Source organism: Chryseosolibacter histidinae (assembly GCF_018598225.1).
Taxonomy (GTDB): Bacteria; Bacteroidota; Bacteroidia; order Cytophagales; family Cyclobacteriaceae; genus Chryseosolibacter; species Chryseosolibacter histidini.
Genome location: NZ_JAHESF010000020.1, coordinates 1 through 57,671, shown reverse-complemented (window position 1 = coordinate 57,671; position 57,671 = coordinate 1). Strand labels below are relative to the sequence as shown.

The 57,671-nt window shown below is 51.8% G+C and carries 29 protein-coding genes (1 of these 29 running past the window's edge); 3 read left to right on the top strand and 26 right to left on the bottom strand.

Going from position 1 to position 57,671, the window contains the following annotated elements; genetic code table 11:
- Together KK083_RS19155 and KK083_RS19150 are read left to right on the top strand one after the other, a co-directional pair.
- A protein-coding gene (locus KK083_RS19155; RefSeq protein WP_254166316.1) for a DUF885 family protein crosses the window boundary here: on the top strand, positions 1–400 show its end. It extends 1,319 nt beyond the left edge of the window; the window shows 400 of its 1,719 coding nt (coding positions 1,320–1,719); its start codon lies off the left edge, out of view; the stop codon is at positions 398–400.
- Between the two features lie 472 nt (positions 401–872).
- Positions 873–2,336: a Gfo/Idh/MocA family protein gene (locus tag KK083_RS19150; RefSeq protein WP_254166314.1), complete on the top strand. Its 1,464-nt coding sequence runs from the start codon at positions 873–875 to the stop codon at positions 2,334–2,336.
- A 133-nt stretch (positions 2,337–2,469) separates the two neighbouring features.
- Here the strand turns inward: KK083_RS19150 and KK083_RS19145 are convergent, their stop codons facing one another.
- Both KK083_RS19145 and KK083_RS19140 read right to left on the bottom strand, forming a co-directional pair.
- The gene (locus KK083_RS19145) at positions 2,470–10,431 is read right to left on the bottom strand and encodes an Ig-like domain-containing protein (protein ID WP_254166312.1); all 7,962 of its coding nucleotides are present in this window, start codon (positions 10,429–10,431) and stop codon (positions 2,470–2,472) included.
- Positions 10,432–10,836: 405 nt separating this feature from the next.
- The gene (locus KK083_RS19140; protein ID WP_254166304.1) at positions 10,837–13,173 is read right to left on the bottom strand and encodes a PQQ-dependent sugar dehydrogenase; all 2,337 of its coding nucleotides are present in this window, start codon (positions 13,171–13,173) and stop codon (positions 10,837–10,839) included.
- 249 nt (positions 13,174–13,422) lie between these two features.
- Between KK083_RS19140 and KK083_RS19135 the strand changes: the two genes are divergently transcribed.
- Positions 13,423–14,073 (top strand): hypothetical protein, encoded by a 651-nt coding sequence (locus tag KK083_RS19135; protein WP_254166302.1) that lies wholly within the window; start codon positions 13,423–13,425, stop codon positions 14,071–14,073.
- A gap of 242 nt (positions 14,074–14,315) precedes the next feature.
- On the opposite strand, the gene KK083_RS19130 is transcribed toward KK083_RS19135, so the two are convergent.
- The 24 genes from KK083_RS19130 to KK083_RS19015 all read right to left on the bottom strand — a co-directional run.
- Positions 14,316–15,131 carry a hypothetical protein gene (locus KK083_RS19130; protein ID WP_254166300.1) on the bottom strand — a complete coding sequence of 272 codons (816 nt, stop codon included), beginning with the start codon at positions 15,129–15,131 and terminating at the stop codon, positions 14,316–14,318.
- A 188-nt stretch (positions 15,132–15,319) separates the two neighbouring features.
- Entirely contained in the window at positions 15,320–15,871 is a 552-nt protein-coding gene (locus KK083_RS19125; protein ID WP_254166299.1) for a hypothetical protein, read from the bottom strand.
- Between the two features lie 332 nt (positions 15,872–16,203).
- A complete protein-coding gene (locus KK083_RS19120) occupies positions 16,204–16,599 on the bottom strand; it encodes a hypothetical protein (RefSeq protein WP_254166297.1) in 396 nt (131 codons plus the stop codon).
- Positions 16,600–16,601: 2 nt separating this feature from the next.
- Positions 16,602–17,507: an RHS repeat-associated core domain-containing protein gene (locus KK083_RS19115; protein ID WP_254166295.1), complete on the bottom strand. Its 906-nt coding sequence runs from the start codon at positions 17,505–17,507 to the stop codon at positions 16,602–16,604.
- Positions 17,452–17,673, bottom strand: a complete 222-nt coding sequence (locus KK083_RS19110) for a hypothetical protein (protein WP_254166293.1) — start codon at positions 17,671–17,673, stop codon at positions 17,452–17,454. Before KK083_RS19110 ends, KK083_RS19115 begins: the two co-directional genes overlap by 56 nt.
- Positions 17,674–17,943: 270 nt before the next feature.
- Positions 17,944–18,750: a CHASE2 domain-containing protein gene (locus KK083_RS19105; RefSeq protein ID WP_254166291.1), complete on the bottom strand. Its 807-nt coding sequence runs from the start codon at positions 18,748–18,750 to the stop codon at positions 17,944–17,946.
- 280 nt (positions 18,751–19,030) lie between these two features.
- Positions 19,031–19,657: a hypothetical protein gene (locus KK083_RS19100; RefSeq protein WP_254166289.1), complete on the bottom strand. Its 627-nt coding sequence runs from the start codon at positions 19,655–19,657 to the stop codon at positions 19,031–19,033.
- A 5-nt stretch (positions 19,658–19,662) separates the two neighbouring features.
- A complete protein-coding gene (locus KK083_RS19095) occupies positions 19,663–25,161 on the bottom strand; it encodes a DUF6443 domain-containing protein (RefSeq protein ID WP_254166287.1) in 5,499 nt (1,832 codons plus the stop codon).
- A gap of 87 nt (positions 25,162–25,248) precedes the next feature.
- Positions 25,249–29,241 carry a PKD domain-containing protein gene (locus KK083_RS19090; protein ID WP_254166277.1) on the bottom strand — a complete coding sequence of 1,331 codons (3,993 nt, stop codon included), beginning with the start codon at positions 29,239–29,241 and terminating at the stop codon, positions 25,249–25,251.
- Between the two features lie 126 nt (positions 29,242–29,367).
- Entirely contained in the window at positions 29,368–30,486 is a 1,119-nt protein-coding gene (locus tag KK083_RS19085) for a tail fiber protein (protein WP_254166275.1), read from the bottom strand.
- 548 nt (positions 30,487–31,034) lie between these two features.
- Positions 31,035–33,509, bottom strand: coding sequence for a glycoside hydrolase family 95 protein (locus tag KK083_RS19080; protein ID WP_254166273.1), 2,475 nt, complete (start codon positions 33,507–33,509; stop codon positions 31,035–31,037).
- A gap of 42 nt (positions 33,510–33,551) precedes the next feature.
- A complete protein-coding gene (locus tag KK083_RS19075; protein WP_254166271.1) occupies positions 33,552–34,241 on the bottom strand; it encodes an NUDIX hydrolase in 690 nt (229 codons plus the stop codon).
- A gap of 185 nt (positions 34,242–34,426) precedes the next feature.
- A complete protein-coding gene (locus tag KK083_RS19070; protein WP_254166269.1) occupies positions 34,427–36,205 on the bottom strand; it encodes a RagB/SusD family nutrient uptake outer membrane protein in 1,779 nt (592 codons plus the stop codon).
- Positions 36,206–36,232: 27 nt separating this feature from the next.
- Positions 36,233–39,412 carry a SusC/RagA family TonB-linked outer membrane protein gene (locus KK083_RS19065; protein WP_254166267.1) on the bottom strand — a complete coding sequence of 1,060 codons (3,180 nt, stop codon included), beginning with the start codon at positions 39,410–39,412 and terminating at the stop codon, positions 36,233–36,235.
- Positions 39,413–39,421: 9 nt separating this feature from the next.
- On the bottom strand, positions 39,422–40,948 hold the full coding sequence (locus tag KK083_RS19060) for a fasciclin domain-containing protein (RefSeq protein ID WP_254166259.1): 1,527 nt from the start codon (positions 40,946–40,948) through the stop codon (positions 39,422–39,424).
- A 3-nt stretch (positions 40,949–40,951) separates the two neighbouring features.
- The gene (locus KK083_RS19055) at positions 40,952–42,649 is read right to left on the bottom strand and encodes a fasciclin domain-containing protein (RefSeq protein WP_254166257.1); all 1,698 of its coding nucleotides are present in this window, start codon (positions 42,647–42,649) and stop codon (positions 40,952–40,954) included.
- A gap of 11 nt (positions 42,650–42,660) precedes the next feature.
- Complete coding sequence (locus tag KK083_RS19050; RefSeq protein ID WP_254166255.1) at positions 42,661–44,148, bottom strand: RagB/SusD family nutrient uptake outer membrane protein; 1,488 nt, start codon at positions 44,146–44,148, stop codon at positions 42,661–42,663.
- A gap of 20 nt (positions 44,149–44,168) precedes the next feature.
- Positions 44,169–47,447, bottom strand: coding sequence for a SusC/RagA family TonB-linked outer membrane protein (locus KK083_RS19045; protein ID WP_254166252.1), 3,279 nt, complete (start codon positions 47,445–47,447; stop codon positions 44,169–44,171).
- 24 nt (positions 47,448–47,471) lie between these two features.
- On the bottom strand, positions 47,472–49,664 hold the full coding sequence (locus KK083_RS19040; RefSeq protein ID WP_254166245.1) for a fasciclin domain-containing protein: 2,193 nt from the start codon (positions 49,662–49,664) through the stop codon (positions 47,472–47,474).
- Between the two features lie 246 nt (positions 49,665–49,910).
- The gene (locus KK083_RS19035) at positions 49,911–51,800 is read right to left on the bottom strand and encodes a rhamnogalacturonan lyase (protein ID WP_254166243.1); all 1,890 of its coding nucleotides are present in this window, start codon (positions 51,798–51,800) and stop codon (positions 49,911–49,913) included.
- A gap of 15 nt (positions 51,801–51,815) precedes the next feature.
- Complete coding sequence (locus KK083_RS19030; protein WP_254166241.1) at positions 51,816–52,520, bottom strand: rhamnogalacturonan acetylesterase; 705 nt, start codon at positions 52,518–52,520, stop codon at positions 51,816–51,818.
- Positions 52,521–52,799: 279 nt separating this feature from the next.
- Positions 52,800–53,933, bottom strand: a complete 1,134-nt coding sequence (locus KK083_RS19025; protein ID WP_254166239.1) for a Gfo/Idh/MocA family protein — start codon at positions 53,931–53,933, stop codon at positions 52,800–52,802.
- Between the two features lie 4 nt (positions 53,934–53,937).
- The gene (locus tag KK083_RS19020) at positions 53,938–54,795 is read right to left on the bottom strand and encodes a sugar phosphate isomerase/epimerase family protein (RefSeq protein ID WP_254166237.1); all 858 of its coding nucleotides are present in this window, start codon (positions 54,793–54,795) and stop codon (positions 53,938–53,940) included.
- 41 nt (positions 54,796–54,836) lie between these two features.
- Positions 54,837–57,671, bottom strand: a 2,835-nt coding sequence (locus KK083_RS19015) for a PVC-type heme-binding CxxCH protein (protein WP_254166235.1), incomplete at its 5' end; no start/stop codon positions are given.

Below are 57,671 nucleotides of genomic sequence, written 5' to 3'. Positions count from 1 at the left end.
CTCACCTGAAGACAAGGTTGGGATGTTGTTCTGGCGGATGCACCGCTGCGCACGGATCATCTTCTCCCTCAACTATCACCTGGATAAATGGACACCCCAGCAATGCATCGATTTCCTTGTTGACCGCGTGGGGCACGAACGCGCTAACGCTGAAGGTGAAGTACGCCGCTCATTCACTACCAACTATGGGCCATTGTACCAGCTGGCGTATATGACCGGGGCGTTCCAGTTTTATGCTTTGAAAAAGGAATTGGTGGATTCTGGTAAGATGACTTATAAGCAGTATCACGATGCGGTGATGCGTGAGAATAGTATGCCCGTGGAGATGGTCAGGGTGATCCTTACTGATCAAAAGGTGAAGGAGGATTTCAAAACTTCGTGGCGGTTTTATGATAAATAGGTATTGCGGCATAAATTTGTGTGGGGAATTAAGTTTCGGTGCCGCTCCGAGGCCGCGGCGGGGGCCTCGTCATATGGCATTCGGACTCAACCCAATCCGCGCATGCTCCTGCCAGGCCGAAGATTGGCTTATGTCCTCATGCCATATGACTGGAAGAGTATGCTCAACGATTTGGGTTCCGGTCAGGCGTTAGTCTTGGGCAATATTAGTGGTGCTTGCTGATAACTCCGACAATTCCGCACATTCATTCTTCGTTTTTTGCGCCCTTTCTACCGTTATTTCATCCCTCCCATCCCCTTCAATTTTAAAACTTCGCATGGGGCCTTGCGACCAGGAGCTTAAATCAATGAAGTTCTGACACAAGGCCGTGGACCGTGGTCTGCGGACCGTGGACTATTCCGCCATTTATCATAAACAAGTATAATTTATGGCGAGAGGTTCTTAAATTAAGAAACGAAAACCATCAATCTGCATGAAGAAGAAACCTGTAAAAACCAAGAATACGGAAAGCTCGCGGAGAGCTTTTATCAAGAGCGCCGCCACGGCAGCTGCCGGACTTATGATCGTACCACGCCACGTTCTCGGTGGGCCGGGTTACCTGGCACCCAGCGACAAACTGCTCATTGCGGGCGTGGGTGTGGGTGGAAAAGGAAAATCAGACATTGCCAGTTTTTATAAAAGTGGTAAAGCCGAGATCGCCTTCCTCTGCGATGTTGACAAACGTATGATCGGCGCTTCAGTCGAGGCTTTTCCGAAAGCGAAGCTCTACACCGACTACCGTGAGCTGTTCGACAAAGAGTCTAAAAATTTCGACGCCGTCTCTGTCTCTACACCTGACCACCAGCACGCGGTGATCGCCATGGCCGCCATGCAGCTTGGTAAACACGTGTATGTGCAGAAACCTTTAACACACGATATCTGGGAAGCGCGCATGCTCACCGAAGCTGCCAAAAAATACAAGGTTGTAACCCAGATGGGAAACCAGGGCGCTTCCGGTGATGGCGTAAGACAACTCGTGGAGTGGTATGACGCCGGCATCATCGGCGACGTTCACACGGTGAAGATCTGGACCAACAGACCGATCTGGCCTCAGGGAATTGCGCGCCCTCCGAAAGCTGAAGTACCGCCGGAGCTCAACTGGGACCTGTGGCTCGGAACAGCACCACAAAAAGATTACTTCGACGGCCTTGTGCCCGGCAGCTGGCGAGGCTGGTGGGATTATGGAACAGGCGCACTCGGCGACCTGGGATGCCACCTGATGGAAGCTCCTTTCAGGGTGCTCAACCTGAAGTATGCGCTCGATGCACAAGCCAGTGTTACCAGCGTATTCACCGGCTGGGGTAAAAGAGGATTCTTCTCTGAAACACCTCCGCCCTCGAGCCACGCCACACTCACGTTCCCTAAAACCGATAAGACAAAAGGCAACGTGATCATGCACTGGATGGATGGCGGCATCAAACCTGAACGTCCTGAAGAGCTCGGCCCCGATGAACTGTTCGGCGATGGCAACAGCGGCATCCTGTTCGAAGGTACCAAAGGCAAGATGATGGCCAGCGAGTATGCTGCCAACGCGCGCCTGCTGCCGACTTCCAGGACAAACGAAGTGAAGGTTCCGCAGAAGCTGGCCCGCGTGCCGGGCGGCGCAGAAGGTCACTATGCACAGTGGGTAGAGGGTTGTATTGCGGGCTACGGAAAAATGGAGCTCAGCGCACCGTTCGAGAAGTCGGGCCCGCTCACTGAAGCTATTCTCATGGCAAACCTCGCCATCCGTGTTGCCGATATTCCGAAACCCAGGGCCAACGGACGCGGTAATGATTATCCCGGAAGCAACACGAAACTGCTGTGGGATTATCAGAACATGCGCGTTACCAACTACGACGAAGCCAACCAGTTTGTGAAACGCGAATACCGCCAGGGCTGGACGCTCGGGGTTTGAGGTTAAAAGTTTCAGGTTGGTTGCCGGTTGCCAGTTGCCGGTTAGAAATAAAAAAAGGAGTCCCGATATTTCGAGACTCCTTCTTTTTAAACCAACCTGTCTGTGGTCTGTCGACCGTGGACTGTGGACTCTCCTACTCTTTCAATATCTTCTTCACCGCGCTCCTTCCATCCTCATACCGCACCTGCAGGAAGTAAACGCCGGGGCGCATGCCAAGCTTGCCGGTGCTGATGCTGTAGGATCTGAACTTGTCTGAGCCACCATCGTCCGTGAACACTTCCACACCTTGGGCGTTGTGAATGAACACGCCCACGTGCATCGGCGTTTTCTCATGGAGCTCGATGTGCAGCTCGTCGCGTACTGGCACAGGATAGATGTTGAGGAACGAGTCAGGGCTTTCTTCGCTGATCTTCAGCTCGTCACCTTCTTCAGGGCCGCGCGATCTTGCAGAAGCTGTGGCAACCCCGTTGATCACGGTGAAGCTGACGGTAAGCGGTTGCCCTGCTATTCCCAACCCGTAGATCTCAGAGTAAGGTGTTGCCGTAAGCTGATAACTTCCGGGCACAGCAGGCCATGGCAGATCGATGAGCGATCCCACACCACCCAGTTGATAAGGCGCGAGATTATCCGTACGGTAGTTCACACCATTGAGGGTGAACACCACACTTTTCACTTTTCCGCCGGAGGCATTGGCCTTGATGTTGATCTTCTTATAAGCGGTTTTGCTCACATCGATCACGGTGCCATTGGTAAGGTCGGCAAGTTTGCTGCCGTTGAGCTTCACCACATCGAGGTCTGTTACACGCGCCGGGTTCACGATGCGGATCACGGCTGTGAGCGATCTTCCCGCCGTGCCACCACCATTCTTTTGCGTGTACGCTGTCGCCGTGAGCGTGTGCTCTTCTCCACCCAGCAACAGCAGCAAGTAGGTGCTCAGCGTGTTCAGTGAATACGGCGCCGTGTTGTCTGTGTTGGTGTTTTCGTTATCGAGCCGGAACCTGACACTGCCCACGGTTGAAGGATCTGTGTTGGCGCGGAAGGTCAGCTTGCTGAAATCAGGTTGTGTCATATCGATCTCAACGGTATCGGTAAACGTGGTCACCGGAAGGTTCGTACGCGTGTTGAACAGCGTAAAGCTTACCACACCATACGGCGTAACCGTCAGCTGGAATACTTTTGCATCACTCTTGCCCCGTGCATCGGTGGCCGTCACGCTCAGGTTATACGTTCCGGCATCGCCAGGCAAAGGTTTGATGCGGTAAGAAGCATTGCCGTTGGAGGTGCTCAGGGGCGTGATAAAGGCCAGGTCTTCTTCCAGCACCACCGTAACCGGCTCATTGTCGATATCGGTAGCCGTAAAGCTTACGTCTGCCGATGACAACTCTCTCACCGTAAGCGGACTGATCGCTGCCAGCACCGGCGGTGTATTCACCAGCACCTTGAGGGTAACCGGGATCTCTGTCTGCGCATGGGCAGGGTCGTTGCTCGAGAGCTTAAGCGTATCTGTATAGAAACCTGCCTCCAGGTCTGCGGCATTGAAGTTCACGGTAATGGTAGCTGATTGGCCGGGGAGCACGTAGCCGGCTTTCGGGCTGTAGGTGAGCCAGGGTGCCTGGGCGGGTCCGTCGAAGATGGCAACGTTGTCGATGTCCATCACGGGGCCCAATACTTCCATGGCCGAGAAGAAGACCAGCTGCTCGATGTTACCGGCAAACCCCTGGCCTGTGAATACTGCCTCACCGTCGATCAATACGGTAAACACAGAGGTAGCGCGTTTCACATCGATGCGCAGCTCAAAGTAGCCTGAAGGTAACGTGGCAGCGATCGGTGCAAAAACAGCATTGCCGCCTGCATCTTTCACCAGCGCGCTCAAGGTGCCGTTGGCGGCGATCTGGATGCGCGTGTTCACGAACGTGGCTGAAGGCGACTGCGGAACAACCTGCCAGGTCACCCCGGTTTCCACTTCGAGGCGTACCGTTGCTGAAGAAATCGAGTCGGTGCCGATAGCCACCACGGGTGAGAATGCGCGGGTGGCGCCCAGGCCATCCGATACACTCCTGATGTGCTGCGATCCTTCAAAAGGGTTTTCCGCTTCGATATCCCAATTGCTGAACTGCCCTACCCATCCTTTTTGTCCGTTGATATCACCGGGTGCAAAATCCTCAAATCCTGTCACATACAACGGCGTGGCTGCAGTGAGGCTATAACCTGATAAGATCGCTTTGATGTCAGCAAGGTCTACCCGTTCCGTTGACGGTGCTGTGCGTGGCGAAGTCTCTCTCCGCTCCTGTGGTACAGCCGTTACCGCCGCGGGCACCGGTGTATTTCCGAAGGCATATTTCAAAACGCTTGCGCCGGAGTTGGCAATGGTAATGGTCTGCGTGGCTTGTTCATCCACCAGCAGCTCCTGATATAGTGAGGTTGGTGTAACCGACATCACCGCGGGACTTCTGACGGTCAGCTGCGCCACCACCCCTACCAACGGATCTTCGGCAGCATTGCTCGAAACCAGAATGCCCGCAACATAAGAACCGGCACCGATGTCGGCAGCATCGAAATGGGCTTCGATCGTTGCTGTTCCCTGCACGGGGATGGTACCTGAAGCGGGGCTTACGCTAAGCCATGCCCGCGGATCTCCGTAGATCACCACATCATCGACCTGTGCATACCAATCGAAATCACCGGTGTTCGGATCGTAGTAGTGCCAGCGCAGGCGGAACGATGATCCGTTGCCGATGTAACCTGCCAGCGCGGCCGTGACAGACACGCCCGTGCCATGCAACGAGCCGTGATCTTCATTCCAGCGCAGCACGTTGGTCCATGCGCCACCATCCACCTGAATGTCGAGGTCAAGGAAATCCAGGCCGGCAAAGTTCTGGTAGTTGACGTTGTATTGTACCGCTATATTTTTGAATCCGGCGGTGGAAATAGCGGGCGTGATCAGCTCGGTATCGAACTCGACCTCCCCTGCGGCATCACTGCTGGCGGTGGCAGCCTCACCGGTACCTGCATAGTTATCTTCTCCGTACGCGGCCGCAAAATCCCAGACCACACCGGTGCCTGCATGATCAATAACCTGCCATCCTGCCGGCGGGAACAATGCGTCTTCAAAATCTTCCTGCAATACTGCGGTTCCGGTCAGCAACTGAAGGGTCGATGGCTTCGGTTCCACAACGGGTGAATCACGTTCATCCCTTTCTATTTTCGCGCGGGTCTTATCACTGACCACGCGTGTTGATTGTTTCGCTTTCGCCACAGCGAGCAATGGCTCACCACTGGTGGCTGCGCCGATCACCTGGAGGTTGTAACTCAGCGGATTGCCGCCGGTATTGCTGATCGTGAGGATCTTCGTAGTGTCTTCACGGAAGTCTACCGTAGCCTGCAGGAACGTAGGATCGACATCGATCTCCGGGTCGCCGAACACCCGCAACGACGCCGGTACTGTCAACCGGGTACTGGCCACTTTGATGTTGATGTTGGCATCGTACGTGCCGAATTCAAGATCGTTTGAATTGAAGGTCACCGTCAGCTCCACCGATGAACCTGAAGGCAGGTTTCCGCTGAGCGGTGAAACATTGAGGAACGAAACGCCCGACGCTTTTTTACCATCGATGATCTTGAAGTCATCCAGGTCAAGCGTAGGGCCCGCGGCCTCCATGCCCGAAAGGATCACCACTTCTTCGATGTCACCGGCAAATCCCTGACCGGTGTAAACGCGCGTGCCGTCAAAGTATACGTGGAAATAAGATGAATCGCGGTCAACTTCCACCGTCAGCTCAAAGTATCCTGAAGGTGTGGTTGCAAATGAGTCGAATGCGGCACCACCTGATCCGTTAGAGATCAACGCGCTCACGGTACCGTTCGGCGCGAACTGGATGCGCGTGCTCACGAGCCCGGCTGTCGGTGACTGCGGGATGATCTGCCACGTCACACCCGTGCCCTGGATATTGAGCTTCATGGAGGTGGTGGATTTTTCTTCTGATCCGATCGGTACCAGCGGCGATACGGCTGCCGACAAACCGAGGCCATCCGAGAGTCCCCTGAAGTGCTGGCTTCCGCTGTAAGCATTGTCGGCTTCAATTCTCCAGTTGCCAAACTGCCCGAACCAGCCTTGCTGGCCGTTGACATCAGCCAGGCTAAAATTCTCAAAATCAGTAGCATATTGTGTCGCAGATGCAGGAACAGCTAATGCAGACCGCAGGGCATAATTACCTGCATCGGGGCGTCCGGTATCATGTGCTGCTTCGCTGGACAGATCAGCAGAAACGCGTTGTGAAGCGTTGTGCCGGATTTTCTCCGCAGGGTCGGGCGCAGCGGTACGTGCCTCAGCTCCTGCCGGAAGAATGCGCTGGATCATCGTTATACCTGCGCTTGCACCAACACCTTCAACATCCACGGTAAATGTCTGATCATCAGGGCCGTTATTACGCAGTACCAGAACCTGCGTTGAGGTCTGATCCTTTTCAAGTTCTGCTTGAAGTGAATCGGGGCTGACCGTAAATTCCGGACCCAGCACCGTAAGTGTGGCCGGAACCGAAACAGTGCCCTGGCCCGGAACATTGGTTGCAATATCGATGGATGCTTCGTACACGCCGGAGTCGAGACCGGTGGCGTCAAAGGTCACTTCAAGGTCGAGTTGCGCTCCCGCAGCGATCACACCTTGCGCCGGACTCACCTGCACGAAACCAGGACCCGAGAGGTAGCGAATGGCGTTGTGATAGATGAGCGGAAGGTCACCCGAGAACTGAAGCGGTCCGCCGTTGCCAAGGCTTGGCAGCATGTTCAGCGCCACAACGTTCGCGTTAGCAGCCAGGAACAGCTGGCCATTGCTCCACTCCGCGAGGGCTACCGCACCGGGGGCCAGTGCCACGTTCTGCACAAAGCCACTGTAGGTGAGTGTTGACACGCCCTGCATCACGGGATGGGTGGGCGCGAGGATGTCTCCCAACGTTACGTTGATCTGCGCATCGGTTGTCGAAGGAATGAAGGGGCCGTATTGTTCGTCGATGAACCTGCCTTCGAGCTTCCATGCATCGTATGAATAAGTGAACTGGTTGGAGATCACTTTACCGCCGGCGTCGATGTAATCCGCCAGCAGGTCGCCGATCACTTCGGGATCTACCGCACCGGACTGCAGCCACTGTGTATTGTTTGTGGTAAAGACCACATCATAACCAGCAAGGTCGGCCAGCGTGATCGACGGCAGCGCCGCCTTCGGAAAGATGTCTGCATCCACATCGCTGAAAGCGTCGAGGATGGAAGCAATATCGTTCACGTTGTTATCCGGTGTGAGCACCAGCACCTTTGCCTCGGCTGCCATCTGCGCTTCTGACCGCAGCCTCACCTGGGCGGGGTATCCGCTGGTGGCGTTATCTTTCAGCTGTGCACTGCTTTGCTGGATCTCACCCGATGGGATGGTAATGGTTTGCTCCGTCGCCAGGGTAGTGGCGGCGGCGGTGGACACTTCCACCGAGAACTGCAGATCGCTGCCTCCCGTATTTTTGAGAGTCAATGTTTGCGTCTCCGTTCTGCCTGTGTTCAATTGGGCTGATAAGGATAACGGTGTTACTTCGAGGTCCGGAGCCGGTACCCCCTCTCCCGTCAGGTAAACCGTGAGCACAGCATTCAGGCTGTCGTTGGTGCCGATGGATAACGTTCCGGAATCCGCGCCCAGGCCTGAAGGGCTGTAGGTGACGGCGATCACGGCATCATCGAACGGTGCTACGTCAAGGGTGTCTGTGACGCTTGTCGTAAACTCGCCGGCGGAAGACGTAACCGGGGCGATGTGAAGTACTTCCGCCCCCGCATTATGAACCGTCACTTCAAGTGTTTTGGAGCCACTTTCAAACACCGGCCCGAAGTTCAGGGTGTCAGGCGCCACGGATGCAATAGGCTTGCCGTTGCTGATCACGGTCAGAACGACAGGAATGGTGATGGAAGGATCTGACGGATCGTTGCTTGTCACGATCAGGTCCTGAGCGTAGGTACCTGGCAGCAGCTCGCTGGCGTCAATGGTCACTGTAACCTTCAGCGTATCGTATGCTGCCACAGTTCCGGAGACCGGCGAGGGTGTAGCAAAATCCGTGGATGCCAGGCCATCGAATTGAAAGTTGAGCACGCCCGCGCCAGAGTTCACAATGGTAAGTTGCCGGGTGGTGCTCTGGGTACTCTGCAACTGGGCCGTCAGCGTGTCAGGAAATACTGTGATCACCGGAGGGAAATTGGTTGCCTGCGCCACCACGTTGGAGATTGCGGAATAGTTGCCAAAAAAATCTGCTGCCTTGATGGCGAAGTAATATTGGGTGCCTCCGGCCAGTCCTGTAACTGTGTAGCTTTGAACCGACCCGGCTGGTGAAGGTGCGGGCGGGTTTGCGACTGCAGTAGCGGCACCAAAATTGGCGCTGGTGATCGGCGCTGTTGAATAACGAATATCATATACAGAAGCTGAGCCGTTGCCGGGATCGGCGGGGGCTGTCCATGCCAGTGTTACGCTGGTAATGGTAGCGCTGGTGGCCGCAAGATCCGTGATCGCCGCAGGGGCATTGCCATCGTCTGACTGCAGCGCCTTGAAAGCGTTGAGTCGTCCGGAGCCCAGCAGTCCTGTGAATGGAGGATCAGCGGCATCCACGTCATCGACCAGCTGTGTGAGCCTGCCGCGAAGCATCTCAGGTGTAAAACCATTGCCACCGAATTTTGAAACGACGAGCGCAGCCACCCCTGAAACGTGAGGACACGCCATGGACGTTCCCTGGAAGAAAGCATACTGACCACCTGCGATGGTGCTGAGCACGCCATGAGGATCGTCAGCCACAAAGGTCTCTCCTCCCGGCGCCGATATATCCACCCAGGCACCATAGTTGGAGTACCACGCTTTTTTGTCCTGGTTGGTGCGACCACCCACAGCAAGTGTCTTGTCATAAAAACCGGGATACCAGTTTCCGTCATCGTCTTCATTGCCCGCGGCGAAGATCACGATGCCTCCGCGCATAGGCCCTACCTGGTTTCCATTTTCATCCTTGCCTGCTTCCGCGATGAAGTAGTCGATGCCATCCAGCACTGCCTGCTCAAAGACGTCGGGAAAGGTATAGCCCCAGCTGTTCTGGGAGATCACCGCGCCGTTGTCAGCTCCGTACACGTAACTTTCCGCAAACCCTCCGTTGGCTGTTCCACCGAAAGCTGCCAGCGTCATGATGCGGGCGCCGTCGCCGATACCGGAACCTCCCGCCACGCCTGCCACACCAACAGCGTTGTTGGTCACGGCCGCGATCGTTCCACTGGTGTGTGTGCCATGGTCATCGGGCGCGATCTCACCGGTGTTGTCACCGAAGCCATAACCGTTATAGTCATCCACAAAACCGTTGTTGTCATCATCGATATCGTTGCCGGGGATCTCATCGCTGTTCACCCACATGTTGGCCGCGAGATCGGGGTGATTCACCTGCGCGCCGCCATCGGTCACGGCCACCACCACGTTAGGGGTACCGGTCTCGATGGTCCATGCCTGGAAGAGGCTGATGTCGGAGTCCGGTGTTCCGCCTGCCTGGCCTGTATTGTTATAATGCCACTGGCTTGCCAGCAGCGGGTCGTTTGCTAAACCGATCAAGGGAGCCTTCGATGCTTTTTCGCTTACGCGGATGGGACCGAAACCTTTCTTGTCAGAGCCGATGATCTTCTTGCTGTAAGAAGGCTCAGCCTTTTCGATGTGGTCGATGGCCCCATAGGAAGCCAACGCTTCGGCCACTGGTGTCGATTTGTCCATGCGGATCTCGTACCACCGGTGAAGGCCATACCTGCGGTGCTTCGCTTCAAATTTTCCCGCGGGGCGGAACACACGTTGAAAGGAGCTGACCTTATACCGGATGTTGGCAAGGTCAAGCGACTGGACGCCAGTAAGCAAAACATTGTCTGCGTTGCGCGACATGCGCGTAGTCTCCAGGCGCTGGGCAAGTTCTTCAGAAACCTTGATGCGCAAGGTACCGGGCTCGAATTCAGTCCGTTGCTGGGCAAGGGCGAGATTAGCGGTGAGCACCACTAACCCTACAGCTACCGCATATATCAATGCCAGGCGCTGTACGTTCACGTAGATGTACTTCATTCAGTATAGGTTAATTATGGAAATTCCGTTACCTATGCAGAAGACAAAGTGCTTATGCTCAAAGTGTTTCTCCTCTCCTATTAACCTTTCCCTCTAAATAACTAAAGCTGCAATTTGCCGGACAGATGGTGGCGATTCGATCGGATGGTGCGGTTTGCCGGGTGGATTGGGCAAACGATCAACAACAATATCAATTACAAGATTTTACCACATAGCGGCAATACGTGGTGTAACTTAAAGCTGAAAATTTCGACGAACGGATCGCTTATAGTCGACGGCAACTATGGGGTCCGTTGTATCAAAACGTAGAATTTAAAGCATGTGTGCGCCTACCACTGGCCGCGAATCCTTATTGTACGTTACAACTTGTAAGTGCGCCGATAGCCGTTAAGTGGTAGTTACATTTCAGCGCACCAGCCATCGCCTGGTGAACTGCTTTTGGGCGATGACGGCGTTGATCGCATAAACGCCGGAAGGCAACCTGCGGCCGAGGTCAACAGAAATGCGTTTGCAATTATCTTCACACGTGATGATTTTCGAGAATATAACCTGGCCCGTAACGTTCACGATGTAAACTATTGCTTTACCAGCCTGGCCTGGGGCACCTTCATAAGAAATTGTAAGCGTAGCGGTTCCCTCCTTTGCAGGATTTGGAAACAGGGAGACCACACCGTTATTTTTTATTTCCTGAGGATCCGGTGCCAGACCTGTTACAACGGTATCACCACCGGTCACCTCCTCCTCATACACTGCGGTGTATGAGGTATCCTCCAACGGTGTGGAGATCACCTGGCTTTCGGCGCCGCCATGAAGCCACGCACTGAAGATATAGGTTTTTCCATCAACGACCTGCGGCGTAACGACACCAATGGTACGCTCAAGCCGCTCGACGCCCACCACGGCAAGCGGTGTATTTACCGGCAGACCATCCAAACTCACTTGCAAGCCTTCGGGTTGTGATACCAGTGTGAAGGTAGACTTCCTGGGATGAATGTCACGATACGCTGTATCTGACGCTCCCTGTGAGTCAGTCACAACGAGGTATAACCTGTACCACACATTGTCTGAGGTCTCTCCCCTGACAGGTACAGTGAACGAACCTGATCTTGTACCAGATGCTACAGGTGGACCATCATGACGGTGGGTGTCGTGGTGAAAATCGGCAAACCAGGTAAAACGTGATGCAGGCAGAATACCGTCTTCCGCATCAGTGGCATCACCTGAGAACATGATCTCATCTCCGGCGCGGTACAACGTTCCGGCTGCTGGTGTGATGATCTGCGCTACGGGCAACCGGTTTGACGTTACTGTGAGTCGCGCGGTGTTGCTTACCACACTCCCGGATGTATTGGAAACACGAACCCGATAATTACCGGTGTCGCTGGCGGTTGCCTGTACAATGGTGAACGTAGCCATCGAAGCCCCGGAAATATCAGCACCGTTCTTCTGCCACTGGTAAGTCAGCGGAGCCTTACCCGAAGCTGTAACAGAGAACGAAGCCGGCTGCCCCAGTGATACAGAAACAGGTTCGGGATGTTTGAGAATGGCCGGGGCATCACCGGACGAATAGATCACCTTATATAAGGAGCCCGTACTGCGCACCAGGTAATACAGGTTCCCATCGATACCTGTGCTGAGATACAACGCATCTTCACCAATGTCCGTGGCGAAATTCTCTACAGTGACGGAAGCGCCTGAGAACACCAGCATCCGGATCCACTGACTGCAGTAATCCTGGAAGAAATAACGGCCTGTATAAACCGATGGATAATCTGACTGCACCGGGTTGAAAAACGTGCCGCCGGTGATGGCGCACCCGAACGCATCATTTCTGCCGTGGGCATAAGCATACACCGCATTGGTGAAGGCAGGGTTCGTGCTGTTGCCTTCTGCCAGGGGCCATCCGTAGTTTTTGCCAGGCAATGTAGCGTCGTTGATCTCTTCCCATTTTTCAAGTCCTACGTCGTTCACGAAGATCGTTCCTGTGCCCGGCTGAATATCGAAGGTAAAAGGATTGCGAAGCCCGTACGACCACACGCGCCTGCGCTGCTCCGAACCGGATGGATAAGGGTTGTCTGCAGGAGCTGTTCCGTCCGGGTTGATCCTGATCACCTTACCATGATAAGTATCGAGGTTCTGTGCGTTGGCGCCGGTGGCATTGTCGCCGATAGAAACATAAAGCTTACCCTCCTTGAAGCGCATGGCACCACCATTGTGAATGGAGGCCGTGCGCGGATCGAGCTCCAGGATAATTTTTTCGGATGAAGTCGCTGCTACGTTACCATTGCAAGTGAAGCGGCTGATGCGGTTGTGCGAACCATTGGGCAGCGTATAGTACAGATAAATATACTGATTGGTGATAAAATCGGGATCGACTGTGATGCCCACCAGTCCGCCCTCTCCCCGCGAGTTCACCTGAAGTTTGATCATGGGATCGGGCAGCAATGTTCCGTCTTTGATCACACGAACCGTCCCACCCTGCTCCGTAACCAATATACGTCCATCAGGTGTAAAGGTCATCGCCGCCGGTTTGGCCATGCCGGTAACTACCTGCACAGGTGTGAATCCCGGTGGAAAGGTTTGGGAAATCGTAGTGAATGGAAACAGCAGCATGAGGATGCTGAAAACGCAGTGAGGGATAAAAGGTCCGGGCGGTTTCATAGTGGTAAGGGGCGCAATACGGGTGTGCGCACCAAACTCATACCTGCGAAGGCTCCCCGTATTTTTTGAAAAATTCTCCACTCTCTGTGCACTTTTTCTGCACGCCTGGCGGAGTCTAAATGCGAGCGGCTATCCGCCGGAGATCTGGGCAACTGGCAACCATTATATCTGCCGTTCGTGGATGATTTCTTCCATGCTCAAAGAATTTTTGTCTAATGGTCGTCGAAAATGGATAGCAGAAGCGTACACCCAGACGTTAATTTGTCACAGGCGAACGGGCGTGGTTTTTAGCCAGGGCCTCGATACCGACAAGAAAAAAATAGCAAGGTTATGATCATTAAAAACAATCCCCTTACCAAAGGCGCCAGCGGCATGCTAGGAGACGTGATCGTATTCCGTCAGCTCCGTGGCAAAACTATTGTAGCCAACAAGCCGCGCCGGCCGTGCTCAGAAAGTGCCCATCAGCGTGAGAACCGCCTTCGCTTCAGGGCAGCTTCAACATTCGCGAAACGGGTGCTGCAAGATCCTGATAAGAAGGCATACTACGTTGCCAAAGCGCGCAAGCTGAAGCTACCGAACGCATACACGGCAGCGATCACCGACTACATGCGCAAACCTGCGATCACGGCGGTCAAATGCAAAGACGTTTCCCATGGACGCATGACCATCACGGCTGGCAAAGCAGGTTTCTCACTGGCATCGGTAACAGTAACCCTTATGAATGCAGAAGGACGGGCCGTGGGTACAGGCGCTGCTGTGTTGAAAGACCGGCAGAAGAATGAGTGGACGGTGAGGCTTGGGGATGGAGTCTCTTCTGAGGGCGGAACCTCTCCTAGTGGTTTAAGGGTATTGAAAGGATCCGGAGATCGTGAGTGTGTTTGCAGGATGATGGTGACGGTGAGGGATTGGGTGGGGAATTGGGTGAACACGCCTATTGAGGTGGGTGCGGGAACCTCACCCATTGTCGCGTGTGCGGCTTAACTTACCCGTGCCCTCTCTTTAAGATAGTGAGAAGGATATAATGAAGATTGCAGGAAGAGAGGGGATGTGGATTGTGCGTTGTTGTCTCCGATATTTAATAACTGAGGAATTATGGTCAAATAAAGGTCCAAGTTTCCCGCATGCCCTTTCACGACCGGGGGACTTGGCCAGTTAAGGAGTTCTAGAAACGAATCCAATCTCTAATGAACTAGAGTCAACTCTATGCCTCATCGGATACACCATTATTTGTCTTTAAGATATCCATGTCTATCTTCAAATGTCCATAAAGGTAGGAACGCATATTCAGCAACGTTCACTTTCAATTCACGAACGGGTTTCCCATAATCTGTGTGCATCAGTTGAGTTAGCAATTCCACAACCTTAAGCCGATCTGACAATAGCTGTTCGTTCGGGGTATTGTATATTCGTTCAGATACAACATCACACCCGTTATAAATGAGCGTTCCACAGGAAGTGGTCTTTGCTTCCCTAATGCGTAAAACTCTTTGAGCATTAAGGTTTCGATCTAATAAGACAATGCTGCTAAGGTCGTGAAAAGATGTATACTCCTTGCTGCCATACCGCTGAAGCGTAAGGAAGATGGGAATGCCTTTATGAATCAATATTATACTGTAAAGATCATGTGCGGTTGAAACTATCGGGCTTTTCAACTCCCTAACCGAAAGTATCGTGAATCCATTGATGCCATTCGTCGTTGCCGCAACCCGAAACTCATACCCAAACTGCTGGCGATAAATTTTTACAATTCTAACCACATGTCCGGCCTCATCGTAAAACACTTCTGTAGGTGAATCACAAACTGGCGGAGGAGCCTCTGCTGGCAGCATAGTTCCAAAGTCAAAGGCACTATAAGTTCGGGACGCCACTTCTTTGACCTCTTCGTGCTTTAATTGCGCCAAAAAATCCAACAGCTGCCGGACCGTCAATTCTTCGAATTGAGGCATTGAATTGGCTGTAACTTCATTTACCTGCGAATTATTCCGATCACAACAAATTCCTGTTACTAGCAGAAGACAAAAGAATAGGTTCTTAAACATTTCACTTTCAGTATAAAATTACCTGGCGCCAGTTTTACATCAAGTTGTCTGAGCTATCTCACGTGCTGATTATTATGTGAATTAGCTGAGCAAGCGGGAGCAAGCAAAAAAGTCCAAGTCTCCCACATGCCATCGCACGACCCAGAAATTGGCCATGTAGTAGATAGGAATTTATCTCGGTCCTACTATCAATAGTAGACAAATTTATATTTGCTTTTAAAGCCACGCTCGGTACTTGAATCTAACAGGCCGTCAGTATAGTAGTGCCTTAGAATAGCAGTGCCGTTTGGCTCCAATAAAGAAATTTCACTTATATCACCATTTTGTTCGTAAGTATAAATCCACTTCCCACGAGGGGCGTGATCATTCCTATCAAATGATTCAATGGACACTAGCCTGTTTTCGTCGTTATAAAAATACTTCGAGTAAGTGCTACCAAGACTATCCTCTCCTTTCGTAATTTTTCCCTCAGCATCAACTTCGTATACTAATACCGCAAAAGGTTTTCCTATGTTTATGTGGTTAACCCCCTCAACTGGTGCAAGTCTTCCCGCGGTTGGCGGAGTGCGTTGGCGAGACTTGTATCCTTCACAAGAGCAGTCTTCTGACTGCAGAGTGTCATTGTTTAGCAGGCCTCTCTTTCTTGCCCAATCACTATAAAACCTAATTATCATTGAATCCGGTTTATAAGTGATCTTCAGAGGAGGATCTAATCCGGAAATTTTCTTCAGGGCTACCATTTTACTTTGGTACACGGAATTTCCTTTAAACTCCAGGAATAGGATCAATCGGTTGACCATCCTTCACCTGCTGATGCAACGCATACGTACTTAACGCTAAATTTACAATTGAGAGTCCAAATCCAATATTTTTGACAGATCTAGAATAGAATGCAAATTGTCTTGCAGGTGCTGATCTGTATCTGCCATGTGATTTATAAATATCCGGTTGGGGCTTATAACCATCACGAGTTCAGACCTGACGGATGCACAATCATTGAGGATAATTTGACGATTAGCGTAACTCCTCAATAAAATAAAACCCGGTGATGAGCCGGGTTTTATTTTTGCGATCATTTCTCTTCTGCCTTTAAGTAATACACTCTTTCGGAGTATCTTAATTTCACTTGCCCTTCTTCAGTGACAAATACATGTGGTGGCCAAGTGCCAGTAAATTCGCTTGGCCCCATGTCTGTATAAAATATGAAGCGCTCAAAAAAAAGATCGTTAATTTCTGGCTTAAAATACCATGTACTTGTTTGACTATCCACTGTTCCATCTTTTCTATGAAAGGTGTGTTTATAAGTTTTGTCTGGATAGATGAAAATTGAATCACTTGAATCAACGTCTTTGTAATACTTACCTGGTAGCAATTCAGGATCTATTGGTTTCTCTTTTTGATTAAAAGAGCAGGCAACGATCATTAAAACTAAAATCAAACATGCGCCACAAAAGTACTTGCTGTTCATAATCATTTCCATTCAATCCAAATAAACCGTTGATAGATATTTCCTGTGGGGGTAATTTGACCGGGTACTCGATATATATCAGGAACAGAATCAAAACCACCTAAGTAACGACCTGTTGTATGATCAATGACAAAAAGTGTTAGACCATCCCGCGGGTAAATTGACACTCGTGCGGAGCCAACAAATTGTTCTATATCAGAACTAACAAAGGGCACGTCTGTTGCAAAGAAATCAAAATGGCGCCTAACCATATCCTGACCATTACCATTCGCTGCATACCATTCCTTGGCTCTCTTAACAACTGCGGAATTCATCATACCTTTTGTTAACAGATGACTTCCGTAAAACAAACTTCGTTCAGGCCCTTCGCCAGATAAAAACTCTCCAAGCAAATGCTTCATCCTGGTGTAGTCACTTCGTAATGTATAAAGTGAATTATGCGCTTCTTCACCTGGCCCACCTTGCTGGGCCAGGTCGCCAACCGGAATAAATATGGTGTTCACAACAGCTGCTCCATTCTCATCAAGGTAATTTGCATTTGTCCAATAACCGAATTCGCCATCCTCATTATAACCAAAATCTCCATTCCATGAAAGGTCTTCAAGCCCATAATACTTTCTGAAATCTTTCTCCGACATTATGGCATAATTCGACTCCATGCTTCGGTACTGAGCAGCCCAATCAAAATCCGCACTTCCGCCACCGCCACCCAAATAATCAGTCCAGCCACTCCAGTCCATGGAATGGAGGTCCCTCGGTGCCCGCAGCAATCCTGATGGATCATTAAACAACACAGGGTTTCCATCCGCATACTGATAAGGGGATAGTGTATGAGTAACCGACGCCATCGGGTCAACCTGCATAAACCTGCCCAGAACCGGATCGTAGCTTCTGAAGAACGTCTCCATACCATCCGCTGGTTGCATTCAGCTCACTACCCTCATTGTAAAGATAATCATTCTTGTTATTCTCCCGAGTCCAGCTGGTAGCGACCTGCAGGCCGAAGGGATAATACTCGTTATACTGAATGATATTCGTAGGTGTGTGCGTGATGGTCACATCGTCGAAATACACTTCTACCTGTGTATTGTTGTCGTCGTTCGAATGTGCACTAATACTAGGTCCAAGTCTCCCACTTGCCATTGCGCGACCAGAAGACTTGGACCAGTTTAGAATAGAGCAAGCATCGGTAAACAAAAAGTCCAAGTCTCCCGCATGCCACTGCACAATCAGAAGACTTGGACCAGTTTTAGGGGCATGCCATTGCGCGGTCAGAAACACTTGGATCAGTTAAAGGGATTCCCTGGCCTTTCTTGCAGGGTAAGGAGTCATTTTTTCACAATCCTATTCCCCAATTATCTGGCAGGCAATATTTGCAAAAATTTCGGACGTCGACATCTTTTTCAACGCGGCATTCTTGTTTTTCCCTTTCCGAACAAGAAAATAATCTCCAGGCTGACTCACACCGATGATTAGTACTTTACCCGTAAGAACCTTTCCACTCACTTTGTTTTCCGCAAAATCATCAAAGCTGTAAGTATCAAACTTTCTTTCACGGTCAAAATCAATCTCTACAGTGTCATTATGGGACTTGATAAAGGCCTGTGTCTTTTCCGCATTTAAGGCCAAGGCAACATTCACACTAAAGTGATAAATTTCCTTTTCAGTGAAGAAATCATGAATACTGACCTGGAATTCTTTCACCTGATTAGCTATACGCTCGTCACCAATCAAATTGATGAACCCGCTGGTTACATTATCAGGATGTAAAAATCCACAGACGCTAACATTTGCATAATCCTCCTTCCCGACAGGGCGAACCTCTGACAACATGAGCAAGGAACGAGAAGCATTCAATTCGCGTGACAATTGCTTTTCACCTTCGCTCGGATACATAACTGAACGCTCTGCCAATGAATCGAAATGATCTTCGTCATTTGGAAATGGATCATGTGGCCTGCGTTGATCGCATTCGAACAGATCAACATTCACACAAGTCAATCTTGGATTATTGGCATTTAGGAATCTAACCACGTCGATTAACTCAGATCGATCATTTCTGACCGTTAGTAATACAATATTCTTATGTGATTGCCCTCGGCAAAAAACGCTTCCAAGACCCAACAGTATCAGCAGCAGACGAGTTCTCATATAGTCTCTGTTTTTTAATTAAATTCAGGCCCCTTCGATCCCTTACTCCTTTTGGCGCCGGTTTATCATATGGCGCCCCCACATTCAAGCGACCCGCGGGTACCATCTCCCTGTAACACTCACAATGTAGATGGTTATTAACTGTCCTGCGTATTTCGTCCTAAAATCCTGATAAGATTTCGAAACTTGGGAATGTAATTGCAAGGCAAATCAATCAGCCATGGTTGAATGGAAATCACTGCTAGTATTAGCGCTGCTTGTTGAGCAGGCACTTCGACTCTTAATTAACGGTGATCGAAATCTTATTTGAAACGGCACAACCCTGGTAGAGAACTGCGTCAAATAGCTTCATATCTTTCTCAATCTGCTCCTCACCGACAACAAAGTTATCCTTTAGGCCTTTACCTGCATAGTAAACCATTTGGATGTAATATCGCCCGGGTTTCAAATTAAACTGACGAATATTTACAATCATCTCTAGATTCAATACTTCGGAAGCCTTTAATATACGAGTGCCGGCTAAGAATCGCGCTTTCCCTTTTTCCATTTCTTGAGAAAAATGCTTATTGTCATACTGCTTATAATCGATGCTATCCGGTATCGACTCAATGACGTGCACTGGAGACATACTTTGATTCAAAAGCATCAAGCCCACACCTCCCCCAACCCGGTTAATGTTACACAACCTTTCGATATCTGCATTAGTGCGGAGGTTACTCATGATACCATATAGAAGTAAGTTTTCAGTCCCTCCATTTCTGCACGCTAGGGTGAGGGCAACTTCAGAATCACCTGTGGTGATCGAAACAGAATCATTCAGCAATTCAATCTCAAGCGACTCTTGAGATGACGAGCAGCTTGTCAAAATAAAAATGTAGATTAACAAATCAAGGAGTATGTATGTCATGCCGTTCATCTTAAGTTGAGGTAATCTTCAGTTACATGAAATTTAAACAGTCCCATCGCACCTCCGAAATTAACTCCCATTTGTTTTTCTATCTCTGCTGACCGGGTGTAAGCGTGGTGTTCCATTATTTGATGCCCCATAATTTCTCCATACCAATCGTACCAAAAGTCACGATTTCCATTAATTATGTCAGTCGCATGAACCAATTCATGAGCCACCACAACATACAACAATCTGGGATCGCCTGCCATTGCCTTTGCCAAAGGGTATGCATGGATGCTAACGTATGTGGTATTTCTCTCCTTAATTCGCCTGGTGTCGCCTGGTATACCAGGGTCTGAGGCATACTTCCCCTCGGCGTCTATCCACCAAGCGAGACGTTGTCCTGATTCTTTTGCGAGGCGATTTAATCCTCGTATTTCATCGCCAAAATTTTCCATAAGAAACGTCCGAAACCACTCTTGCCCCCCTTGCTGGTCATATATAATGTATTCTTCCGTGCCTGGAATAATATTTCCATTGCCATCACCGATTCCGTTCACTCCGACAGCTGAAGTCAGTTTTCCATCCTCGTAAACAGTAGTACCTACCTCTCGTGCAAAATCAAACCTATCCCGATCATTTTCTATGCCATAATACGAATTAAACTCACGCTTAAACATGAACATCGCATTTGCATCAACATCCCGATACTGAGAACTCCAATCAACCCTTGAAACACCTCCACCGCCTCCACTTACAAAAGATGTCCAACCACTCCAATCTGCAGAATTAAGATCTCTCGGTGCTCTCAGTAATCCCGATGGATCATTAAACAATACAGGATTACAATCCGCATACTGATAAGGGGATAGTGTATGAGTAACCGACGCCATCGGGTCTATCTGCATAAACCTGCCCAGAACCGGATCGTAGCTTCTGAAGAACGTCTCGTACCACCCACTGATCGCATTCAGCTCGGTGCCCGCATTGTAAAGATAATCATTCTTGTTATTCTCCCGAGTCCAGCTGGTAGCGGCCTGCAGACCAAAAGGATAATACTCGTTATACTGAATGATATTCGTAGGTGTGTGCGTGATGGTCACATCGTCAAAATACACTTCTACCTGTGTGGGGTTGTCATTGGAAATATAAACGAAGGCGTAACCTGCTTCTTTCACGGTGTATTCCTTCATCATCTGGTCATGAGGAACGTTGGGAGACTCGTTTACCTGCTCGCCGCCATTGATCTGGTCGTAGGCTACGTCGAGGAAGTTGAAGTCCTTATCGAACAGCAGGATGTTCACGAATGCTTTCGGGTAAGTGGTGTTGCCAGGGCCACCTCCCGTTGCAACCGCGCTTCCCCAGGTGTTCAGGCCTGACGAAGGTGTGCCTGTTTCACCCGGTGCCGGCGTGGGTAACTGGAATGCGCCCAGCAACGCTGTGGCATAACCACCTAGATTGCTGCTGTTGGCCGTCGGGTTGAAATATTTGGCATAGGCTTCGATCTTCACTTTGTCGCCCGGATATACCTTGAAACTTCTGGCAACGCCAATCTGTGAATTGGTGCTGCCCTTCAGCATTTGTGAATAGGTACCGCCAGGTGTTTTGTTGAACAATGGCAGGCTGCTGCGGGCTCCGGCCGACACAGGGTAATTCTGAAAATCGGTATTGGTCGAGCTTTCAAAATCAGTGGTTTTGGCACTGGCTGAAGGAGTCGCCGAGCTGAACACCACGCGTGTGTTGCCCTGGTGGTCGGCAATGCTGTACTGATATTCCAACTCGCTACCCTTCTTCACTACCCGGCCTTCCGGAGAACTGAAAAAGCTCAGGGTACCATTCTCGTAGACAAAAGCGCCGGCATAGTCAGTTGTGCTCTGCAACGATGCCCCCTGGAAGGTTTTCATCGTGAGCTTGGTACCCACGGCATCATAGGTATACTCGATCTTGCGTCCATCTGTGAAATTGATCACCGAGGGTTTACCCAGATAGTTGTAAGTGATGCTTTGGATGCCTTTATTGTCATCGGCAGTAACGTTGCCGTTGATATCATATGTATAGTCAACACTACCAGCATCGTTGGTGCCGTTCTTAAATCCGGCTGCTTTGCCGCTGGCATCCTGCACTTTTTCAAGGCGATCGCCTGCTCCAGCGTTATAGCTGAACGTGAGGTCATCCATCGTTTCAGCTGTATAAGAAGCTATCAGCGACGGTGAAAGCTGGTGTTTACGTTGGTTGCGCTGCAGGGTGTTAATGTTACCATTGTGATCGTAAGCAACACTTTCGTTATGCACACCGGTTTCAACATCCCACGCACCTGCACCGCGTGCCCGGAAGTTCGCCGTCTTCAATTTGTTACTCTTGTCGTAGGCAAACGTGTAGCTTTTCTGTCCCTGTACCCCTGTTGTTGTGCCAGCCACTTTCCATTTAACAGCGGATATGTTGCCATTAAAGCGTCCCGTGTTTCCCAGCCCACTATCTGTGCCGTTGTACAACAACTCCATTCCGAAATAGTCATTGGTGTCGCCGTTGTTCTCATCAACATTCAGCGCCGCGTTATTGATAGAAGTGAGCATGCCCCGGATATCGTAGCGGTAATCTACTACCTGCATGAACTGCTCGGAGCTTTCGTTGAATACGAGGGCATCCGCTTCAGAAAGGCCGATGCGGGCTTTGAACTTGTCGTTCGCTGTTCCCTGAAACGTAAAACCGGGTTTGAGCCTGATCGCTGTTTTCGCCACGAACACTGGCTGCACAGCATCCGGTGGAGCGTTGATCTCATTGCTGTATGTCACGCCTGGCTGCCCGATCGATGGGTCAGGCGTTATCGTGTACCCGCCTGTCTTATGCAGTTTTTTCGCTACGAGCTGGCCCGCTTCATTGTACTGGTACATGGCCACGAGCTGGCTTGAGGACGCGTTGTTATTGTTCTGGTATACCCTTTTCAAACGACCGGCATGGTCATATTCATATGTATTGACCACAGTAGTCTGCTTTCCGGCGCCGGCGTTGTGGTATGTTTTCCGGCAAAGCACCCTGCCATCAAAAGCATATACGAGGGTGGCAAGGTCGTCAAGCGCTGAAGGGTTCAGGTGGTTGCCGCTGCGCACCTGAATGGCGCGACCCGCCTGATCGTAAAAGATATAACTATACAACCAGGTATTACTGCCCAACACAAGTTTCTTCGAGCCAGTAGGCATACCATAGCCTCCCCCCTGCGACTGTTTATCTTCGCCGGGCAATGACTGGTTCACATACGCGAAGTCAGCGACGGCGTCAGCATCGTCAAAATCATAGCCATCGTAAAAGTTGACGATCTGGATCTCCAGCGCCGAGTTGTCGCTGTTTGTCTTCGGGAAGCAGTTGTTGCTATATCCGTGCAACACGCTCGCACGTGTTTCAAACCATGCATTCTCGGGATATTCGTTATTACCAGTTTTGTAGAGGGGTGTGAGGAGATCCTGCACATCGGCACGCGTGGTCTGCGTAGTATTCTTGTAAAGCCCTTGTATCACAGGCCGGCCCGCGCGATCATATTTGATGAATATCCATTTTTTATCGGCGCGTAATATTCCATCCTGTGAGAGCACGAGGCGGTTGAGCTGGTCGTAGACATAGTACATCGGGGCCTGTCCTGGTACTTTCTTCTCCACGATCCTGCCTCGCGCATCATAAAGAAATTGGTGTGTATGGTTATCCTTAAGGGTCTGCGTCAATGTCCACCCGGCGCTCTTCAGCGCGGCAACGCCCTTCGGCGGGATCATGTAGCGAACCTGGCCAAGATCATCATAGATATAATAGGTCTCCAGCCAGCTCACCATCACATTGTCGATCGTTTCCTGGAGCTGGTCTTTCCTGGCGATGGTCCTGCCTTCACTATCTGTAAATACGACCTTCAACAAGCCATCGGCATCAGTGGTTTGAATCCGGTTAAGCTTGTTAGCCGCATAAAACCCGGTGCTCGAGCCATCCGCATTGAACTTCCTCACTTCTTCCAGCGCATCGCTCACGGCACCGGTATTGTAAGAGTACGCAACTCGGTTTGCGTGTGTTGTTTCCGGTTGCCATAGCTTTCCTGGCCCACCCTGCTTTAGTAACCTGCCCATGGGTGACTTCTCAAACTCGGACACAGCATACGGAACAGAGTCATTGATGATCTTATCGTTCGAAGCATTGTAAAAGCTGAGCTGATCGGTACGGTATGCGCTTTTATAACTGCCATCTGCACCATTGGCATACGGCAGGTATTGCTTGGAGCTTCTGCCCAGCCCATCGTATTCCACAGGCTGAACAACATCCTTTTGCATGGGGCTGCCTTTGTATACGACGGTCTGAACGGGACGTCCCATGCCATCGAAATAGACCTGCTGGGTCTGCTTGCCGGCAAGGTTCAGCGCATTGGCCTGCGTGTCGTCTTTTACATCACGCTGAAGAATGGCTTCACTCCGGAGATTGGAAGGAGAAACGAGATTGGTAACCACGCGGGCGTATACCCATGCCGTGTCGCTGGCACAACCTTCCGGCGTTACACTCCTGACATAATAGGGCGTTGTCGTTGACAGCATAGACGTAGTGATCTGGCTACCTGTTGCAGCAGGGGTGCCTGTTGCAGCAGGGTTGGTGAACCACTGCACCTGGAGGGCGGGGTCGGCGATAGCCACGGAAAGTTTTACCGAGCCCGAGCCATAGATCCAGTCATCGGTTGTATTCTCCGGTTTGGCAGGTACCGAGCCGATCACAGCCTGGATGGGAATCTTTGATTGCGATTCGCAACCAGTTGATGTACTGTAGCTGCTAATAAAAAAACTGGTAGTTTCGGTTAGGTCAGGCTGATAGGACAAACCGGGCGCCACTACAGGAAGTAGCGTCTCGGTATCATCATACCACCGCAATGAATTGGCATTAGAGCCGGGGCTTCCGGAAAGTGTAATGGTTCCAGGTCCGCACTTCAGGAACGTACCGGCTGTGGTGGGAGCGCCAGGGAATGGATTGATCGTAATGGTCACCGGCTTGCGGGCGGTCTCGCACAACGAATAGGAACTATAGGTTGAAACGTAATAAGTTGTGGTGCTACTCACGGTCGGGCTATACGAAGTTCCTACCAGAAATGGCGTGGTCTCGGTCGGTGATGACGTATAATACCATCTTACTTCCGAACCTGCCACTGCAGGCGTAACGGAGATCGGGACCTCTGCAGGACCGCAGTGTTTGGACACGTAGTCGACTGTTGGCAGAATACCCGAGCCGCAGGAAACCGTTACGTTCCAGGTATAAATAACATTGGCGCTACCACTTTTCAGCTCCACTGTGGCAGGGCCTTTGATATCCCATCGCACATCCAGGTGCTCCGTATATTCCTGGGTGCCTGAATCGAACGTGCGGGAGCTTCCCACGATTACACCATTGGGTGAAGTCACTGCCCCGTTCTTCTGGGGTACGGGAGTAGTTCCCGCCAGATACGAGTACCTGACTGTCTCTCCCACCACCTGTGCTGAAGCGGAATAAAAGTTTAAACATACCAGCAAGAATACTGCGCAGAAGGCAATGCATCTGATCGAAGCGGAAACAATCCCGCGATACTTTATATTAAAAAAGGTCATGACAATACGGGATTAATTGATCTCACAGGGTACGATATCGAGGGGCGGAAAGTATTCCCCGAACCGGCCGTCGGGCGTTCGCACCTCACACTTCAATTCGTATGATCCTGTGTTCGGTTTGATGTAAGGCAGCGTATACTGAGTACCTGTTGCTACGGTTACCCATTCCGTGCTGGTCAACCACCGTTTCTTCCAGGTGAAGGTGGCATTGGGAATGGACTCGTTGAGGCTTACATAGAATACGCTACCATTAGCAGGAGTCGGATACTGGCTGCACGTGGTGACGCGCTCGATCTGATCGCCGCAGGTATTGTAGGTGATGGTGCCATTAACACAACCATTGACACTGATCGGTTTCAGCTGCATGACGAGCTGCTGCGTTCTGATAACAGGAGCGCCTGCGGAATAGCTTACCCTGAGTCTCACGTTGTAAGTACTTTTCGAGACATCAGTAAAGGTATGCGTTATCTGTGCCGGGCCTGGCGTAAATATTCCGTCACCAAAATCCCACTCATAAGTAACGCCCGTAAGACAACTGTTCTCCGGTGCGCTGAAAGAGATCGGGTCACCGTAATAAGGTGTGGAGAGCACGCTGAAGTCTGCATCCACGGCAAAGAGTGGTTTGCCGAACGTATAGGTGTTGCGGTTGAGCATGTTATCGTTCTGGTCGAAGGTCTTGACCATCCTTCCCAACTTGTCGAACACCGTACGTTTGGCAATGCCCTGGCTGGTGATAAGGTCTACACCGAAGGGAAAGGTGTAAGTAAAGCTTGCGAGGCTTGCATGATCGGGATAAAAAGCAACATCATCGATGGACGGTGTGAGTGTTGGCGACGATGCCGAAGGTGCGGTTAGTGACTGCCCCGCAAGCTGGATCACAAAAGAAGCAGGTGCCGATGTTACCGGGATGATGTTGTCAACATAAACAAAACCCGACGCTGCCGGTGTTACCGGAATAGTTTGGTCATAGTATGTTGTGGTCAAGGCGATGTTCTTGATCGTTACGCGGAATGTGACGGCCGAACTATGCCTGAACCAGAACGTGAGGTGGTAATTGTCAGACTGTTTGGTCACGGTCTTCTGGATCAACGCATAGGGATGCAGTCCTTTTGTACCCGAACGGGGTGCCGCATAAAAAGCATTGGTCAGGCCAAAATCGTCGCCTGTTGTGGTTTCAAAATCACTAAAAGCAAACTCGCCACGCTTTGCATTGGTCACACTTGCCACAGGAATGCTCTGCCCGAAGCCCCACACCGTCGATGACGTTATTCTGTCAGGCCCCACGGAAGACAGTGGCTTATCAAAAGCATCGTATTTCAGGATCGTTGTGACTGTGTCATACCGCATATCCGGCTTCAGCCTGTAGCTGCCTTCTTTGAGCTCAGTGGTAACCTCTGAAAAATCGGTGACCGGTGAAGTCAGGCTGAGTGAAAGCTGCTGCTGAAAAAGGATCTTCCCGCTGGTACCGAAATCACTGAACTTGCTCAGGGTTGCGCCGGTGACCTGGTCTGCACCACCCGGCCGCTGTACGCGCTGCTGTTGTTCGATAACAACATTATGCCTGAATAGTGAGGGATCCTGGAGATCTTTAATACGAAGCAGGGCATCTTCTGCGTTGGCCGGGATGGCACCAAAGTCCAGGGGATACTTCATCTTTGTTGTATAGATGGTTCCATCACCCGAAGTGCGCTTTACCGAGGTGAGCAGCTTGTGCGTACTGCTTTCATAAGCATATTCCGTGGTCTCAACAATGTTCTTTGCAGTTGTGGTAGCATCATAAGTGGTTACCGTCTCTTTTTTCAACACACGATCATATTCCGTTGGCAGGAAGTATTTTCCATAGAAATAGATAGGGTCATCGCTGTTGGGATACCGCTCATAGTGCAGGCCCCATACGTTGACTGGCTGCGTTCCCGATTTGTACAGATACTGATATTCGTTTTCCACAAGGCGCACCGGGTTTCCGCTTTCATCGAACTCATGTTTTTTAAAGATGATGCCTCGTTCAAAATCGAACTCCGGGTTCTGCGCGCGTGGGAATGCCCATCTTCCTCCGGATGCAACTATACCCATACCAGGGCAGGATGACGGACGGGCAAATTTATTCTCTGTTGCCGACCAGTAGCCGTTGCTGGTTTCACCGTATTTACCCGGCACCATGAACTCATACCGGGCAGAACCAGCACCCGGACGTTTTACTGTTACAAATTCATACCCCACGGGACTTCCTTGCGTGAAGGTCTGTTCTGACAAATCGTCTGCAGTGCGGATCAGCAGCATTTTCCAGAGTTCTTCCGTGGTTTTGGATGAAGATAGCGTGCCGTAACTCTTCATGGTCGATGCGTTATCCATATCTGTAGGATCACGATACTTCCAGGCAGGCATTACAAAATCCGGCCGGCTGATCAGGCGCCCTGCTGACTGCTGGGTATTTGATGGATTGGTATATTCGAACGTTTTGGCTATACGGGCCGGTGTATTTATGCCATCGTATTGCGTAATGGATTTTATGCGCAGACCACCTGCCGGATGGTTCTCACCGGTGCGGGCATCGAAATATTCATTTGCTTCATATTGCAGCACGGTTGAGCCTCCTGACGGATAGTCGATACGATTAAGTGTACCTATCTTCATAAAATTCCCGTCTGGTATCTGATCGTCTCCATCGAGTACCACCTGCAATCCGGAATAACCGGGAATAGGATGTGTCCTGAAACGTTCTGCCAGGGGCTCACCGGGGTAGACATATAGCTTCGGGAATCCACTATTCCTGGTTTTGCCATTATAATATCCCCAGAAGTCATTGCCAGTTGACGTGATATTAATGGTCGAGAAATTCTGGAAGCTTACCCCCGCATAAGAGAATTGGTAAGGAGGCATTCTATCACAACCGGAAGTTTCAGACACTTTATAAAGAAATTTTCTACCCGTGGCTCCGTACGAATGACTCACGGCTACATAGTTGAACACGAATTCCTTTACCAGCTCATTCCCGGCACCTCTGCGTGTGTCCAGAATCCTTACTTTATCAAGGGTGGTTCCCGGTTTTTTAAATTCCACCTTATGGCCGACTGAAGTCTCCATGTAGTCAAGCCAGTACCGCGCCGTTGTTGTGCTTACCGTATAGGCAGGCACGGTCTTCACAGCAGAAACAGAAGCGTTATAAATACCAAGTACTGCCTCGTTCTCCGAATCAACTGACGGAGCCGGAGAATAGTTAAAATTGATATATGCTCCGCTTGGAGACTCGATCCGGGTCAGTTTCCATTCGATGTTGCTGACAATGGTCTGGCCGTTATAAAGATCGTAATCACGCCAGAGAAAACTTACCGCTTGCGGCGCATTCATTATTTTCCGGGTCAGAGAAACTGAACGCCCAAACGTATAAATAAGGCCATCATTGGTCCGAATCGTAAAGCCTGTGATGGTTTTATCGCTGCCCGAAACTGTAGTGTAAGAAATTTTGAAGTCGCGATATGGAATAAAACGGATAATGGGCGTTGCTGAATTGTCGAAGACGAAAGAACCGGAGTAACCTCCGAAACTGTAGCTGAAAAGGTCAGGCTCAGTGTCGATCCGTTCCGTATGATAGCCATGGATCGCTGTCTGATCTGCCTGCTCATCGCTGCAGGTGCCGGACGAAAGGTCTGCCGTAGCTCCGAATGCAGCAATCTCTGCTGCTATACCTGCGCCTGACGAACGTTGATACAGCCATCCCTTCCGGGGAGTTCCCACGGGCCCGTTCAGATCATCGGGCAGTCCGCGCACTTCCCGTGTGATCGAGCCGCTGGCTGAAAGATCCCAACCCACGCCAAACCAACCTTCACTTTCGCCTACTTTGATGCCGTTGGCATTGTAACTGAGGCTCACGGGTTGAATGATGTCGTGGGCTGTAGCATTCCAAAGCGGAATTGAAATATTCGGTGTACCGGTATACATGTTCACCGGTATTTCTTCCTGCGCCATTGCAGCAGAAATGCCGAAACAGAACGCAGCAGCATGCATCCCGATTTTCAAGGGACGCAAACAGGCACGCAGAAATGTTATGCCGAATACAAGCACTGATGCCAGGGCAGTTCGATTGATTCTTAAAAATTTCACTTCGGGCGGGGTTAATTCAGTAATTAGCTATTATTTCTTCTCCAACTTATTCAATCTCTCCTGCATCTTCTCATTCTCCTTCTTCAGCTCAATCAAATGCAACGTCAATTCCTCCACCTTCTTCAGCAGCAGCATGTTCATCTCGGTGACGTTCATGCCGTCGCGCAACATTTCGCTGGCGGAGGGAACTTCGGGAAGGTGTTTGTTGGCTTTGATGTAGGCTTCTACTTCGGCGAGTGTGGAGAGGTTGTAGTTTTCTTCGAAGACATAATCGGGGGGAGTGACGGCACCCGCGAGGTCGATGAGCACTTCCTGGGTGTGGATGTTTCCTTTTACAGTAAGCTTTGCATCGGGAGTGGTGGTGCCGATACCTACCATGCCGCCATTCGCCAACGTGAGCACTTCGATGCTTCCTCCATCCATAAACGAGAGGCGATCTGTGGTAACTGTCTTGTTATAAACGATATCAAAACCATTGGCGTAAACGGTAGGAGTTGCGACACCAGAATAGAACCGGAGGGTGCTTTGACCACTTGTCACTTTCTCATCATAGCCAATGACCATCATAGGGTTGGCGTTGTCGATCTGAAGTTGCCCTTCCGGGTTGTTGGTACCGATACCAAACTTGCCAAGGAGATAAGCATTACCTTCCCCACGCACCCAGAACAGGTCCGTGCCGCTGCCATACTTGCCTACATAGAACGGATAAGTCACGTTGTTGTCAGCGCGTGATTTCACCATCAGTGAAGCATTGATGGTATTCTGAATACCTTCAATGCCACCAACGATGATGTCGCCGTTGGGAATATGAAGCCTGGCATTGGGTGTGTAGGTATTGAGACCGATACGATTCGTGTTGAAAAAGACATTTCCTCCATCGGTCCGCAGCATCATGTCCCTGCCATCGTATGTATAGATGGTAAAATCATCACCGTTGCCAAAACCGAGGTTCGTACTTTTATTGTACATAAAGCCTCCCGGATACAGCGTAGTGATATTGGGAGCAACACCAGTAGTACCAACAAACCGCATATAGTCATAGGAGGCAGCATCACTGCCAGGATCCAGATATTGCGCAGTAACGGTCTGCGCAACAGCACCAGAGGAAACAACAAACAAAAAGGTTAAAGCTAGCAATAGGGATTTCATAAAACTTAATTAGTGATTTTCAATGTTATACGGGTCGGGGCGCTGGATGTTGTAAGCAGATCCTGATCAAGTGAGACACACAATGCAACATTTCCAGGGGAGTTTACTGATGGGGCAGTTTAAACCGTGGCGCAAGCTATCTATTTTTTTAACACGCGATAAGAGTCATTCTTCATTTTTTTATGCACAACTCAAGAATCCATAAAAAGCACCATCCAAAGCGTTGTTGACTGAAATCATTGTTGGATGCAAGTTCAGAGATGGACATGACAACGAGTGACAAAACATGGATCACGCTAAAAGCAAGTGTTTTAACGTGAGACAACGTTTGCAGGGCCGTAAATATTACATCATGTGTACACAATCCGTTATATGTTAAACAGACCGGGGAGTCCACGGTCCACAGTCGACCCTCCTTCGCTAAAGCTACGGCGGGCAAAGCAGTCCATGGACGTGCAAAGTTTTATCTGATCTTTGAGCTCTGGCACAAAGCTGCGTGTGATTGCGTGTACACTATTAAAATGAAACGCAGCGCTGGCAGGAGTTCGTTACTTACCAGTAGCCTGCACCAGGGTATATGTTTTTCCGGATTCCGTCTTCAGATCATATAAAAAGAACTTTGGCAACTCCGCTTTTGTGAGCTGCACTTGCGGAACGATCAATGGCTTCTGCACGGCATCCACTTCATAAAAAGGGTTTGGGTTGTCTCCTCTCGCTCTTGCAAGCGAGGTCTTGCTTGCCGAGCTAAGTGGCTGATCTGCCCTGACGCGGCACACACCGCCCAGCGTAGAACGGATCTTCACAGACGTGACCTTCTTATCTTTCCAGGTAAGATCCACTTCAAAGCCACCTCGCGCCCTCAGTCCTTTCACTTCACCGTCTTTCCACTGGTCGGGCAGTGCCGGAAGAAGGTGCAGTGTTCCATCGTGCGACTGCACCAGCATTTCTGCGATGCCTGCACTACATCCAAAGTTGCCATCGATCTGGAACGGCGGGTGTGCATCGAACAGGTTTGGGTATGTACCTCCGCCACCTTCGTTCGTGCCCACCGGCGAAAGCTGGTTGGTGATGAGCTTGTAGGCGCGGTTGCCATCGAGCAGCCTGGCCCAGAAGTTCACTTTCCATCCCATAGACCACCCGGTAGAGATATCGCCGCGTTGCGTCAGTGTATTCCTTGCGGCTGCGAACAGCTCCGGCTCACGGAATGGTGAGATCTGGTTGCTGGGATAAAGTCCATACAGGTGAGAGATGTGGCGGTGTTTGTCATTGGGGTTATCCCAGTCTTTCAGCCACTCCTGCAGTTGTCCATGCTTGCCGATCTGCATCGGGGGAAGGCGCTTCCTGAGCTGCCGCAGCGAATCTGCAAAAGGTTTGTCCAACTTCAATGCCTCGGCGGCGCGGATGGTGCGGCTGAAGAGATCGAAGACCAGCTGGTTATCCATGGTGGCGCCGGCGGTGACGGAAGCTTTTTTTCCTTCGCCATAATGATACGTATTCTCAGGAGAGACGGATGGCGCTACCACCAGCCACTTCGTTGCCGGATCTTCCTGCAGCACATCGGCGAAGAAACGGCTCGCACCTTTGAGCACGGGATAATATCGCTTTAAAAAATCAGTATCGCCCGTGAAAGCATAATGCTCCCACAGGTGTTGGGAGAGCCAGGCACCACCCATGGGCCACATTCCCCAGGAATGCGCTCCATCAACCGGGTCGGTGACCCGCCAGAGATCGGTGTTGTGGTGTGTGACCCATCCCCTGGCGCCATAGGTCTTTTGTGCGCTTTCCCTTCCCGTTACGGCGAGGTCTTCCAGCATGCTGAAAAGGGGTTCATGCATTTCGGGGATATTGGTCACTTCCGCGGGCCAGTAGTTCATCTCGGTGTTGATGTTGATGGTATACTTGCTGTCCCACGGCGGCACCAGCTTGTTGTTCCATTTGCCCTGCAGTGTGGCCGCCTGGCCTCCGGGCTGTGAACCGCAGATGAGCAGGTATCTTCCATACTGAAAGTACAATGCGGCCAGGTGTGGATCGTGAGACGTTGCAAACGCCGCGAGCCGCTGGTCCATCGGTTTTTTTACGGCATCGGTAACCCCCAGGTCGAGCTTCACGCGATCGAAATAATTCCGGTAAGCTTTTTTGTGATCGTTCAGCATCAGCGAATAATCCCTTTTTTCAAAAGCCTGCCTGAGCCATTTACCGGCTTTCTGATAAGCATCGGCAGAAATATCCCTGTAATTCACAAAGTTAGTGGCCGCAGAAACACAGATCACCACAGCATCGGCATCGGTAATGGAGATGGCACTTGCATCGGTGATCATTTGCCCGCCTTCGATCCTGGCGCCGGCGAGGGTCTCGAACTTCACGGCACCTTTCACACCTTCATGGTCGCTGGTAGTTCCGCTCAGCACCAGTGTATTGTTATCGATCCTGATGTTGTGGCCACGGTGCGGACTCTGGAAGCTCAGCTTACACGAGATCGCTCCGGGTTGTCCGGCGGTTAACCGGATCACAACAACCTGGTCGGGGAACGATACGAACATCTCTCTTTTATAGCGGATGCCATTCACCTCATAAGAGACGGTGGCAGTGGCGTCTTCGATGTTCAGGTCGCGGTAGTAGTTGGTGAATGACTCATGTCCGGCAAAGTCGAGGTAGAGGCTTCCGATGGGCTGGTAGGGCATGCCGTCGTTCAGCGACTTCACATTTTTGTCGGCAACCTCCTGGGCTTCCTGGTATTTGCCTTCGAACAAAAGCTTGCGGATCTCCCCGATCACCTCCCCTGTTCGCGGGTTGATGTTGTTGTTCGGCGCGCCCGCCCAGACGGTCTCTTCATTGAGCTGCAGCTCTTCTCTCTGAGGACCGCCGTACACCATCGCTGCCAGTCTCCCATTACCCAGGGGCAGGGCTTCTTCCCATACGCTTGCGGGCTTGTTGTACCACAGCTTCAGCGTAGCATCCTGCTGGGCAAAAGCCGGGAGGCTCAAAATGACCAGCACCGTACAAAGCATCGATAGTTTTCTCATGTTGAATGTCGTTGATCTCAGTCCTCCAACATAAGCATTTTTTCAGATGAAGTTCACACCCTCGTGTGCTAACTTTTTGTATTTGACACGGTCAAAAGTGTAATAGAAGGCGCCCTTTCTCGAGGTCTCTTTCTCTTTTTCACCCAGCTTTTTCAGGATGCCCAGGGAAAGGATCTTGCGGGTGAAGTTCCGCTTGTCGAGACTGGCATTGTAGATGGCCTGGTAAAGGTTCAGAAGCTGGGGCAGGGTAAATTTGCGGGGCAGCAGCTCAAATCCGATGGGGTGATTGGCAACCTTGTTACGCAGCATCTCCTTAGCTTTGTTGATCATCTGCTTATGGTCAAAGATCAGCTTGGGTATGCTTTCCAGCGGGAACCACTGGGCTTCGTGTGTATTGACCAGCTGGCTGGTGTAATCTTCTATATTAATGAGCGCAAAATAAGCGATGGAAACCACCCGTCCTGCTGAATCGCGTTTGGTATCGCCAAAGCAATACAATTGTTCCATGTAGACATTGGTGAGGCCTGTCAGCTCTTTCAGGATGCGGGCCGCGGATTCGTCAACGCTTTCCTTCTTATTGACAAAACCTCCCATCAGGGACCATTTTCCTTTTTCCGGCTCGAAATCCCGCCTGATCAGGAGGGCTTTCAGCTTCGTTCCATCAAATCCAAAGATGATACAATCAACCGCCACGAGCAGTTTGTCGTGATTCCTGTACTTTACAATATCCATGAGGTAAGCCTAAACTTTCCCCAATAATAACAGATTAACTTTCAACAGGCCTGCCGCTCACAAAAATGAGTTGACAATTGACAATAGGCAGTTGACAATGGCCTGGCGTAGGTTAGTAGACCGGTTAAATATGATAGGAACGCAGGTTTTGTCAATTGTTCTATTGTCAACTGTCAATTATTGGGCTACTCCATCCGGAATGGTAAAAACCAATCTCCCGCCTCCAGCCTGGCTTTGGCTTGCGAAGCTTCGGCGGTCTTCCCTGCCTTCTGGAGCTTGTCATGGATCTTCGCGGCGATGAAAGACGGGTCGTTCCTCCTGATGGCTACACGCAGCAGGTCTGCCCAGCGGTTGCCTTCGTAGGCCAGCTCGAGGGCACCCTCCATGATGAGCTTGTCCTCTATATCACGTTTCAGTGCTTCGGCGTTGGTCAATACCCTGGGCTTTACCGACATGTTGAAATATTTCACAGAGTCCAGTGTGAGTGCTGTGACATAGGCCCTGCCCCTGATGCCGTCATGCCGGTGCCAGTCGTCCCGGAAGAAGGGAACGTTGGTAGAACGGGCGGCAAAATTGTAAGGATATGGCAGGAACGTATCCAGCTCTTTGGTCACATCGGTGATCGCAGGATCGTCATATGTAACACGGATGCCCCCCGGATTCAGGAACGCCCAGGCTACCTTGGAATGATCGTCGCGATTGGCGGCTTCAGCAAAACGAAGGTGAAGCAACGCGGCGCGGCCCAGGAACCATTTGCCGGTACGCTGCAAAGGCAACAGGGGATCATAGTTGTAAATATGTTTTTTGATCACCGGCTGTCCTCCTTCCATGGCATACGTGAACCGGCCCCGCTGATCAAAGGTGAATCCATTACGCTGCACCTGTGCGTTCCATTGATCCATGGCCAGTTGCGCCGGCCTCACCAGGTATTTGCCTCCGGAGTTGGAGAACAGGTCAACGAACGGTGACGACTGTTTGAACCTGCTGTCGAAAGGAAGCACCCAGATCCATTCGCTGTTGAAGAGCGGGTCCTGCGGCCTGATGAACATCGACTTCCAACCTTGTGTGTTGTTGTTGATCAGCGATTTATAATCCTGTTCCTTATCGCGGATGTAACCAATGGCCAGGTCGTCATTGCTGGCAACATCTGCGTACTTCACTTTGTAAGAATCGTAGATCGCCACGCCCGACACCGGTGTCATCATCACATCCTTGTACTGCATGGCGGCCTTTAAATAATCGCCATTCCAGAGATACAGGTCGCCGAGGAAAAACTTCTTATTGATGAAAAAGAGGTTCGTGGAATATCCGTCAATGTTGGCGTTCAGCGTGCTGTTGAGGGCATACAGCTCATGCGAGGGAAGCTTCTCCATCACGGCGATGAGCTCGCGCACCATCTCCTGCAGGCCGAGCACAGGCGCGCCTTCGAGATCTTTCAGGTCATCCACACTGGCAAGCGGTTCGGTCACGTAAGGAACCTGACCCCAGTGAATGGCCACCTGAAGGTACAACCAGCATCTCAAGGTAGCGATGTCTGAATAACGTTCGTTGTACTCCGCCTGCAGCAGCTTGCTATCGGCGAACATGATGTCGAAGTTCCTGAGCACATCGTTGCAATACAGGATGAGCTCATAAAAAGGTTTAGGGCTGGCATACGGATTCTGATCACTTGCCTGGTGATAGCTGATCTGCTGAAGGTTCACGTCTGCATTGGCGGTAACATCCATCAGGTCTGCCCGGAGCTCATTCAATACAATATAGTGTTTGGCCAGGCCGAGAAATTTTCCGTACACGCCGATCACGGCAGCGTCCGCATCAAACCGGTTGCGATAAGCCTGCTTCGGCTCGAGCGCCTTGTCGGGTTTGGAATCGAGCATGTCTTCGCAGGAAGTAACGCCAACGAAGGTTCCGCCAGCGATAACAGCGGTGGCCAACATGCGGTATATTCTTTTCTTTGTCATCATATTGCTATCTGAAAAAAGATTCAAGGATCATAAACCGATACGAACGCCCATCAGCACCGACCTGTATTGCGGAGTCATGGTAGCGTCAATTCCCTGCAGCACCGCGTTGTTGGAAGCGCTGAACTCCGGGTCATAACCCAGGTATTTTGTAAAGGTCAGCAGGTTGTTACCTGTGATGAATACGTTGATATACTTCAGCTTCTCGGTTCTGATGGGCAGCTGATAGGTAGCCGATACGGTCCTGAGCCGGAGATACGATCCGTCTTCGATCCAGCGATCGGAAAAACGGGCATTGCCCATCGGGTCGCCCCAGGTAGCACGGGGCATGTCGGTAACCTGTCCTTGTGTTCTCCAGCGGTTCAGGGCCAGCAGCGTCTGGTTCTCAAATCCGTCCATGGATTCAAGCCGCGCCCGTGTGTAGTTGTAAACGTCGTTGCCATAGCAGAAGGTCAGGCCCGCATCCAGGCTGAAGCGTTTCCACTCCAGGCGTGTGCTGAACATACCGGTGAAGTCGGGGTTGGGATCACCGATCACGGTTCTGTCGTTTTCGTCGATCACCTGGTCGGGATTCAGGTCGGCAAAACGCACATCTCCTCCCCTGAAAGGTGTAATGGTACCGTTGCTCAAGCGCATGCTGTAAGCCGCAGCTTCTTCATCGGTAGTGTAAACACCGTTGGTCTTATAACCATAAAATACGGCCAGTGGCTGCCCCGTGGTGGTCAGCAGTGTCGCATCCGCATACGATGCCATGAGGTTGTTCTGCGGAAGCTTCGTTACCTCATTCCTGTAAGTCGCCAGGTTCAGGCCGATGTCGAGCTTCAGCTGCTTATCGATGAGCCGTGCGCCGGTAGTAACTTCGATGCCCGTGTTCTGCATGCCGCCGTTGTTGGTCACGATGCGATCGATACCTCCCGTAGACTGCACCGTTTCATAGGTGATCATGTTACTGGTGGTATTCCTGAACACATCAACACTCACGGTAACGCGCTCGTTGAGCAACGCCAGGTCCAGGCCTGCATTCAGCTTCTTAACGGTTTCCCACTGCAGCCGCGGGTTGGCCAGGTTACCCAGCACCAGCCCCTGCATGCCCAGCAGGTTCTGCGATACATAATATTGCTTGGCATTGTAGTTTCCGATGTCATCATTTCCCGTAAGGCCATAGCTGGCGCGCAGCTTCAGCATCTCGACAAAGCCTGCATTGCTCATGAAGTTCTCGGACGAGATCAGCCAGCCTGCACCTATAGAGGGAAATACGCCGAACTTGTTGTTAAAGAGGGTAACACCGCCCCTCACCTCGTCACCGAATCTCGAGGAGCCGTCAACCGCAACGTTCAGTGAAAGAAAATACTTGCTGCGCAGGGCGTAGTCGAGCGAAGCGTAATAGTTGAGCCACGCCCATTTGCCCAGTCCCCCGCCGGTCTGGCGCAGCGCTGTGGCACCGGTGCCGATGGTCTGCAGGTCGTCTGTGGCTGAATTGAAGCCGAGCCCGTAATCTTCTTCGCTCTTGTTGTTGATGGAGCGCAGGCCTACCCTGGCTGAAAGGTCGTGCACGGCATCAAAGGTTCTGTCGTACGAGACCCTGGTATCGTTGTAGAGGGAGAACGTGCGTTGCAGCTGTGCGCCCATCCTGCTTTCAGCCAGTGCGTTGTAAAGGGTGTCGGGGATCACACCACGGCGCGGGATGAACAGGTTCTCCCGCAGCTTGTCATAAGTGATGCCAAACAGCGAGCTTGCGTTCATGTGATCGCTGATCTTGTAATTGAAGTTCACCGATCCGAAAAAACGGTAGCTGTTATTGCGGGCGATCATCTTCTCGAAGATCTGCACCGGGTTGCTCACGTTGAACACATCGACGTCTGCCAGGTTGGGCGAGCGAAGGCCCTCGTCGGATATTTCGTTGGTGTTCAGGAAAGGGGCTTTGATCAGCCCGGCGAAAATGGGATTGGTCTTCTCCGACAATCCATCCTCAATAAGGTTATGCTCACCATAGGCGAACGACAGGTTGGTGTTGCCTGTCAGGCGGGGACTGATGTTGAGGTCTGCATTGAAGCGGGTCACGTACCTTTTAAAATCGGTGCCCCTCACAATGCCGTCACTGCCCGTGTAGCCGAGCGAAAGCGAGTACCTGGCAATGTTGTCTCCTCCCGTTACCCGGATGTAATAGTTCTGGCTGGAGCTGTTCCTGAACACTTCGTCCTGCCAGGCCGTGTTATTATGATAGCGGTGATATTCAGACGCGGCCGGATCGTCGTTCATGTAAGGTTGCGCCAGGATCTGGTTGTCGGAATAACCTGCGCTCTTTAAAACGTCTGACAGGTAAACGCGGTAGTCAGACACGCCCATCACCGGTAAAGACTTCGGGGCGAAGTTGATGCCCGTATACGCGGAGAAGTCAATTTTCGTGGCGAGCTCCTGTGCATGGGTGGTGGTGATGAAGATCACGCCATTGGCACCTTTCGAGCCGTAGGTTGAGGTGGCGTCTTTCACCACGCTGATGTTGTCGATATCTTTTATGTCGATGTACTCAAGTGGGTTGGCGAAATAGTTCTTGATGAGTGAGCCTCCATAGTCGTTCATGTCGTAGATCATGCCATCGATCACTACCAGGGGCTGGTTCGCTGTATGCAGGCCGTTGAATCCGCGCAGCGCCATCAGGGTGCCCATGCCCGGTGTGCCGGATCTCCTGACCATGTTCAGCCCGGGGATCTTGCCCTGCATGTAGTTCTCCGGGGTTTCGGCAGACGACTGGAAACTGCCCGGCGTATTGACCGAGACCACGGCATTCACCACACCGCTCATAGACCGCCGCCCCTGTGGTACGTAAGCCATGAACGCATAGGCCGGCCGGTAGATGCTGTTGAACGCAGCTTCATGAAGGCGTACGGTGACTTTGCTCCTGCCCTTGATGGCCACCTCTTTGGTCTGAAACCCTTCGCCGGTGAGCAGCAGCGTAGCGGTGTTGTCTGGCACCTCAATGGAGAAAGCGCCATCCTTGTCTGTGATGGCCGATGAATAACCCACCACGGTAACGTTGATACCTTCCAATGGATTTCCCGTGGAAGCCTCTTCAACGGTGCCCGTTATTTGTAATCCGCTGCCGGGCTGATAGGAAACTGAATCGGGCCGTTGCGCGTGGGCTTGCCGCGATGTCAATGACAACGCCAGCAGTACCGATACAGCGCTCAGGATATGTGTAAAGATTTTCATAACGATGGTTTAGAATATGGGCACCAGCTTGATGTAGTCGATCTCGATCGGGTTCAATGTATTGGGCGACGTCGCTGTGCCCGCGACCACAAACAGGTACAGCGAACGGTAGTTGTCGAGCTTGTAATCTCCCAGGTACTTCAACCGGTTATTGGCCGGGTTGGCCTTGAGGGCGTTCACCTTCACGTAATTGAAATCCTTCTGCGGTGCCGGTGCTCCGGACACATAAATACTCTTCAGGTCAATCACGAGCTTCTGCTGAAAGGCATCCAGGTGTGCGTATGGCGGGTTGGCGGTGGCATTCGTATAGGTGGTATCCACAAAATCGTTCACAGTGCGCCAGTATACCTTATAGCTCATCGAATACAATCTGTCGATCTTATACCGTACGTTGAATTGTGCGATGCCATGGTTCCACACGCGCAGGTCGGCGCCGCCACTTGCCCAATCCCTGTAGCGGTAGTGAATGTTCACGTTCTTGTCAGTTCTGCTGAATCCGTCAGGAAGCTCGCCCTGCACGATGATGGGCGGAAACTTGTCTTTCAATCTGAAATTCATGGCCTTCATCACATACACAATGCCGTTGCTGGTCAGGTGTGTCTCCAGGATGGCACTCTTATCCATGGGGACCTTCACGCCGAACTTGGATACGAGTGTATCAGGCAACGCGTCAGGCGTGAACACTCCCCTCACAACAAGGTCTTTGGCCAGGTGCCACGAGGCAAGACGGGCGGTGCTGTCCTGGTTTCCTGTTTTTGTTGTGAAATAAGGTTTGAGCCTGGTGAACTCTGTGTTAAAGGTATTGTCGTCGAGGATGATGAAAGTGTGCAGCGAATCTTCGTTGCTGATATCGATCGCCTCTTCCAGGAAACGGTTTCTGGTCACAATGCCGGTGCCCGGTTCATAGATAGGCTTGCCCGTGTTGGGATCTACACCGGTCTGCGTGGCAAGGCTGTCTACAAAATCCTGGTACGTGAGCGACTGCAGGTAAGCCAATTGCTTCGGTCCCGCGGAAGATGCGAGCAATAGCTCCCAGCTGTTCTGCCTGGGTATCACAGGTTCGTTGATCACGTGCAGCACGCCATTGCGCACATACTCGTTCGCCGATACAACACCGGCACTTTCAAGCCTGTTGCCATACCAGGTAAGGTTCTTACCGTTGATCATTTTGATGCGCACGGAAGGGTTTGCCGATTCTGTGAAATACTCCTGGTATGAGATATGGTTGCCGATAAAAAGTTTGAGCTTTTCGGCATCGCCCGTAATATCAGCCGATACAGTGGCAAGGGCCTGGTTATCGGGTGCCCACACCGTGAACGACCTTGACGACGCGAGCACCTGGTCATATCCTGTTGCCACCAGGTATTCGGAGAACTGGCTCAGCTCCGGTGTTTTTTTAATGGCCTGAAACAAGGTCTCGTTCAGCGCCTCATGCGATGGTTTGTTGTGCTCGTCCCACTCATTACAGCCTACCGTTATCACGATCAGGCTGAGGGCTGTGAGCATATAGTTCTTAAAGCGGATCATTGTCTTCATCGGTTAGTTAGGTCTGGGCACCAGCGTTCCGTCCACATTAATGCGCGGATAGACCTGGTCTTTATCGATCGGAATAAAATGGACCATATCAGAGAGGAACGGGTTACCGGTGCTGCCACCGCGGTTGGTGAGCCCCACGATCCTGAACTTGTGCCGGTCGGTGGTCTTCACATCGATGGTTCCGATCTGGCGGCCGAGCCAGCTGGTGTTGGCACTACCGGTATAAAGCTTCCAGCCCTGTGCCTCGGCTTCATCAACGGTTACGCCCGACGGGTAAGAAGGTCCCGGGTTGAGGCCGAAGATGCGCGGCAGCGGATCTCCGTCGAAGAATGCCTGCATGTCGTTGAAATTTGTGCGGCGGTAACAGATCCAGACCTTGTATTTTCCTTTCACCAGCAACGGCGTCACAAACTCGATCCAGGGAATAACACCCGTGCGGATGTTCATGGTAAGCCTGTCGCCCCACACATACGGATCTGAAGAAGACGCCGCGTTGGTAACGTACTGGATGGTGTTCGTGGCAGCGCCGCCCCAGGTAACATCCTTGAGTGTGCCCAGTGAAATGTTAACGGTTCTACCGGGCTTCCGGAAATCGTTGGTCATGAGCCTGAGCTCCGGCTGATCGGCGAGGTCCCAATGCACAGCATACGGAATGCGGATCTTGATGGTATAGTTATCGCGTGAAGCATGGAGCACACCATTGGTAGCCGCAAAATCGCTCAATGCACGGTCCAGTACTGCGCCTGGTTCCTGAACTCCCCTGAAGAGGTCTGCGTTGATGCGCACATCTTCGCCATCCAGCCGGGTGGTGATCACTTCGAGAGGCGCCAGCGTGGTATGCGATGGTGCAGTGACCAGATCCGCGATGTATTTGATGTCGGGCAGGATCCTGTAGGCAACAAAGAGGTAAAGGCTGTCGCCCGGGTTCGCAGGGTCGCCCGTGTGGCTGTAACGGTTCTTCACGCTCTGATAGCTTGCAAAACCGCTGTTGGCAAACGTTGTGTTGTTCTGCGCGATCACCGTCAGCCATTTCGTTGTGCCATCGGGATTGGTAGCCACGGTGTTCAGCTTCTCATAAAAACCTGTGGCCTGCACCATTTGTAAGAATATGGAATAAGCGGGGTCCTGTTCCAGCATCTGCGCAATGGTGAGCGCCGCGGGCTCCATCACATGATCGATCACGTGAATGATCCCATTGGCGGTATGAACGTTGCCCTGAATGATGTTAGCCTGCCGGTTGACGCGGATGAACGATGTGCCCTCAACATTCACGGCACCGGTGGTAAGATACTGGCCATACATGGTTGGCTTCACCAGCTTTCCGTCGGTGAACGCAGCAGTAGAAAGTGTATCCTGGATGACGTGGAACCGCACCAGCTTTTTCAGCTCGTTCACGTCCAGCGCATCCACCGAGCTCACGCCCTTCTTCTGCAGGTAGGCCTGAACAGCCTCGTTGGTGGGTGCGAAACAGGTATACGTTCCGTACGCGCCAAGGAAGCCGGAGTTGCCACTCAGCTCGAGCACCTTCATGAACTCCGAGAACCGGCTGGGTTCCTTTTCGAAGTAGCCTGTGATCACAACATCCTCTGTTGTGGCCATATCGATGTCGGGGTCATTGCATTGCATCACAATGCCGCCGATGAATATGCCGAGCAATATTGTTGTCAGCAGATTCCGGTAGGGGTATATCTTTCTTTCCATTGGGTTTAGGATTATCGCAGGTAAAATGGATTCTGCACCAGGTTCTTGTTGGTGAGCAGCTCTGAATAGAAAATGGGCAGGTAGTGGCTGTTGGAATCCAGCAGCTTGTTGATGATGCTCTGCTGCCGTTCCGGGGGCGCGCTTTTTACGGCCATGCTGATGAGGATGTCGAGCCTGCTGTAGCTGTCGCGACGGGCATTCCGCAAAAGATCGAACCATCGCTTTCCTTCAAAGGCCAGCTCCCGCGCGCGCTCTTCCAGGATGTAATCCGTAAGTCCGGAGATATCGTCGGGATCAATGCCGCGCTCCGTAGCCTCGAGCGCATTGCCCCTGGTGCGCACCTGGTCGATGATCTGCAGCGCTTCGGCGCCACCACCTGTTTGCGCCAGCGCTTCGGCCTTCAGCAGCAGGATGTCTGCATACCGGTAGATGATCCAGTGCGCGTACGATTCGTTCACGGTCCGTTGCCTTTCAGCATCCAGGCCCAGGTATTTCCAGATCCTTCCGTCAGACCGCAACGAGGCACCATCGGCACGCAGGTCTTTATTCTCGGGATTGGTAAAATCGATGGTATACATTTCTTCCAGCACCAGCGGCGACGCGAGCCAGCGCCGGTTAGTAGCAAACATATCGAAGAAGGGATTGGTCTTCTGCACATCGAACTGCAGCTCGAAAATGCTCTCGTTCGAATTGCCGGATACAAACTGGCTTGCAAACCATTCGCCACCGCCCACGAGCCCGAACTGGCCCGAGTTGATGATCTCGTTGCAGGCTTCGATAGCGTGCTCATAATCCTCTGCCCACAGGTAAACGTCTGCCTGCAGCGCGTTGACGGTATATCGTGTAACGCGTCCTTTGTTAGCGGCGTGGTTACCGTACGAGAGCACCGCCATTTCCTCGGCTTGCCGCAGGTCTGCCAGGATGCGGGTGATGATCTCCTCTTCTGTGCTCTTGGCAATGGCGTATTCATCCTGGTCACTCACGGTGGGCTCGATCTTCAGCGGTACCTCGCGGAAAGTCCTGACCAGGTAAAAGTAAAGCAGGCTGCGGATGGTAAGCGCTTCGGCGAGGTAAGCGTTGAGCTGGCTTTGCTTGAACGTAGGGTCGGTCCTGAGCACGTCAGGCGCAAACTTGATGAGCGTGTTGCAATAATTGATGGTCTTGTAAAATGATCGCCAGTTGGCAAGGGCATTGGTTGCCAGGATATTTCCATTCACCACCTCCAGCTCGGCGGCAACGGCGGAGGTATTGGGAACGATCATATCTCCGCGCATTTCTCCCCAGAGGAACATCGACTCGGCAATAGACCGCTGGTTATCCGTGGTGCCCAGCAGCGAAGCGTAACACCCGATCATGGCTGCCTGCACCTGCTCTTTCGTTTGCCAGAACTCCTGCCTTGTAATGGCGTCCTGCGGTTCCAGCGCCAGCCAGCTTTCACACGCCGTGCAAAGCGCCAGCAAAATGATGAGCAGTAATTTATAAATATACTTGTGTGCCATAAGCAATATCTTTTGCGTGGTTAAAATCGTGCAGCCAGGCCAACCGTAACAGACCGCAGCGGCGGGGTGAGCGCGTTGTCATAGCCGAGACTAAAAGCATCACCGCTCTTGTATGAAACTTCCGGGTCCTGGCCGGTGTATTGCGTGAAGGTGAAGAGGTTCTCCAGCGTCACGTACACGCCCAGGGTATTGGCCCCGATCTTTTTGATGACCGAGGGATTGAAATCATACCGCAGCGTGATGTACTTGAGGCGCACAAACGATCCATCCTCTACAAAGCGGTCGGAGCCCAGCCAGTTATAACCATAACCGATCAACGCGCGTGGGATGTCGGTCTGATCACCCGGCTTTCTCCAGCGGCGCAGCACAGCGGTGCTCTGGTTATCGTACGAGTACATATTCTCCGTATTCATGCGCGCGCTGTTGATGATGTCATAATCAAGGCGGAAGTTGAAGAACATGTTGAACTTGAAGTTCTTGTAGGTGAACGAAGGGCCGAAGCCACCTGTATACCGGGGGTTGGCATTGCCTAGATACACCACATCGAGCTCGTTGATGTTACCGTCATGGTTGATGTCTTCGTACTTTGCATCGCCGGGCTGGAACACGTAATCGGCAACGGGATAGTTGAAGCGCGTGTAGATAGGCTGTTCGTTGGCATCCAGGATCACCTTGCCGTCTTTGTCACGGGCGATGGTTGCATCGAGGTCTTCATATACACCTTTGTACCGGAATCCATAAAAAGAACCGAACGGGTTGTTCACCTGGAGGATGGTCAGGTACTCTCCATTGGTGGTGATGTTGCCAGCCGTACGGGGAAACAGGTCTGAGATCTTGCGGATGATGTTGAAGTTCCGGGCGAGGTTGAGGTCGAAGCGCAGGTTGAAGTCACTCGTTCTGATGGCGTTATACGAAACGCTCAGCTCCCATCCATTGTTATCCATCACACCCACGTTCATATCGACATCAGGAAATCCGGAGACCGATGGCAAGGGCAGGTTTTCTTTGAACATGTCTTTGGTGCGCTTGCGATACACATCGAAGTTGACAATGTATTTGCCTTGCTGCACATCGAGGTTCAATCCGAAATTCTGTTGTGTAACAGTTTCCCAGCGCAGGTCTCTCAGCTCGAGGTTTGCCGGGTAGATGCCCGCCATGCCGAGGTAGTTCCAGCTGAAGCTGTTGTATTTGCCGAAGTGCAGGTAGCTGTCTTTCGGTGCGTTGCCGCTGGAGCCGATGCTGGCCCTGAAGCTCAGGTCGCTGATAAAATTGCTCAGCGGGTCCATGAATGGCTCGCCCGAGACCCGCCAGCGGAATGAAGCAGTAGGAAAATTCCCGAAGCGATGACCGGCACCGAACTTGGAGCTTCCATCCCGGCGAATGCCCGCGTTGACAATGTAACGGTCGAGCAGACTATATTGCACGTTGACCAGCGCACCCAGGCTTCTGCTTTGGGAGATGCCGGAGCCGAAGGGCAGATCGGTGCTTTGCGAACGTGAAGGAATGGAAGGATCCTGGAAATAAGAGGACGCCGAATTGGATGTTACAACGCGGTAGCTCACACCCCGGTTGTCATAGGTAAGAAAGGAGAACAACGCCTGCAGGCTGTGGTTCTCGTTCTTGATCTTGGGTGAATAAATGAGATTGAACTTGGTCTGCACAATGAACTCGTCGGTATCGCTGTCGTCGGCCCTGTTCACATACGTGTCGGTGGTAGGGCGGCCGGTAGCGATCTGGGGAAGGAACCGCGAGGTCTTGGAGTTGTTGATGTCGAAGGCCACATCGAAAGTGGACAGCAGCACAGAGGGCAGGATCTCGTACTGAATGTTGAACACAGGACGGATGCGGTCACCGATGTTATTGCTCTTGCCATGCCGCAGCAGCGCCACGGGATTGTAGGTATTGGGAAAACTTCCCTGGATGTTGAAAAACGGCGAAAAGTAATTGGGTGTCTGGTTGCCATACTCATCGTACTCGTACACCGCCATGTTGGGCATTTTCTTGTAGGCGATCGCCCGCGGATTCTGCGGATCGTTTGACTTGCCGCTCACGTTGTAGATCTGATCATTGTCGACGTGCGTGTAAGACAGATCACTCCTGAAACGGATCTTGCTCGAAACATTGAAGTCGAGGTTGACGCGGGCGTTGAGGCGGTTGAAGTCCGTGCCGATGGTAGTACCCGCGGTTTTGTTGTAGCCGAGCGATGCGAAGTAGCTGGCCTTCTCCCCTCCTCCCTGAAGCGACACATTGTGGTCCTGGAGATATCCGAGCTGTGTGATCGCATCGATCCAGTTGGTGTTGTTGCTGTAATTGTAATAGTAATATGGATCGCTGGGGTCATACTGGAATTCCTTGACGGTGGTGGTGTTCAGTGGCCTGCCATCGCGGTTCATGAAGGCCTCGGGGATCAGCATGGCATACTGGTCTCCTGAAAGCATCGGGATGGGGTCCGGCTGTTTGGTCAGGGTACCTTTGAAAGTATAGTTCACTGTGGGCTTTCCAACTTTACCCCGCAGCGTGTTGATCACGAGCACACCATTGGAAGCGCGTGAGCCCCAGATGGCGGTAGCCGCGGCATCTTTAAGCACGGTAATGTCTTTGATGTCCGAGGGGGCGATGTTCAGCAGCTGCGCATAGCCCTGCTCGGTAGCCGTTGCAAAGTTGAAGTCTGAGGCGATCTCGATGTCGTAAGGCATACCATCCACCACGATGAGCGGGTCTGACGACTGGTTGATGGAAGAAGTTCCGCGGATGCGGATGGACATGCCGGCTCCCGGATCACCGGAGTTGGCAACGATGTCGACACCCGCCATACGTCCCTGCAGTGCCTGATCGATGGACGTGGCCTGGAGCTCGCTCAGGTCCGCAACGGTCACGGTAGCAGATGCTGTGGTGAGGTCGCGGGAGTTGATCTCCATCATACCGGTGCTGGTGGTCTTGGTAGCCGTAACTTCAACCGCTGCGAGGCTGGTCACATCCGGCGCCAGGTTTATGTCGATCACCGTTCTTCCGTTCACCTGCTCGCGGATGGTGGTATAACCGATGAAGGAAAAAGCAATGGTGCTTTCGGAGTTCACGTTCTTCAGCAGGTAATTTCCGTTGAGGTCGGTGGACACACCGGAGATGATGCGGTTATATTTATCCATCTCCACAACGGTAACACCTGCCATGGGCGTATTGTCACCCTTGTCCAGCACCTTGCCTCGTACCGACGTTGCCTCCTGGGCCTGAAGGGCACCGGCGAAAAAAACGGGCGCGACGATGAACAAATATCTTATCCTGGTAAAAAATCTTATCATAGGGCTTAGGGTTTGGATCTATCGTCAATAGCGTAAATACTTGTCTATCTGGTGAAACACAGCGCGGTTGCCCAGCACGTTAGACGCGGCGGCATTCACGTTCGCAACACGTCCTTTCATATCGGTAACTTTAAACTCCACCCCAGCCTTGTTGCTGATGGTAAGCACAGTGGGGTCTCCGCTCAACGTCTTGAACAATGACTCGAAGCTTCCCTCCTCTTTTCCGTTGTTGATGATGGAGAACTTTGGCAGGATGTGATACAGGATAAAATCGATCACCTTCTGTTTGTCGGTATCACTGGTCGGCGTAATGCTTGCGGGAAGAATGCCATCGGTCACGGCCTGCGCGATAGCAGCATTGTTAGGAATAAAGAAGGTATGGAACACGCCGGTGCCAACACCATTGATGTCGCCGGTGGTGGCGTTGAACACGGCCGAATTCTTCAGGTAATCATAAAAGCGCTGGAAGGGTTTTCCCACGGCATCCCCCTGGTCACGGATATAGAACCCGGGACCTTTTACAGGATTGTTATCGGGGAACCGGATGAAATCAGTGGCGTAATGCACGATGCCGTTGTAAGCATTCACGCTGGGTGCCTGTGTAGTATTGACCTTCACGGTAGTATTCTCTTCGAGGTTGCCGGCAGCGAACACCGTGTTGTTGTCGTACTTAATGAACTCACCTCCATACGTTTCCACGATACCTTTTCCCGAGAGGTTGCTGAGCTCATTGTTCTGGGTGATCATCACGTGCATGTTGATCATACGGGTCCAGTTATCAACAGCCTGGTTGGTGGTGCCGTTGTAAACCCATTCATTGTTGGTGATGTTGAAGTCATGTCCCGCCGCGCGGAGAACCTCATCGGGAACCAGGAAGAGTGTGAACTTAACGTGAGGGCTGATGATGGTTGTCTTCAGCTCGCGGCTCAGGAAACGGGTCATCAGCATATACTTCGGATCGAGGTAAGCACGGCCGAATACACTTCTGAAAACGTCGGCATCCTGCGCCTTATTGGTACCATACAGCATACCATTGCTCAGCACCTTCGCCTCTACAATGTTGGAAGCAGGATCGAATCGCGCCTCTTCTCCCAGGAAATTAAAAACACTTTTGAACTTGCTCGGCCATACGGTGGTCTGCCACATGTGCGCGTTGATAAAATCGTTGATGATGGCGGGCGGCATGGCATCCAGCGATGTATACTTATTAAGCAATACCTCATTGATGTATTTCGTCGTTGCCTCGTTGTTGGGCGCAAACAGGGTCCAGCCGTCGGACTGTCCATCGTTATCCGCGGCCTTCAGGAAGTTTTCGTTGTTGGGTGAAAAGGCCAGGATCCCCGAATAGAACTTAACGTACACCGGTTCATTGGAGCCCGTCATCACCCGATACCGGTCTGTGACCTCCGGATGTGTCTGGTAGATGATCTCGTATTTCTTCAACAGGTCCATGAACACACTGTATTCAGGCTTGCTGTTGATGTGTGATTCGATGCTGGGTAGTGGAAGGACCACTTTGTTGATCTCATGGATCATTCCATTCTCCGCCTGAATATCGGCAGTGACTACCGATGCATCAGCCACGTTGAACCCGGAGAAAGTTGTATTAGGATAAAAGTAATTGTAGTCGAAGGCGGTGAGGTTTTTGGCGGTAAGATAGCTGTCGATGAAGTATGGGATGTACTTGTTATTGTTGTCACCAAAAACATAACCACCGTTCCTGTTTGCCGACGTTGCCTTGATCGTGCTGCCATCGGGAAGGGTCTCAGTGTAGACGCCGTCATAATACGCCGTTCTCCGTTTGAACGCATTGATGGGCTGCCACCCGAGGCTCGACTGATAATCTGACAACCGCGTTTTGTCAAATGAATTATAGACCAGCGCATAGGTCACGATCTTCCGGGCCATGACCTCATCGATAGCATCGACACTGGGCAATTGCTGTTCCTTCAGAAAAGTTTCGAAGGCAGCATCGTTCGGCGCAAACACTGTGAAGTACCCGGCGCTGCTCAATGTTCTTTTGTACGCTGCCTTGTCGACGCAGGCAAGAAAATTCTTGAAGTTGCCTTTCGCCTCGAGTTGTTGATACACGGGTAACGGCAACCAGTCCGGCCTGCCGTAGTGTTCATCAAATTCTTTATCCTGACAAGACGTGAGAACAGTCAGCAGTGATAAGAACAATATTAAAGGCCTGGCAAAGTTTTGCATAGCGCTCATGGAATTTTAAAATGAATTTCCCGAAGAAGATAAACACAACCATCCTGCACTAACCCGTTTGCGGTTTCGGGTGAAAACTTTCTTCGGTGTAATTAACAGCGGGAGAGTCTTGTTGCCAGTTGCCGGATAGCCAGTTGCCAGTTCGCGTACGCGCAGACTTTTCCTTCGCCAGGCGTATCCTGGAAAAAAGAATAAGTGTCATTTACACACACCAACAACTGGCAACCGGCAACCATTCAAACTCAGTCATCGTTTCGTCTCCGCGCTCACCGTTTTAATCTGATACCGTTGCGGTTGCTGCATACCTTCCCCGAGATAATAGCTTGTGTGCGGAGGCTGATTGTAGGCAACGTTCTGCCACGCAATGGCCAGCCTGTACACCGGGTCCTGCATCAGCGTTGTGAACCTATAAGTTGTTGGCACCGATGTAGTGTAAATACGAAGCGCCTTGTTATCATTGGTTCGCCAGATCACTTCTTCACGCCAGTCGCCAAACAGGTCTGCGCTCAATACCGGTGTAGCTTTGGTTCCGTTGTTGGAGGTACACTCCTGCGCAACCAGCAATGGTCGTTGCGCTCCTGCCTGCCAGTCCCACTTATAGATGGTGTTCTTGTCGAGGAGCTCACGCAACAGGTCTCCATCCCACCACACACCAAAGTTGCAGGATGACGGTTCATTGTCGGAGATCTTCTCTCCTTTCGCGCTGTACAATCCGCGCAGGTTCGCTCCTTTCACCCAGCATTCGAATCCCGCATAACGCGGATCGATGTCGAACGCGTTTCCACGACCGGGGCCCTCGCCGTCGTCACCTGCCTTCACGGAAGGTTTCTTCCAGTAGATCTCACCGGTGCGGGCATTTCTGAAATGCATGCCGGCATCATCAAAACGTTCCTGGATATCGAACACTTCCAGGCCGGGCTTCTCCGGATCGAGATCTGTAAAGTGAAGGGCATCGCCATGGCCCAGGCCTGTGGAGTACAGGCCCGTGCCATTGTCATCGATCACGCAGGCGCCGAAGATGATCTCGTCTTTACCGTCGGCATCCACGTCGCCTACGCTGAGGTTGTGGTTGCCCTGCCCGCGGTAAGGCCTGTTTGTTTCAGAGGCATCACTGTCGAACGTCCACACGTTGCTCAGCTTGCCGTCGCGCCAGTTGAAGGCAGCCAGCACGGTGCGCGTGTAGTATCCCCGTGACATGACAAGGCTGGGTCTTTCGCCGTCGAGGTAAGCGATGCAGCCGAGGAACCGGTCAAACCTGTTGCCGTAGCCATCGCCCCACATCGCTTTGAGCTGTGCTTCCGTGGGCTCGAGGGTATCGGGATAACGCGCGGGAATGTAATCCGTGGTGGCGAGCGCCGCGCCGGTGAGGCCATCGAATATTGTCAGGAACTCAGGTCCCTTCAGAATGTATCCGTTCTCGTTCCGGTGATCGGCGTTGGCATCTCCAATGATCTTTCCTTTTGCATCTTTGCTGCCATCGGCGGTCTTGCAGGCTACTTCAGCCCGTCCGTCGCCATCGAGGTCGTACACGAGAAACTGTGTATAATGTGCGCCCTCGCGGATGTTCTTGCCCAGGTTGATGCTCCACAACAGGGTGCCATCAAGTTTGTACGCGTGGAGGATGGGCTCATCGGTGACTCCTTTCTGAGAATTATCACGGCCACGTCCCGCCATGTGCACCACCAGCTCATATGCACCGTCTCCATCGAGGTCGCCAGCCGAGGCATCGTTGGGCGCATAACCTTCCGGTGTCTGCACCGGAAGCTCCAGGTAAGCCTGCACCGGCGCACTTTCCTTCAGCACAAACTGCCGGCTTGCTCCGGTTTCCTTACCCCGTACGAGGGGCTGCACATACCACGCATTGGTTGCCGTCAGGTCCGCCAGCGAATCTGTAAAGTGTGTCGGCCCGGTCAGCGGCTTTTTATTGAGCTTCACGGCTTTGCCCTTGCCCGAAACGCGATACACGTTGAACGACACCGCGGGGTCATCGGTGGCCAGCAGTCGCCAGCTGATGAATATTTTCTTCTCCGTTACCCGCGTGGCCACAACACCGCGTTCAAGGTCTTCCATGTATCGCTGCGCATGGAGCAACGATGACGCCAACATCAGCCAAAGAAAAATGAGTTTCCTATTCATAACACATTGTAGAAATCACTTCCTGAGAAATCCCGCCAACGGAAAACCTGCTGCTTCTTTCAACGCCGTGGCTACGATCGCCGCGTTGATCCTGGCACCTTCTTCCGTAGTGTGGGTATGGTCCTTGAGAAAAAGTTTCGACTTCACTTCATCCGGTCCCAATTTTTCATACTGTGAAGCCACGCGATCGTTCAGGTCGATGAAGAACGCGCCCTCCGCCTTGGCTGCAGCTTCCGCCCATTGCCTGTAGCTGGCGGTAGCACGTTCTACCTTGCCATCTTTCCAGATGTTGCGGGCCACCAGCGAACACACGATGGGTGTTGCACCTTTCGCTTTGGTATCCTGGATGTACTTGCGGATATACCATCCATAGGTGTGGACGGTCTCTGTTTTTTTGGTGATGAGGTTGTCGATGACCTCGGTCTCCTCTCCGGTTCCCCTGATGGAGCCTCTTGCACGCAAGGTGTCATTGAGCGGGCCTCCATCATTGTGGCCGAACTGGAGCATCACATAGTCGCCGGGTTTCACTTTGGCGAGCACGTTGTCCCACAATCCTTCGGTCTGGTAAGTGCGGCTGCTGCGTCCACCGCGGGCATGATTCTCAATGGTGATACGGGTGGTATCGAAATGCGGCGCCAAAAAATCACCCCATCCCCACAAGCCATCGGCACCCCGGCCGCCACCGTTTTTCACGGTGCTATCGCCAATGAGGTAGAGCACTGGTTTTTCTTGATTCGTCTGTGCGCAAATGAAGCACAGGAGGCATAAGAGTACAGGTATAGGTCGCATAACTGGAATGAAGGTCGCAGTTTGTGCAATCGATTGTATCCTGTACTTACGGTGCGTGTCCTGTGGTTACCTGCTTTAAAAAAGAAGCCAGGAGTAAGGAGTCAGGAGCCAGGAGTCCGTCTTATTGGGATTGTATGGACGTGACGAGATGTTCCGCATTTTATAAAATGCCGAATGTCTTTTAATGCCTAATGCCCAATATCCTAATGCCTACTTTTTCGAAAAAGTGAAAGCAGGAAGTTCAAGGATCTTCCCTCCTTGCTTCGCCGATTCGTGGGCGAGGATGCCGACGCAGGTGATGTTGGCAGACTGTGTGGCGTTCGGATAAGGTTGCCGGGTTTGTACCAGCGCGCTGAGAAACTCGTGCACCAGGTGAGGATGTGATCCGCCGTGGCCGGCACCTTGTGTAAATGACAGGTGCTGGTGATCGTCGGCATCGTATACTCCTTTAGTTGTAAAACGCTGGATGGGCTCCGGTAACAATTTTGCGTAATCAGGACATTCCACTTCTTCGGGAATCTCCGGCTCGGGACGTTTGGCGGTATGCACCACCAGCGGCTTGCCTTCGATCAACGGCCACTCCACGGTCTTCTTCGATCCGTACACTTCAAAGCTCTCCCGGTACTGGCGGGCAACATCGAACAGTGAACGATAGACATGGGCACTGAGATCGGAGTCCTTCAGCTTGATGTGGGTGGTCTCTACGGCATAGGGTGAATTGTAATGATGATGCAGCTCTTCCCGAATGGTGCCCGATCCGAAACATGAAACATACGCGGCTTCTTTTCTCAGCAATCCCAGCACTGGTCCCACACAATGGGTGGCGTAGTGCATCGGCGGAAGGCCCGGCCAGTAGTTGGGCCATCCGTCCATATCCTGCTGATGGCTCGCCTTGATGAACTGAACTTTGCCGAGCTCACCTTTCTCGTACAGCTCTTTCATAAAAAGGAACTCGCGCGCATACACCACGGTTTCCATCATCATGTAGGTAAGGTTATTCGCTTGCGAGAGCCGAACGATCTCTTCACATTCTTCTACCGTGGTGGCCATGGGTACCGTGCAGGCTACATGCTTGCCGGCCTTCAATGCTTTGATGGACTGAATGCCATGATCAGGGATCGGCGTGTTGATGTGCACTGCGTGGATGTCAGGATCCTTCAGCAGCTCATCGTACGACGTGAATCTTTTCGGTATATCGAAAGCGTTGCCGATCTCATCTAGCTTGGACTTTGTTCGCTGGCAGATCGCCACCAGGTTGGCATTCGGATGTTTTTTGTAAATGGGAATAAATTCTGCGCCGAAGCCCAGCCCGATAATGGCCACGTTGATCTTTTTATTACTCATCGTTTCAACTTTTTAATAATTTCTTCAAGAAGGCAATGCCGTCGGTTGCAAACCCATCCTGGCTCCCGGCGAGGTTCTTCCAGATGCACACGGCGCCTGCCAGCGTTTTGATCTCAGGGGTAAAACTTTCGATAGAGACCACACCGCGGTAGTTGATCTTCTCCAGTCCTTTTTTGAAAGCATGCCAGGGCGTTTGTCCCGTGCCGGGGGTGCCCCTGTAATTTTCAGATACCTGCACATGGATCAGCTTATCGCCTGCAGTGGTGATGGCCTGCTCGAGGTCACGCTCCTCGATCGCCATGTGAAATCCATCCAGCAGCACTTTGGCGGCGGGGTGATTCACATCGCGGATGAGCCGCATCACATCTTCGGCAGTATTGATCAGGTCTGACTCAAACCGGTTCAGGGGTTCCAGGGCAATGGCGAGTCCACGTTCCTGCGCCAGCACACAAACTTTGCCGATGTTCTTCACGGCCCGCTCCCACTCCACCTTGCGCTGCTCCGGTGGAACCATCCTTGCTTTTCCCACCGCTGAATACATGGGGCCGGCAAAAAAAGCGGCGTCCCAGGCGTTGCAGAGGTCGAGGCATTGTGTGATATATTCAAAACAATTCTTATGTACTGCGGGATCGTCGTGGGTGAGATCTCTTCCCGGGCCAAAAGCGCCGCATACCACCGCGCGGAGCCCGTGCTGCTGCAAGGCCGCCTTTACTTTTTTAGCATCGATCTTCTCAGGGTCTTCTACCGGGATCTCCACCGCATCATAGCCCATGGACCTGATCTTCGGAAACAGTGCAGTGGTTTCTGTAGTGAACGGGGAAGTCCAGAGCCAGGTGCTTACGCCGAATGAGATTTGAGACATGAGATTTTAGATATGAGATGTGAGACTACCTGCTAGCGCGATTAGAGATTGGGTTTGTTCTTGGTGACTTTCATGATGCCGTTCATGATGGACCAGTGGCCTGGGAATGTGCACACAAAAGGATAATCGCCTGGCTTATCGGGAGCGACGAAGCTGAGCGTTACGGTTTGCTGCGGGTTCACCAGCTTTGTTGAAAAGAGCACTTCGGGCATGTCGGGAACGTAGTTCTTCTCTGCACCTTTTGGATCGGAGGCTAATTTGTCGGCAGCCTTGCCCACGGTTTCGAGGGCACCGGGTCGTGTGATCACGAGGTTGTGCTGCATGAAGTCAGGATTTTCAAAAACGATCTCAACGGGTTTGCCGGCCTGCACTTCGAAGGTCTTCAGGTCGTACTTCATCTGGTTTTTGATCACCTTGATGTGGATGGCTTTATCAGACGGGCCTGAAGCCAGGGCTTTGGACTCGTCGGGGGCTGCACTGCCCATGTAAGCATTGACAAACACTTCGGCGATAGAAGCATCGCCGAAAGGATTCCTGCCTTTTGCGCTGAACTCCTTCTCCACTTCATATTTCCAGTTGCCGGCCAAAGCGATCTTTTGACCTCCCACCTGGAGGAACATATCACCTGCATTTCCATACATCCCTCCGCCACCACCGGTGTCTTCCACTTTTACAGCGATCACATTTTTGCCGGGCTTCAGTGTGCCGGCGGGGATCTCGTATACGCGCTTCTCGTTGTATTTTTTCCGGATACCTCCCACCCTGACACCGTTGATCCATGTTTCGTCGGAGTCATCCACAGGTCCCAGCGAGAGCGTTGCTTTCTTCGCTGCCCCGCCGGAAATGTTCACCGTTTTGCGGAACCAGATCACACCATCGATATTCAAACCCGCGGTCTCAATATGCTGTGGCAGCGCCATCTCTTTCCAGGCCGATTCGTCGAGGTCTGTAACCTCACGGCTTCCCGGTTGCACTTCCATTTTTTTGTAACCCGGATTCGCTTCCATGAACGCAGCTATGAAACCCTGTTTATGTCGATAGGCTGCAGCATACACTGCCTGCGAAAGCCAGTCGTCACGCTTCACGTTCTCTTCCGTGCTGATCTGGTAAAGGGTTTTACCAAGGGCATCAGAAGGTGAAATATCGACCAGGGCCAGCACTGCTGCAAGGCGTGTATTGGGATCGGGATCATTCAGAACACCCGAGCTCACAATGCCTTGCTCCGTCCATTGGTTCTTCGACAGGATCTGGATCGCGGCTTTCCTGACGCCGGCAGACTTGTGCTTCAATGCGCCGGTCACGATCTTTTCAGCCTGATCATCTTTGGTCAGGGCACCCAATCCATCGATGGTCCAGAGTGCATGGATGGCGGCGTAATTTTCACCGCTGTCGTCAACGGATGCGTCTTTTGCGAGGTCATACAGGTCTGGCAGCACACCGGCATCTCCGCTTTCTACCAGCAGGCGCTGCGCCGTCATTCTCCAGAAGAAATTATCGCTGCCCAGTGTTTCCACCAGCTCGTCCGTGTCGTCTTTGTCCAGCGCGATCGGGTCGTACGGCTTCGCCTCCCGGCTCACCACACGCCAGATGCGTCCATGGGATTTGTCTCTCAACGGATTTTCGTAAGCGTTGCCTTTACCGTTCACGGCGGCATATCCACCGCGTTCCGGTGTAGGCGTAGGGTTGTGCTGGATGATGAAGTTATACCAGTCGAGGATCCACACGGCACCATCGGGACCTGTTTTAGCGTCGACGGGAGAAACCCACTCGTCTGAGCTGGCAAACAGGTTCCAGCCGTCTTTCTCAATGAAGCCTGCGCCACTCTTTTCGATGCGGGCCATGTGCACCAGGTGTCCGGTAGGTTCGCAGACAAAAGCGATCTTGTTCCAGAACTCCTGCGGATAATTTCGCGCCGAGTAAAAGTTATGACCTGCCGCAGCGGTAAAGCCTCCGAACACATCTACCTGCCTCACGTGCGGCGTGATGGGATGCATGGCATAATGGCCATCGATCTTGGCACTACCTGTGAGCTCTACACCCTCCACTCCTTTTATGGCCCTGGCGGGAATGCCCATGAACACGCTGTGGGTGTTGTTGGCCGTTGACGCAAACACATCGTTGTTTTCGGAGAAGCCAAGCCCCCACGTGTTGTTGCTGGTGGACGTCATGAACTCGAAAGCGGAAACGTCTGGCTTGAAACGATAGACGCCCTGGCTGAACTGCCTGTTCTCTCCGGCGATGGTTCCTTTAAAACCGGAGTAGCCTACCACACCCCAGATCTGGTTATCGAAACCGTATTTCAGGTTGGAAGGTCCGGCATGTGTATCGTAAGTGCCCCAGCCATCGATGATGATCTTCCGCACGTCTGCTTTGTCGTCACCATCCGTATCTTTTAGGAACAGGAAGTGCGGCGCCTGTGATACAATAACGCCACCGTTGGAAAACACCATGCTGGTAGGAATGTTGAGCTTGTCGGCAAACACGGTAAACTTATCGGCTTTGCCATCACCATTGGTATCTTCACAGATCTTGATGCGGTCGTCGCCTACATTATCTTCTTCGAGCACAGTGTTAGGATAGTCCACGGTTTCAATCACCCACAGTCTTCCTTTTTCATCCCACTCCATGGCTATGGGATTGATGATATTGGGCTCGGAGGCAAACAGCTCGAGGCTGAAACCCACGGGCACCTGGATGAGCTTTTGAGATTCTGCCGGCGAGAGCGGTTCCTGGTATTGCGGGGCCGGATCTCTTTTTTCATAATTGGGTATGTTGGCCTCATCACGGTAAACAAGCGTTGGCATTTCCTTCCTGAACGCGGCCCATTGTTCTTTCACTTTATCTCCTACGGCCCAGAGGCGGACTTCTTTCATCCG

What these genes read in the sequence shown, in the direction of transcription:
- KK083_RS19150 (WP_254166314.1), top strand. Translation starts at nt 873, where the DNA reads ATGAAGAAGAAACCTGTAAAAACCAAGAATACGGAAAGCTCGCGGAGA.
- KK083_RS19145 (WP_254166312.1), bottom strand. Translation starts at nt 10,431, where the DNA reads ATGAAGTACATCTACGTGAACGTACAGCGCCTGGCATTGATATATGCG.
- KK083_RS19135 (WP_254166302.1), top strand. Translation starts at nt 13,423, where the DNA reads ATGATCATTAAAAACAATCCCCTTACCAAAGGCGCCAGCGGCATGCTA.
- KK083_RS19130 (WP_254166300.1), bottom strand. Translation starts at nt 15,131, where the DNA reads ATGTTTAAGAACCTATTCTTTTGTCTTCTGCTAGTAACAGGAATTTGT.
- KK083_RS19125 (WP_254166299.1), bottom strand. Translation starts at nt 15,871, where the DNA reads ATGGTAGCCCTGAAGAAAATTTCCGGATTAGATCCTCCTCTGAAGATC.
- KK083_RS19120 (WP_254166297.1), bottom strand. Translation starts at nt 16,599, where the DNA reads ATGAACAGCAAGTACTTTTGTGGCGCATGTTTGATTTTAGTTTTAATG.
- KK083_RS19115 (WP_254166295.1), bottom strand. Translation starts at nt 17,507, where the DNA reads ATGGAGACGTTCTTCAGAAGCTACGATCCGGTTCTGGGCAGGTTTATG.
- KK083_RS19105 (WP_254166291.1), bottom strand. Translation starts at nt 18,750, where the DNA reads ATGAGAACTCGTCTGCTGCTGATACTGTTGGGTCTTGGAAGCGTTTTT.
- KK083_RS19100 (WP_254166289.1), bottom strand. Translation starts at nt 19,657, where the DNA reads ATGACATACATACTCCTTGATTTGTTAATCTACATTTTTATTTTGACA.
- KK083_RS19090 (WP_254166277.1), bottom strand. Translation starts at nt 29,241, where the DNA reads ATGCATGCTGCTGCGTTCTGTTTCGGCATTTCTGCTGCAATGGCGCAG.
- KK083_RS19085 (WP_254166275.1), bottom strand. Translation starts at nt 30,486, where the DNA reads ATGAAATCCCTATTGCTAGCTTTAACCTTTTTGTTTGTTGTTTCCTCT.
- KK083_RS19080 (WP_254166273.1), bottom strand. Translation starts at nt 33,509, where the DNA reads ATGAGAAAACTATCGATGCTTTGTACGGTGCTGGTCATTTTGAGCCTC.
- KK083_RS19075 (WP_254166271.1), bottom strand. Translation starts at nt 34,241, where the DNA reads ATGGATATTGTAAAGTACAGGAATCACGACAAACTGCTCGTGGCGGTT.
- KK083_RS19070 (WP_254166269.1), bottom strand. Translation starts at nt 36,205, where the DNA reads ATGATGACAAAGAAAAGAATATACCGCATGTTGGCCACCGCTGTTATC.
- KK083_RS19065 (WP_254166267.1), bottom strand. Translation starts at nt 39,412, where the DNA reads ATGAAAATCTTTACACATATCCTGAGCGCTGTATCGGTACTGCTGGCG.
- KK083_RS19060 (WP_254166259.1), bottom strand. Translation starts at nt 40,948, where the DNA reads ATGAAGACAATGATCCGCTTTAAGAACTATATGCTCACAGCCCTCAGC.
- KK083_RS19055 (WP_254166257.1), bottom strand. Translation starts at nt 42,649, where the DNA reads ATGGAAAGAAAGATATACCCCTACCGGAATCTGCTGACAACAATATTG.
- KK083_RS19050 (WP_254166255.1), bottom strand. Translation starts at nt 44,148, where the DNA reads ATGGCACACAAGTATATTTATAAATTACTGCTCATCATTTTGCTGGCG.
- KK083_RS19045 (WP_254166252.1), bottom strand. Translation starts at nt 47,447, where the DNA reads ATGATAAGATTTTTTACCAGGATAAGATATTTGTTCATCGTCGCGCCC.
- KK083_RS19040 (WP_254166245.1), bottom strand. Translation starts at nt 49,664, where the DNA reads ATGAGCGCTATGCAAAACTTTGCCAGGCCTTTAATATTGTTCTTATCA.
- KK083_RS19035 (WP_254166243.1), bottom strand. Translation starts at nt 51,800, where the DNA reads ATGAATAGGAAACTCATTTTTCTTTGGCTGATGTTGGCGTCATCGTTG.
- KK083_RS19025 (WP_254166239.1), bottom strand. Translation starts at nt 53,933, where the DNA reads ATGAGTAATAAAAAGATCAACGTGGCCATTATCGGGCTGGGCTTCGGC.
- KK083_RS19020 (WP_254166237.1), bottom strand. Translation starts at nt 54,795, where the DNA reads ATGTCTCAAATCTCATTCGGCGTAAGCACCTGGCTCTGGACTTCCCCG.